The organism is Burkholderia sp. BCC1640, from assembly GCF_902833125.1.
GTDB classification, from domain to species: Bacteria; Pseudomonadota; Gammaproteobacteria; order Burkholderiales; family Burkholderiaceae; genus Burkholderia; species Burkholderia diffusa.
This window is the reverse complement of record NZ_CADFEF010000033.1, coordinates 1-57196: the sequence shown is the minus strand read 5'-3', so window position 1 is coordinate 57196 and position 57196 is coordinate 1. Positions and strand designations below refer to the sequence as shown.

Below are 57196 nucleotides of genomic sequence, written 5' to 3'. Positions count from 1 at the left end.
GCTGGAGCGGCAAGCCGGGCGGCAGCCGTGATGGCGGCCCGCGTCGCGACGGCCAGCGCAGCGGCGGCCCGCGTCGCAGCAATTCGGCGTCGTAAGCACGCCCGGGCGGCCCCGCGCCGCCCCGCCCATCCGGCAGACCGGCGCACCCGCGCCGGTTTTTTTTCGTCCCGCGCCAGATTTCACGATACGGAAAATTTTTTTGAGTCGTAAAAAATCATGCTGCGCGGCACAACCTTACAATTGCGAGATGGGAAAAATCGTTTCCCATTGCGAAATAGAATGTGCAACACATTGATTAATAACAATTAAAAAGTTTAAAACTTCCTGAGCCAGCCCCTGTTTTGCTCCGATTGGTTTGCCTAAACTCTTATACAAGACTTCCCGAAAACGGCGCACACCCTGCCCCCGTTTCGAGAACGGCATCAGTACCATCCGATTCGACCGATCTGGCAACACATCGCATCAAGGAGCTCATCATGTCGCGACAGCAACAGGCACAGGAACTGCAAAAGCAATGGGAAACCGATCCACGCTGGAAGGGTACCAAGCGCAGCTACACGGCTGAGGACGTGGTTCGCCTGCGCGGCTCGATCGTCGTCGAGCACACGCTAGCCAAGCGCGGCGCGGAAAAGCTGTGGAGCCTCATCAACGAAGAGCCGTTCGTCAACGCACTCGGCGCGCTGACCGGCAATCAGGCGATGCAGCAGGTGAAGGCCGGCCTCAAGGCAATCTACCTGTCCGGCTGGCAGGTGGCCGGCGACGCGAACGTGGCGGGCGAAATGTACCCGGACCAGTCGCTGTACCCGGCGAACTCGGTGCCGCTCGTCGTCAAGCGCATCAACAACACGCTCACGCGTGCCGACCAGATCCAGTGGTCCGAAGGCAAGAACCCGGGCGACGAAGGCTACGTCGACTTCTTCGCGCCGATCGTTGCCGATGCGGAAGCCGGCTTCGGCGGCGTGCTGAACGCGTTCGAACTGATGAAGGCGATGATCGAGGCAGGCGCATCGGGCGTCCACTTCGAGGACCAGCTCGCGTCGGTGAAGAAGTGCGGCCACATGGGCGGCAAGGTGCTCGTGCCGACGCGCGAAGCGGTCGCGAAACTGTCGGCGGCGCGTCTGGCGGCCGACGTGATGGGCACGCCGACCGTGCTGGTCGCGCGGACCGACGCCGAAGCGGCGGACCTGATCACATCCGACATCGACGACAACGACAAGCCGTTCCTGACGGGCGAGCGCACGGTCGAAGGCTTCTTCCGGACGAAGCCGGGCATTGGGCAGGCGATCTCGCGCGGCCTCGCCTATGCGCCGTACGCCGATCTCGTCTGGTGCGAAACGGGCAAGCCGGATCTCGAGTACGCGAAGAAATTCGCGGAAGCGATCCACAAGCAGTTCCCGGGCAAGATGCTGTCGTACAACTGTTCGCCGTCGTTCAACTGGAAGAAGAACCTCGACGATGCGACGATCGCGAAGTTCCAGAAGGAGCTCGGCGCGATGGGCTACAAGTTCCAGTTCATCACGCTGGCCGGCTTCCATGCGCTGAACTACTCGATGTTCAACCTCGCGCACGGCTATGCCCGCACGCAGATGAGCGCGTTCGTCGAACTGCAACAGGCCGAATTCGCGGCGGCGGACAAGGGCTTCACGGCCGTCAAGCATCAGCGCGAAGTCGGCACCGGCTACTTCGACGCGGTCACGCAGACGGTCGAGCGCGAAGCCTCGACGACCGCGCTGCACGGCTCGACCGAAGACGAACAGTTCTTCGACGGCAAGAAGGTCGCATAACACGTGAAAGCAAGCGTCACGCCGATGCCCGCCCGTCCTGCGACGGCGCGGCATCGGCGGCATGGGACAACAATCAGGGAGGAGACGGCTGGCGCGCGGTGACCCGTGCGACCCGCCGCGCGGCCTGCGGCCGCCAGCAACGACGCGCGCCGGCTTCGTCCGGCGCGCCTTTTTTCAGCGGCGCTGCCGTGCCGCCGCCCGCGCGGCCCTACACGGCGCCGCGGCTACCGATAGACGATCACCGGAATTTTCGTATGGGTCAGCACGCGCTGCGTTTCGCTGCCGATCAGCAGACTGCCGAGCCCGCGGCGTCCGTGCGACGCCATGAAGATCACGTCGCAGCCACCGCGTTCGGCTGCCTCGATGATGCCGAGGTACGGCGACGGATGCACGCTGGTCCAGCTGTCGCAGACGACGCCGGCCGCCTTCGCGGCCGCCTGCACGTCGTCCAGGTGCGCGCGCGCCTCGCGCTCGCTCCGCGCCCGGAAATCGGCGGGCGGTTCGATGATCACTTCGGAAAACGGCGAGTATGGATACTGCGGCAGGCACGCATACGCCGTGACCTGCGCGCCGACCGCGCGCGCCAGGTCGATCGCGCCGTCGATCGCCTTCTGCGACAGCTCGGAACCGTCGGTTGGAACGAGGATGTGCCGGAACATCGCGCCCTCCTGCGTCAGACGCACCGCGCGCGCCGCGACCCCATGCGGGCCGACCCCGGCGCGTCGCGCATGCCAGTTTCGATTGTAGTGCGCGAAACCGGGCGACCGGCGCCGGCAGCGGGTTCGCCCTCATATCGGAAACGCGCGGGCGGGCGCGCCCTACTCGCCCCAATACCCGGGCCGCTCGTACGTATGTTTCAGGTAATCGAGAAACAGGCGCACGCGCAGCGGCAGGTGGCGGCGCTGCGGAAATACCGCGTGGATGCCGATCGGCGGCGCCGCGAACGCATCGAGCACGCTGACGAGGCGCCCGGCTGCGATGTCGTCGCCGACTTCCCACCACGAGCGCCATGCCAGGCCGTACCCGGCGAGGCACCACTCGTGCAGCACCGCGCCGTCCGAGCATTCCATCGTGCCGTTTACGCGAATCGACACGACCTTGTCGTCCTCCTGGAACGCCCAGCCGCGCTGCTGGTTCGCGTTCGCGGCAAGCGCGAGGCAGTTGTGGCGCGCGAGTTCGGCGAGCGTGGCCGGCGTGCCGCGCCGCGCGAGATACGCGGGAGACGCGACGCACACGCGCCGGTTCTCGCCGAGCTTCAGCGAGACCAGCGACGAATCGGGCAGCTCGCCGAGCCGCACCGCGCAATCGAACCCTTCGTTGACGAGATCGACCATCCGGTCGGACAGGTCGAGCGTGACCGACACGTCCGGATGCGCGCCGCTGAATTCGGGCACGAGCGGCGCGACGTGGCGCCGGCCGAAGCCGGCCGGCGCGGAAATGCGCAGGTGGCCGCTCGCCTTCACGCCACCGGCGGACACGCTCGCCTCCGCGTTCTGCATGTCGTTGATGATCCGCTGGCAATCCTCGAGGAAGGCCGAACCCTCGAAGGTCAGCGTGAGCTTGCGCGTCGTGCGCACCAGCAGCTTGACGCCGAGCCGCTCCTCGAGCGCGTCGAGGCGGCGGCCGATGATCGCCGGCGCGACGCCTTCCGCGTGCGCGGCCGCCGACAGGCTGCCCTTCCCCGCGACCGCGGCGAACGTTTCGATCTGTTTGAACCGGTCCATGACTCGCCAGGGCGGCGCTCCCGCCCTCCAAATAGCTTGAGCGGTCAAGATTATGTATATGAAAGTAAAAGATCAAGTGATGATTAGCGTCTTTTTTAGCACCTGTTATCACGAATAGAATCGACCCGACCTCTGAAACTGGAGCGCAAGGCTATGTCGGCCACAACGACACTCTCCTCTCCCGACGCAATCCTCTTCGACGCATTCGGCACGTTGTTCGACGTGCATGCGGTCGTGGCCGCGGCAGAGCAGATGTTTCCCGGTCACGGGGAGCGGTTGTCGCAGCTGTGGCGACGCAAGCAAATCGAATACTCGCAGTTGCGCACGCTCGCCGATCCGTCCGGCGCCCGCTATCTGCCGTTCCGCGACATCACGCTGGACGCGCTGCGGTTCGCCGCGCGCCTGCTCGGCCTCGCGCTCAACAGCGCGGCCGAAAAGCGGCTGATGGACGAATACGCGTGCCTGTCCACCTATCCCGACACGGTGCCCGCGCTGCGCAAGCTGCGCGCGCTCGAACCGCGCCCGCCGCTCGCGATCCTGTCGAACGGCAACCCGGAAATGCTCGACATCGCGATCAAGAGCGCCGGCATGACCGGCCTGTTCGATCGTGTGCTGTCGGCCGACGCGGTACGCGCGTACAAGCCGAGCCCGGTCGCGTACGCGCTCGGCACCGCCGCGTTCGGCGCGAATCCGCGCGACATCGTGTTCGTGTCGTCGAACGCCTGGGACGTCGCGGGCGCCACCTGGTTCGGCTACACGACGTTCTGGCTCAACCGCACGGGCGCGCCCGCCGAGGAACTCGGCGCGCCGCCCGACGGCACCGGCAGCGGCATGGCCGACCTGCTCGCATTCCTCGCCACCCCGGCTCCGTCCGGCAGACCCGCGAACCGCGCGCGCCCCGGCCCGGGCGCATGACGTTCGCAGCGCTGCCGTCTTCCCCCTTCACCGAAACCGCAACTGACCGACCAAGGAGATGAGACTCATGAGCACCCCGATCACGCTGCCGCAAGGCATGGCGATCACCGGCGAAATCAAGCCGGGTTACGAAGCGATCCTGACGCCTGAAGCGCTCGCACTCGTCGCGGCGCTGCACCGCGCGTTCGAGCCGCGCCGCCAGGCACTGCTGCAGGCCCGCGTCGAGCGCACCAAGCGCCTCGACGCCGGCGAACGCCCCGATTTCCTGGCCGATACGAAGGCGATCCGCGAAGGCGACTGGAAGGTCGCGCCGCTGCCGGCCGACCTGCAATGCCGCCGCGTCGAGATCACCGGCCCCGTCGAGCGCAAGATGATCATCAACGCGCTGAACTCCGGCGCCGATTCGTACATGACGGACTTCGAGGATTCGAACGCGCCGAACTGGACGAACCAGATCGACGGCCAGATCAACCTGAAGGACGCCGTGCGCCGCACGATTTCGCTCGAGCAGAACGGCAAGTCGTACCGGCTGAACGACAAGGTCGCGACGCTGATCGTGCGTCCGCGCGGCTGGCACCTCGACGAGAAGCACGTGACGGTCGACGGCCAGCGCGTGTCCGGCGGCATCTTCGATTTCGCGCTGTTCCTGTTCCACAACGCGAAGGAACTGATCGCGCGCGGCTCGGGACCGTACTTCTACCTGCCGAAGATGGAAAGCCATCTCGAGGCGCGCCTGTGGAACGACATCTTCGTCGCCGCACAGGAGGCAGTCGGCGTGCCGCGCGGCACGATCCGCGCGACGGTGCTGATCGAGACGATCCTCGCGGCGTTCGAGATGGACGAGATCCTGTACGAACTGCGCGAACACAGCTCGGGCCTGAACGCCGGCCGCTGGGACTACATCTTCTCGGCGATCAAGAAGTTCAAGAACGACCGCGACTTCTGCCTGGCCGACCGCTCGAAGATCACGATGACGGTGCCGTTCATGCGCGCATACGCGCTGCTGCTGCTGAAGACCTGCCACAAGCGCAACGCGCCGGCGATCGGCGGGATGAGCGCGCTGATTCCGATCAAGAACGATCCGGAAGCGAACGACAAGGCGATGGGCGGCGTGCGGTCGGACAAGCAGCGCGACGCGACCGACGGCTACGACGGCGGCTGGGTCGCGCACCCGGGCCTCGTGCCGATCGCGATGGAAGAATTCGTCAAGGTGCTCGGCGACAAGCCGAACCAGATCGCGAAGCAGCGCGACGACGTCCAGATCGAAGGGAAGAACCTGCTCGACTTCCAGCCCGAAGCGCCGATCACCGAAGCCGGCCTGCGCAACAACATCAACGTCGGCATCCATTATCTCGGCGCCTGGCTCGACGGCAACGGCTGCGTGCCGATCCACAACCTGATGGAAGACGCGGCGACCGCCGAGATTTCCCGCTCGCAGGTGTGGCAGTGGATCCGCTCGCCGAAGGGCGTGCTCGACGACGGCCGCAAGGTCACCGCCGAGCTCGTACGCGAATTCGCGAAGGTCGAGCTTGAGAACGTGAAGCGTTCGGTCGGCGGCAACACGCAGCCGTACGAGCGTGCCGCGGCGATCTTCGAACAGATGTCGACGTCGGAAGGCTTCACCGAATTCCTGACGCTGCCGCTGTACGAGGAAATCTGACGACGCGGACCGGGTCGACCAGCTCGCACCCGTCCGGCCCGCCGGTCACGCGACACGCAACACGGCGGCATGAAAAAAGCGCCCCGCGGGGCGCTTTTTCTTTTTGCCGTGCAGCCGTTCGCCGCGCGGACGCTCAGGCGGCTTCCCGCTCGCGCCGGTGCTGAACCCAGTCGCCCGACACAATGCGCGGACGGTCGGCCGCCGCATACGCCGCGACCGGATAGTAGACGCACGCATACGTACGGCCGCCGAGCTCGACGGTCACCGGCTCCTGCCGGAACAACGTGTCGACGCCCGGATAGACGCGCTCGATCTCGTCGAGCACGGGCACCAGTTGTTCGTCGATCTCGTAGACGTCGCCCCATACGAGCGACTGGCCGGCCGGCCCGGCGACCATGCCCGGATACGTGCCGAAATCGTACAGTTCGCCCGGCAGCGCGGCCGCACCGAGCAGCGTCGGCGCGGCGATCCCGTGCCGCGCGGCCGCATGGCCGATGTCGTTGGCTTCTCCCGCTCTCAACGTGCCGTAGACGAATACGTAGCGCATTGTGGTTCTCCTCTTTGATTCAGGTGTTGCCGTGCCGGGCCGTCGCGGCCGCGCCGCGGGCGCCGGCGTCGCCGGGGCGCCGCTCTCACGAGGACGCGCCCGCATCGATAGACCGCGCCGGCGGCCCGATGGTTCTTTCGGCATGACGCGGCGCGCTCGTCCTGAACCCGGCTGCGTGGGCCGGAACGCGTGTGGCCCCATACAAAGTTCATTTGAACGGTGCATTATCGGCCGAAAAACCGCCGCATGCGTCTGCGCGGCGCCTTCTAAAATAACGGCATCGCCGCCGCGCCGACCGAATCGCCCATGAATCCGCCTGCCCAAGCCGACGCATCGAATCCCTACGACGTCATCGACATCCCGCCCGAGTTCGCGCCGACCCGCGTCCACCCGATGCGCGTCCGGGCGCGTCAGGTGGGTGCCGGCCGCCGGATCCCGCTGCACACGCACGCGTGGGCGCAGCTTGCGTATGCGTCGCGCGGCGTGCTGCGCGTCGCGACGACCGGAACGACCTGGATGGTGCCGCCCTCCCGCGCGATCTGGGTGCCGCCGCACGTCACGCACGAGGTCGTGATCGTCGAGGAAGCGTACTTGCGCACGCTGTATATCGACGAGTCGGTCGTGCCGGACGGGCTCGACGCGTGCCGGGTCGTCGAGGTGACGGGCTTGCTGCGCGAACTGATCGTCGCACTCGACGCGCGCGACCTGAGCGGCGAGCGCGAACGGCTGCTGTGCGGGCTCGTGCTCGACGAATTGAGCCGCGCCGAACCGCTGCCGCTCGCGGTGCCGATGCCCGACGAGAAGCGGCTGCGCTTGCTGTGCGAGTCGGTGCTCGCACAACCCGCGCACGCGGAATCGCTCGAACACTGGGCGAGTGAGGTCGGCGCCAGCACGCGCACGATTTCGCGGCTGTTCAAGCAGGAACTGGGCGTGAGTTTTTCACAGTGGCGGCAGCAGGCGCTGCTCGCGCGCGCGATTCCGCTGTTGAACCAGGGGCGTCCGCTATCGCATATCGCGCGCGAACTCGGCTACCAGAGCCAGAGCGCGTTTTCGGCGATGTTCCGGCGCGCGTTCGGCGAAAGTCCACGCGCATTCATGCTGCGAGGCTACGAGCATCGCGGCGCGGAAGACGACATCGCCACCAGCGACATCCCCGACGATGACGCGATCGGCACCGCACGCTGACGTCGCCATGTTGCCTGCGGCATTGTGCCGTTACGCGTTCAGACCGCGCGCACCATATGGCGGATCGATCCGAGCTGTGCCAGCCTCGGCCCGGTAACGCGGTACCCCATGCGCTGGTAGAGCTTCGCGGCCGGATTGTCGACGAACACGCGCAGCTGCAGTTCGTGCAGCCCGCGGGCGCGCGCCCAGCGATGCGACATGTCGAGCAGGTAGGTGCCTGCACCCTGCCCGCGATGGCCCGCCGCGATCTGCACGTCGCGGATGTGCAGCGAATCGCCCTCCTCGGTCACGCGCAGCACGCCGATGCGTTCGCCGTCGGCTTCCAGGATGAAGTTTTCGGATTCGCGCCAGCTCGCATAGAACAGATCGCTGCGCCAGACGAGCCCATGGCGCTTGTAATAGCCGCCCATGTTGCCGTGCGTGAGCGCCTCGGCAAAGGGAAAATCGCCAGGCTCCGCTGGCCGGAGCTGATACAGCAATCGCAGGTCGGTCGGATCGAGCATCGCGCGGGGGTCAAGTACGCATCCCGCAAAGATAGCGCAGTCGCGGGCGGATGCAATCGCGAATTTCTCGTAGCGACACGCGGACCGGCAATGCAAACGAAAAAGCCCGCACGAGGCGGGCTTCTTCATTTTTTGGCGGAGCGGACGGGACTCGAACCCGCGACCCCCGGCGTGACAGGCCGGTATTCTAACCGACTGAACTACCGCTCCAGTCTTGCTTCTTGCCTGGCAGGCGTCGGTTACTTCCTGCCGGCGCATCGTTTGTTCGAACGACGCCGAAATCTGGCGTCCCCTAGGGGATTCGAACCCCTGTACTCACCGTGAAAGGGTGATGTCCTAGGCCTCTAGACGAAGGGGACAACGTACTGCTTACATCTTTAATGCAAAAGCCCGTTCAAAACGTTCATTTGAACGGGCCTTGTTCTGGCGGAGCGGACGGGGCTCGAACCCGCGACCCCCGGCGTGACAGGCCGGTATTCTAACCAACTGAACTACCGCTCCAGCTTTCTTCACTCTCACCCGCAGGACCTCGTTCACGCCCTGCAAGCGTTGCGACACTTCTACTATGAAACGCCGCTGAATCTGGCGTCCCCTAGGGGATTCGAACCCCTGTACTCACCGTGAAAGGGTGATGTCCTAGGCCTCTAGACGAAGGGGACAACGTACTGCTTACATCTTTAATACAAAAGCCCGCTCAAAAACGTCTTGAACGGGCTTCGTTCTGGCGGAGCGGACGGGACTCGAACCCGCGACCCCCGGCGTGACAGGCCGGTATTCTAACCGACTGAACTACCGCTCCAACTTTCTGCACCGTTACCTGCAGGACGTCGGTTACGTTCCTGCAAGCCTCGCGACACTTCTACTACGAAACGCCGCTGAATCTGGCGTCCCCTAGGGGATTCGAACCCCTGTACTCACCGTGAAAGGGTGATGTCCTAGGCCTCTAGACGAAGGGGACATAATCTTTTCAGATCTGTCTGACTTCCGCTATTCATTCATCATCAATAGCGAAGGCCGAAATTCTAACTGCTTTAAATCATTTTGTGAAGCATTTATTACTACCACCACTGCTTCGCAAATCGATCCATTCTGCTCTGATGGTGGAGGTAAGCGGGATCGAACCGCTGACCTCTTGCATGCCATGCAAGCGCTCTCCCAGCTGAGCTATACCCCCTTGCAGAACAGAAATGAGATTATATGGACCGAATTTGAACTTGTAAATACCCTTTTTGCGATTCGAGCGAATTTTTTTGCGAAGCCGCTGCGGCATCACGCACGGGCGGCTTCGCCCCGCCCCAACCTCAGGCCAGCGCACCCTCGATACGCGACACCACGACGTCGCGACCGAACAGCACGAGCACCGCATCGATCGACGGCGTATGCGTCGTGCCCGCCACCAGCAGGCGCACCGGCATCGCAAGCTGCGGCATCTTCAGCTTGTGCGCGCCGAGCGTCGCCTTCAACGCGGCGGACACCGCTTCCTTCGTCCAGTCGGCCGCCTTCAGCGCGGCGACGAGGTCGGCCAGCGCCGGGCGCACCGCGTCGGTCACGTGCTGCGCGAGCGCGTCGGCGTCCGGCGCCGGCACGCGGTAGAACATCGCGGCGCCTTCGGCGATCTCCTTGACCGTCGTCGCGCGGTCCTTCATCAGGCCGACCACCGCGTCGAGCGCCGGGCCCGTCGCGATCGCCGCGTCGTCGATGCCGAGCGCGTCGAGAAACGGTTTCGCCAGCGCGGCGAGGCGCGCGTTGTCCGCTTCCTTGATGTAATGGGCGTTCAGCCAGCTCAGCTTGCTGTGATCGTATTGCGCGGGCGACTTGCCGAGATGCTCGAGGTCGAACCATTCGACGAACTGCTCGCGCGAGAAGATTTCGGCGTCGCCGTGCGACCAGCCGAGACGCGCGAGGTAGTTGACGACGGCCTCCGGCAGGAAGCCCGCGTCGCGGTACGCCATCACACTCATCGCGCCATGCCGCTTGCTCATCTTCTCGCCCTGCTCGTTCAGCACGGTCGGCAGGTGCGCGTAGACGGGCGGCTCGCCGCCGAGCGCGCGCAGGATGTTGATCTGGCGCGGCGTGTTGTTCACGTGGTCGTCGCCACGGATCACGTGCGTGATGTTCATGTCCATGTCGTCCACGACCACGCAGAAGTTGTAGATCGGCGTGCCGTCCGGACGCGCGATCACGAGGTCGTCGAGTTCCTCGTTCGAGATCTCGACGCGGCCCTTCACTGCGTCGTCCCACACGACCGTGCCGGTCAACGGGTTGCGGAACCGCAGCACGGGCTTCACACCGGCCGGCGGCTCGGGCAGGACCTTGCCCGGCTCCGGACGCCACGTGCCGTCATAGCGCGGCTTGAGGCCGGCCTCGCGCTGGCGTTCGCGCAACGCGTCGAGTTCCTCGGCCGACATGTAGCACGGGTACGCGAGCCCCTGCTCGAGCATCTGCGCGAGCACCGCGCGATAGCGGTCCATCCGCTGCATCTGGTAGATCGGGCCTTCGTCGAAATCCAGGCCGAGCCACTGCATCCCTTCGAGGATCGCGTCGACGGCTTCCTGCGACGAGCGCTCGACGTCGGTATCCTCGATACGCAGCACGAACGTGCCTTTCATCTTGCGCGCGAACGCCCACGGATAGAGCGCGGAGCGGATGTTGCCGAGGTGGATGAAGCCGGTGGGACTCGGCGCGAAGCGGGTACGGACAGGACGGGTCATAAACGGTAACTCGAACGCCTGGGGCGCATGAATGATTCGACGCGGGATCGACGGCGACAGCCCGGACAGCAATGGGGCCGGCCGCGCCCGGAACGGGAAAGAAGCCGGAATTATACTCGCGCCGGTCTTCGCGCCAAGCGCGCCGCTTGCTTTATGATGTGCGCGCCGCGGCCGCCAGCCGGCGCCGCGCCGGCCGCCCGGTTTCCGCCGCACGGCCGCTCGGAACCTATCGCCGCCGCGGGCCATCCGGCCCGCCGCCAAGCCGCCGGAGAACCACTCGATGTCGTCCCCTCGCCTGTCGCGCCGTCACTTCACGATCGCATGCGCATCCGCCAGCCTCGCCGCCTGCACGTCGTTCGGCGACAAGTCCCGCCCCGACAACACCGCGAATCCCGCGCAGTCGCGCGAGAAGCCCGTGAAGATCGGCATCGCGCTCGGCGGCGGCGCCGCCCGCGGCTTCTCGCACATCGGCGTGCTGAAGGCGCTGGAGGCGCGCGGCATCCCGGTCGAGATCGTCGCCGGCACGAGCGCGGGCTCGGTGGTCGGAGCACTGTACGCGTCGGGGATGAGCGGACTGCAGATCAACAAGATCGCGCTCGACATGGATCAGGCGGCGATCAGCGACTGGGCGCTGCCGTTCCGCTCGCGCGGGCTGCTGCAGGGCATCGCGCTGCAGAACTTCCTGAACAAGACACTCAACAACCGGCCGATCGAAAAGATGGCGAAGCCGCTCGGCGTCGTCGCGACCGACCTGCAGAACGGCCAGCCGATCCTGTTCCAGCAGGGCAATACGGGGCTTGCAGTGCGCGCGTCGTGCAGCGTGCCGTCGGTGTTCGAGCCCGTGAAGATCGGCAACCGCGAATACGTCGACGGCGGCCTCGTGAGCCCGGTGCCCGCGTCGTTCGCGCGCAAGATGGGCGCGAACTTCGTGATCGCGGTCGACATCTCGTCGCGACCGGACGGCGCGGCGACCACCAACCCGATCGAGATGCTGCTGCAGACTTTCACGATCATGGGCCAGACGATCAAGACCTACGAGCTCGACAAATACGCGGACGTCGTGATCCGCCCGAACCTCGCGGCGATGGGCGGCAGCGACTTCAACCAGCGCAACGCGGCCATCCTCGCCGGCGAGGAAGCGGTCGCGCGCATCATGCCCGAGTTGCAGCGCAAGCTTGCCGCAGCCCGCGGGGCAGTAGCGGCATAAGCGGACGCATCGCGGGGGGCGGCGCCGACGATAGCACCGCATCCCCGCCACTTCCGCGCGCCCCAAAGCAAAAAACCCTGCCGCCTTTCGGTGACAGGGTTTTTCGATCCGGCCGATCGCCGGCGGGCGTCAGTTGCTGCCGTTCGCCGCGTCGTCGCCGAGCGTCGCGCGCACGCGCTGGCGCAGGTCGTCGGCCTTCATCGGGAATGCCGATTCGATCCGGCGCGCACCGGTGAAACGCTTTTCCCAGTAGCCGCTGTCGAGATCGTCGACGCGAACCGTGCTGCCCGTCGACGGCGAATGCACGAACTTGTTGTCGCCAATGTAGATGCCGACGTGCGAGAACGTACGGCGCATCGTGTTGAAGAACACGAGGTCGCCCGGCTTCAGGTTGCTCATGCTGACCTTCTCGCCGACGCGGCTCATCTCTTCCGCGCGACGCGGCAGCGACATGCCGAGCGTGTCCTGGAACACGTAGCGCACGAAACCGCTGCAGTCGAGGCCGGAATCCGGCGAGTTGCCGCCCCAGCGGTAGCGCACGCCGATCATGTTCAGCGCGCCGACGACCACGTCGCCTGCCTTGCCGGCCATGCCGGCGAGGAACGACTTCGCGCCGCCGCTCGACGGCTGGGCGCTGGTCTGCTGGAGGGAGGAATTCGCCCCGATTTGAGTCGAATTCGTGACATTCTGGTTAAAACTGCTGACTTCGTCGGCGAACGCGCCGGGAGCTGCTGCGAACAGGGCGCCGATGAACAGCCCGGCGAGGGTGCGCGCGCATGCCTGGGTCAGGGATCGATGCTGCATTGGTCGATGGAATGTGCTTAAAAATCAGCTGATTGGCGGAAAATTTCGGTCGATACTAGCCAGCGCGTAATCGTTTGTCAAAACAAATTAAAAAATACAATCGAGATAGTCAGACCATTGGACGCTTATCACGCTTTCCAGACCGCTTTCAACAGCTTTTGTGTGTAAGGATGTGACGGTTTCGTGAAGATATCGGCCACGTCGCCGGACTCGACGATCGCCCCGCCCTGCATCACCGCGACCCGGTGCGCCATCGCGCCGATCACCTCCAGATCGTGGCTGATGAATACATAGCCGAGGTTGTATTTCTGTTGCAAATTCGCGAGCAGTTTCAGCACCTGCTGCTGGATCGACACGTCGAGCGCGGAAGTCGGCTCGTCGAGGATGAGGATGCGCGGCTCCAGCACGAGCGCGCGCGCGATCGCGATCCGCTGGCGCTGCCCGCCCGAGAATTCGTGCGGATAGCGATGCAGCACCGTGCGGTCGAGGCCGACTTCGCGCAGCACGGCCAGCGACTTCGCGCGACGCGCGTCCGGCGTCAGTTCCGGGCGATGCAGTTCGAGCCCCTCGCCGACGATCCGCTCGATCGTGTGACGCGGCGACAGCGAGCTGAATGGATCCTGAAAGACGACCTGCATGTTCGAGCGCAGCGCGGTCTGTTCGCGACCGCGATAGGTCGACAGCGCGCGCCCCTGGAATTCGATCTCGCCGTGCACCGTCCGTTGCAGCCCGAGCAGCGCCATCGCGAGCGTCGACTTCCCGGAGCCGGATTCGCCGACGATCCCGAGCGTCTCGCCCTGCCGCACCGACACGGACACATCCGCGACCGCCGTCACGGGCATCGTGCCGAACCAGCCCGCGAAGCCCGGCCGCTTGCGCGCGAACTGCACGCTGACGTGGCGCGCATCGAGCACGACGGGCGCGATCGGCAGCACCGGCGCGACCGTGCGCTGCGGCCGGCTGTTCAGCAGCCGCCGGGTATACGGATGCTCCGGCTCCGCGAAGATCCGCTCGACCGGCCCGCTTTCGACCAGCTTGCCGCGCTCCATCACCGCGACCCGCTCGGCGAAGTGCCGCACGAGATTCAGGTCATGCGTGATCAGCAGGATCGCCATCCCGCGCTTTTCCGCCTCCTCGCGCTGCAGCTCGAGCAGCAGATCGACGATCTGCGCGCGGATCGTCACGTCGAGCGCGGTGGTCGGCTCGTCCGCGAGCAAGAGGCGCGGCCGGCACGCAAGCGCCATCGCGATCATCGCGCGCTGCCGCTGGCCGCCCGACAACTGATGCGGGTAACTGTCGACCCGCTTCTCCGGCTCCGCGATGCCGGTGCGCGCGAGCAGCGCGATCGCGCGCTTGCGCGCCTCCCCCGCCGCCACGCCGTCGTGCAGCACGATCGTCTCGCCGATCTGCGCGCCGATCGTGTACAGCGGATTGAGCGCCGTCATCGGCTCCTGGAAGATCATCGCGATGTCCGAGCCGCGCAGCCCGCGCATCTCGCGCTCGCTCTTGCCGGCGAGGTCGTGCCCGGCGAAGCGGATCGTGCCGCTCACGTCGGCGTCGCGCAGCAGCCGCAGGATCGACAGCGCGGTCACGCTCTTGCCCGACCCCGACTCGCCGACGAGCGCGACGCGCTCGCCGCGACCGATCGCGAGCGTCACGTCGTCGACGGCCACTGTGTCGCCGAAGCGCACGTGCAGATGCTCGAGCGACAGCAGCGGTTCGCCCGCGTTCGATACGACCGTGTCGCTCATCGCTGGCCTCCCGCCGCGCGCACCGAGTCGGCGATCCGCGTGTCGAGCGCATTGCGCAGCGCGTCGCCCATGAAGGTCAGCAACAGCAGCGTCGCGACCAGCACGCCGAACGTCGACAACGAAATCCACCACGCGTCGAGATTGCCCTTGCCCTGCGCGAGCAGCTCGCCGAGGCTCGGCGTCGGCGGCGGCACGCCGAGCCCGAGGAAGTCGAGGCTCGTGAGCGCGAGGATCGCACCGCTCATCCGGAACGGCAGAAACGTGATCACGGGTGTCATGCTGTTCGGCAGCACGTGGCGCCAGATGATCTGCCAGTTCGTGAGGCCCATCGCCCGGGCCGCGCGCACGTAGTCCTGCGTGCGGTTGCGCAGGAATTCGGCGCGCACGTAGTCGGCCAGGCCGATCCAGCCGAACAGCGACAGCAGCACGATCAGCAGCAGGAAGCTCGGCTCGAAGATCGACGCGAAGATGATCAGCAGGTACAGCTCGGGCAGCGAACTCCAGATCTCGATCAGCCGTTGCCCGACGATGTCGATGCGCCCGCCGAAGAAGCCCTGCACCGCGCCCGCGGCGATCCCGAGCAGCGTGCCGATCGCGGTCAGGATCAGCCCGAACTCGACCGACACGCGGAACCCGTACACGAGCCGCGCGAGCAGGTCGCGCCCCTGCGCGTCGGTGCCGAGCCAGTTCGCGCGCGACGGCGGCGCCGGGTTCGGCACGGTCGAAAAGTAATTCAGCGTGTCGTAGTAGTAGCGGTTCGGCGGATAGACGACGAAGTTGCCCGGCGCCTCGAGCCGCTTGCGGACGTACGGATCGAGATAGTCGGCCGGCGTCGGGAAGTCGCCGCCGAAGGTCGTCTCCGGATACGCATGGAACATCGGGAAATAGGTCTGGCCGTCGTAGTGCACGACGAGCGGCTTGTCGTTCGACCATAACGGCGCCGCGAGGCTCGCGGCGAACGCGACGACGAAGATCACGAAGCTCCAGTAGCCGAGACGCTGCTGGCGAAAGCGCTGCCAGACACGGCGCGCGGGCGACGGCGACACGCGCGCGCGCGCCGCGTCGATGCGGGACGACACGACGGCCCGGTTCATCGCGCACCTCGCCCGGCGAGCGCGGGCAGGCGGACGGGCGCGCCGGCGAGCGGCGTGCTGGCGGACGGTTTCATGTCAGCGCTCCAGATTGTCGAATTGAATGCGCGGGTCGACCCACACGTAGCAGAGGTCGGAGATCAGCTTGGTCGCGAGTCCGATCAGCGTGAACAGGTACAGCGTGCCGAGCACGACCGGATAGTCGCGCCGCACGACCGACTCGTACGACAGCAGCCCGAGGCCGTCGAGCGAGAACAGCGTCTCGATCAGCAGGCTGCCCGTGAAGAACGCGCCGATGAACGCGGCCGGAAACCCGACGATCAGCGGCAGCATCGCGTTGCGGAACACGTGCTTCCACAACACGGTGCGCTCGGCGAGCCCTTTCGCGCGCGCGGTCAGCACGTACTGCTTGCGGATTTCGTCGAGGAACGCGTTCTTCGTGAGCATCGTGATGACCGCGAAACTGCCGACGACCGACGCGGTGATCGGCAGCGCGATGTGCCACAGATAGTCGAGCACCTTGCCGGCGAGCGACAGCTGGGCGAAGTTGTCCGACGTGAGCCCGCGCAGCGGGAACAACTGCCAGAACGAGCCGCCACCGAACAGCACGAGCAGCAGCACGCCGAGCACGAAGCCCGGAATCGCGTAGCCGACCAGCACGACGAGGCTCGTCGCGACATCGAACGGCGAGCCGTTGCGCACGGCCTTCGCGATGCCGAGCGGCACGGAGATCAGATAGGTGACGAAGAACGTCCACAACCCAATGCTGATCGACACCGGCAGCTTCTGCACGATCAGCGACCACACGCTCTGGTGGCGGAAGTAGCTGTCGCCGAGATCGAAGCGCGCGAAGCGCTTCAGCATCAGCCAGTAACGCTCGAGCGGCGGCTTGTCGAAGCCGTACAGCGCCTTGAGCTGCGCGAGCTGCTGCGCGTCGACGCCGGTATGCGCACGCATCCCGAACGGCACCGCGCCCTGCTCCGTCGCGCCCTTGCGCAGTTCCTGCACGGCCTGTTCGACCGGGCCACCCGGCACGAACTGGATCACCGCGAACGTGAGCGTGAGCACGCCGACGAGCGTCGGGATCATCAGCAGCAGGCGTTTGAGGATGTAGCTCCACATAGGGCGTCGACTCGCGATCGATAGGCTGGGTTGAACGAAGGGCCGGCAGGCTTCAGTGATCGGGCTTGGCCCACCAGGTCGACACGACCCAGCCCTCGGCCGAATAGTACAGCGGCAACGTCTGCGGATAGCCGAGCGTGCGCTTGTATGCGATCCGGTGCGTGGTGCTGTACCACTGCGGGACCGCGTAATAGCCGTGCATCAGCACGCGATCGAGCGCATGCGTCGCGTCAAGCAGGTCGTCACGCGTCTGTGCGGCGCCGAGCGCATGCAGCAGCGTGTCGACGGCCGGCGACTTCAGGCCGATGATGTTGTCGGAGCCCGGCTCGTCGGCGAACTTGCTGGCGTAGCGCGAGAACTGCTCGGCGCCCGGCACCTGTACGCCCGGCAGACGGACCGTCGTCATGTCGTAGTCGAATGCGTCGAGCCGCTTCTGCAGCAGCGCGTAATCGGCCGTGCGAAAGCGCGCGTCGATGCCGAGCTTCGCGAGGTTGCGCTGATAGGCGGTCACGACGCCTTCCATCGCCGCGCCCGAATCGTCGAGGATCTCGAACGTGAACGGCTCGCCCTGCGCGTTGCGCAACGCGCCGTCGCGGTAGGTCCAGCCGGCCTGCGCGAGCAGCGCACGCGCCTTCAGCAGATTCGCGCGCAGCGAGCCCGGCGGGTTCGTGTTCGGCTGCGTGACCATCGGCCCGAACACGGCCGGGTCGAGCTGCGCGCGCAACGGCTCCAGCAGTTTCAGCTCACCCGGGCCCGGCGTGCCGGTCGCCTGCAGGTCGGTATCGGCGAAATAGCTGTCGAGGCGCGTGTACGCGCTATAGAACAGCTGGCGGTTCAGCCATTCGAAGTCGAATGCGAGATCGAGCGCCTGGCGCACGCGCACGTCGCGAAACTGCGGCCGGCGCAGGTTCATGAAGAAGCCCTGCATGCCCGCGCCGTTGTGCTGGCGGAATTCGCGCTTGACGAGCTCGCCACTGTCGAAGCGCTTGCCGACGTCGCGGCGCGTCCAGTTGCGCGCGATGTATTCGACCAGCACGTCGTACTCGCCAGCCTTGAACGCCTCGAGCCGCGCGACGCCGTCGCCGTACAGCTTGTAGACGATCCGCTCGAAGTTGTCGGTGCCGATCCGCACCGGCAGATCGGCGCCCCAGTACGCGGGATTGCGCCGGTACGTAATGGTGCGGCCGTTGTCGTAGCGCTCGATCAGGTACGGGCCGCTGCCGATCGGCTGCTCGAACGCAAGCTGGTCGAACGGAATCCGCGAACCGTCCGCGCGCAGCCCCCACTTGCGCGAGAACACCGGCACGCCGCCGGCGATCAGCGGCAGCTCGCGGTTCGCGCTGCGGAATTCGAAGCGCACCGTCGCAGGATCGATCACCACGGCCTTCGCGATTTCGGCGAAATACGCGCCGAACTGCGGTGCGGCCAGCTTGCTCTTCAGCGTGTCGAACGAGAACCTGACGTCCTCGGCCGTGACCGGATCGCCGTTCGAGAAGCGCGCGCGCGGGTTCAGGTGGAACGTGACCGAACGGCGGTCCGGTGCGATCGCGATGTCGTCGGCGAGCAGCCCGTAGGCGGAGGACGGCTCGTCCATGCTGCCGGTCGCAAGGCTCTCGAACAGCATGTCGATGCCCGGCGCAGGGTTGCCGCGCATCGTGAACGGATTGAACTTGTCGAACGATGTCAGCCGGTTCGGGTTCGCGAGCACGAGCGTGCCGCCCTTCGGCGCGTCCGGGTTCACGTAGTCGAAATGCTTGAAGCCCGGCGGATATTTCGGCTCGCCATACTGCGCGATCGCATGGGCCGCGTGCGCGGCCGTCGCGGCGAGTACCGCCTGTATTGCCCATGCTGCCGCCGTGCGGCCGGCGGCACGTACTGCACGCGCGGCGCCGAAGCGGGTGCGCGCGGCGGCGGCCCGGGGCGAACCCTTCGTCATAGAGGCCCTATCGGTCGATTGAGGGATGGAACGTGGGTCGATTCTACCCATTCAATTCGACGTCGAGCCAGCCTGCGGCTTTTGGTGCGTGGCGCCGGCGCATCGCGAGCGCCGCGCGCGGCCCGTGCAGGCAAAAGAAAACCGCCACGCGGGCGGTCTTCGTCTCATGCGCGCACGCGACACGCGTGCGTCGCATGTCGATCAACGCCAGCCGTTGTGGCGGCCGTTATCCCAATGGCCGTGACCGCGATCGCGATCCCAGCCGCGGCCATGATGGCGATACCACTCGTCGCGGCCCCAGTAGCGGCGGCCGTCCCAGTAACGATCGCCGTGCCAGCCGATCACGATCGCCGGTGCCGGCGCGTAGATGGGCGCCGGTGCATACACGGGCGCCGGCTGGTAGACGACCGGCGGAGGCGGCGGCGCATACACGGGCGCGGGCGCGACGTAGACCGGAGCCGGCACGCCGACGTTGATCCCGACATTGACTCCCGCCATTGCTGCGCCCGACACGAGCAAGGCCGTCATACCGGTCATGAGCGAGGCAACACGCAAAGTCTTCATGGATTCCTCTTCGAGTTGTTTCATGTGTGATTCGACTATAGCGACAAGCGCCGTCCCGGCATATTTCAAGTTTGTAAGAACTGATGCGCAGCGTCGCAACGGGAACCGCGCACTAACGTCTTGTAACAATTGGCGCCCGGCCGTCACGCCTCGCTCCCCGGCCCGCCTTGCCGCACGGGCCGCGAGCCCGCTCCGCCCTTCCTGAAACGTCTTTCATCCTGGCCCGCGCCCGGCGTTAAGCGGCGCCACGCACACTGCGCGAGCCGATGCGTGCTCGCGCCACGCGTCGGCATCTCGCTGACAGGCCGGCGCCCCGCGCCGGCGGAAACCTCGCCGATGCTGAAACTCGTCCGACTCGCGCTCGCGCGCCCCTATACGTTCATCGTCCTTGCCCTGCTGATCCTGATCGCCGGGCCGCTCGCGGCACTGCGCACGCCGACCGACATTTTTCCCGACATCCGCGCGCGGTCAGTTCGTCAACGATCTCGTTCGCGGTCACCGCATCGTCTTCGACCGTCAGTACTCGCATGCCTGTCCTCGCAATGGATGTCACGACGCGCGCATCCGATGCGCGCGCGAGTATCGTAGACGCCCCGATCGCCATCCGGCGTTAGATGAAAATAGCTTCATCCGGCATCGGGCGAACGCGGATGAAACATGTTTCATCCGTGCGTCGCCCGCCCGGCCCCGCGCGCCGCCTACGCTGACGTCATGCGGCATCGTGCCGCGAAAAATGAGAAAAAGGCGGCACTTGCGTGCCGCCTTTTTTTGCACGAAGCGCATGGAGATCGTCCGCTGCGCCACGATGACGTTCAGCGCGACATCATGTTCATGCTGACGTTGTGCATCACCCACAGCGTGCCGACGATCAGGATCGCCGCGGTCAGCACGGTGTAGCTGAACGCCATCACGTTCCAGCGCTGGCCGGAGGAACCGTTCATGTGCAGGAAGTACACGAGGTGCACGACGATCTGCACGAATGCGAGTACGGCCAGCGCGATCAGCGATGCGTGCGGCGACAGCACGCCGCCCATCACGAGGCCGAACGACGCGGCGGTGAGCAGCACCGACAGGATGAAGCCGGCGACATAGCCGCCGACGCTGCCGTGCCCTTCTTCGAGTTGAGACGAATGCGAATGAGCCATTTAGATCACGCTCGCGAGATAGACAAAGGAAAACACGCAGATCCACACGATGTCGAGGAAGTGCCAGAAGAGGCTCAGGCACGTCAGGCGCCGCAGGTCGCGATCGGTCAGGTCGCCGCCGCGCGATACGATCTGCCCCGCGAGCACGATCATCCACACCAGGCCGGCCGTCACGTGCAGCCCGTGCGTCCCGACCAGCGTGAAGAACGCCGACAGGAACGCGCTGCGCTGCGGGCCCGCGCCTTCCGCGATCAGGTGCGAGAACTCGCGCAGTTCCATCGCGAGGAACGCCGCGCCGAGCACGAACGTCACCGCGAGCCACGCGAGCAGCGCGCCGCGCCGCTGCTTGTACGCGGCCAGCATCGCGAAACCGTAGGTGATGCTCGACAGCAGCAGCGCGGCCGTCTCGACCGCGACGCCCGGAATGTCGAACAGGTCCTTCGCGGTCGGACCGCCCGCGTACTGGTTGCCGAGCACCGCGAACGTCGCGAACAGCGCCGCGAAGATCACGCAGTCGGTCATCAGGTACAGCCAGAAGCCGAACACCGAGTGCGACGGCGGATGGTCGTCGTGCTCGAGCAGGGTTGCGCTCAAGGTTTTCTGCAACATCAGTTGGCCTCCAGTTCCACGTCGTCGACATGCGTGGCCACGCGTGCCGCCGGTTGCTTCTCTTCGATCCTGCGCACCTTCGACGCCGGGATGTAGTAGCCGTCGTTGTCGCGCGAGCTGTAGACCACGAGCGTCGCGACGATGCCGACCAGGCCGCCGATGGCCATCCACCAGATGTGCCACACGAGCGCGAAGCCCAGCACCAGGCTGAAGATCGCGACCACGAGACCCGCACACGTATTCGACGGCATGTGGATGTCGCGGATCGTCGCCGGGTTCGGCCGGCCGTCGCCGCGCGCCTTCATGTCGGCGTACGCGTCGAGCGTGCGCACTTGCGGGATCACCGCGAAGTTGTACTCGGCCGGCGGCGACGAGGTCGCCCATTCAAGCGTGCGGCCGCCCCACGGATCGCCCGTGGTGTCGCGGTATGCCGGCAGGTTGCGGTTGCGGATGCTGACGACCAGTTGCAGCAGCTGGCATGCGATACCGATCGCGATCAGCACGGCGCCGAACGCGGCGACCAGCAGCCATGGATGCCACGCCGGGTTGTCGTAGTGATTCAGACGGCGCGTCATGCCCATGAAGCCGAGCACGTAGAGCGGCACGAACGCGACGTAGAAGCCGACCTGCCAGAACCAGAACGCGGCCTTGCCGAGCTTCTCGTTCAGCTTGAAGCCGAACGCCTTCGGGAACCAGTAGTTGAAGCCAGCGAGATACCCGAACAGCACGCCGCCGATGATCACGTTGTGGAAGTGCGCGATCAGGAACAGGCTGTTGTGCAGCACGAAGTCGGCGCCCGGGATCGCCATCATCACGCCGGTCATGCCGCCGAGCGTGAACGTGACCATGAAGCCGATCGTCCACAGCACAGGCGTCGTGAATTCGATCCGGCCGCGGTACATCGTAAACAGCCAGTTGAACACCTTCACGCCGGTCGGGATCGCGATGATCATCGTCATGATCCCGAAGAACGCGTTGACGTTCGCACCGGAACCCATCGTAAAGAAGTGATGCAGCCACACGAGGAACGACAGCACCATGATCGCGCAGGTCGCGTACACCATCGTCTTGTAGCCGAACAGCGGCTTCTTCGAGAACGTCGCGATGACTTCCGAGAAGATGCCGAACGCCGGCAGAATCAGGATGTACACCTCCGGATGGCCCCACGCCCAGATCAGGTTCAGGTACAGCATCGCGTTGCCGCCGGCTTCGTTCGTGAAGAAGTGCATGCCGAGATAACGGTCGAGGCCGAGCAGCGCGAGCGTCGCGGTCAGTATCGGGAACGACGCCATGATCAGCACGTTCGTGCAGAGGGCCGTCCACGTGAACACCGGCATCTTCATCAGCGTCATGCCCGGCGCGCGCATCTTGATGATCGTCACGAAGAAGTTCACGCCGGTCAGCAGCGTGCCGACACCCGAGATCTGCAGCGCCCACAGGTAGTAGTCGACCCCTACCCCGGGACTGAACTGCAGCTCCGACAGCGGCGGATACGCGAGCCAGCCCGTCTGCGCGAACTCGCCGATCACGAGCGACACGTTGATCAGGATCGCGCTGACCGCGGTCATCCAGAACGACAGCGAGTTGATGAACGGAAACGCGACATCGCGCGCGCCGATCTGCAGCGGCACGACGAGGTTCATCAGGCCGACCATGAACACCATCGCCATGAAGAAGATCATGATCACGCCGTGCGCCGTGAAGATCTGGTCATAGTGGTGCGGCGGCAGGTAGCCGGGCGCGTTGTACGCGAGCGCGAGCTGCATGCGCATCATGATCGCGTCGGCGAAGCCGCGCAGCAGCATGATCAGCGCGACGATGATGTACATCACGCCGAGTTTCTTGTGGTCGACCGTCGTCAGCCATTCCGTCCACAGCCACTTCCAGCGGCCGGTGATCGTCAGCGCGGCGAGGATGCCCAGCACGACCAGCCCCATGAAGGCGCCCGCCCCCATGATGATGGGCTGGTCGAACGGGATCGCCGATAGTGTGAGTTTGCCGAACATGCGTTACCCCTTCGTGCCGCAGGCGGCGTCCTTCAGGTCGAGGACGTGGCCATCGTTGTATTTCGCGATGATGTTGTGGAAGAGCCGCGGATCGACCGACGAGAAGTAGCGCACGGGCGCCTTCTCGCTGGGCTGCGCGACGGTGCCGTACACGGTCGCGTCGAGCCGGTCGGGCGACGCCTTCACCTTCTGCACCCAGGCGTCGAACTGCTCGCGCGGCTCGGCGAGCGTGCGGAACTTCATGTCGGAGAAGCCGCGGCCGCTGAAGTTGGCGGACGTGCCCGCGTAGTCGCCGGCTTCGTCGGCGATCAGGTGCAGGCGCGTCTGCATGCCGGCCATCGCGTACACTTGGCCGCCGAGCTGCGGAATGAAGAACGAGTTCATCACCGAATCCGACGTAATGCGGAAGTTCATCGGTGTGCCGACCGGAATCGCGAGCTGGTTCACCGACGCGATGCCGAGTTCCGGATAGATGAACAGCCACTTCCAGTCGAGCGCGACGACCTCGACGTCGATCGGCTTCACCGACGACTCGAGCGGCTTGTACGGATCGAGCTCGTGCGTGGTTTTCCACGTGAGCACGCCGAGAAACAGGATGATCAGCGTCGGCACCGTCCAGATCACGACTTCGATCGCGGACGAGTGCGACCAGTTCGGCGCGTACGCGGCGTTGCGGTTCGATGCGCGATAACGCCACGCGAACCACAGCGTGAGCAGGATCACCGGCACGACGACGATCAGCATCGCCCAGGTCGACGTCGCGATCAGCGCCTTTTCCGCGGCGCCGACGCTTCCTTTCGGATTTAGTACATCTAAATTACAGCCTGACAGGCTCAACGCCGCGCCGATCGATATCAGCGCCGTCCAGCCTCTTGAAGCTTTTCTTTTCATCACACAGCCCGAGGGTCATTGAATCCGTTGCGTATGCCCGATGCGCATTCGATCCACGAAAGTGGCCGAATCATACGTCGCGCGGGTGCGACGAAAAACCGGTGGATGCGGCAAATCATCATTGCAAAATCTGCTGTGAGACAGATTGTCGCGGGGCAATTTCACGCATCCGGAAGGCGGGCACGAGCCGGCCGGACGCCGCCCGCGCCCGACCGGATGAATGTGCGAGCAACGACCGCGTCGTCGTGCGATGCGGCCGTTGTACGCGACGTCACGCCATCAGCCGTGCGCCGCTGCCATGTATGCCTGCGCGGGCGCGCCGCCGTCTCCGGCCGGCAGCTTCGAATGGCTGGCGTCGTCGATCAGCCGCGCGACGGTCGGGTCGATCGCGTCGGTGAACGGCTTCGGATCGACGCCGACCATCAGCACGATCAGCGCGAGCGACGCGAACATCACGATCTCGCGACGGCTGAGATCGGCGAGCTTCGCGATGTGCGCGCTCGCGACCTTGCCGAACACGACGCGCTTGACCATCCACAGCGTGTACGACGCGCTGAGGATCAGCGTGAGCGCCGCGATCGCGCCGATCCAGAAGTTGACGCGGATCGCGCCCATGATGACCATGAACTCGCCGACGAAGCCCGACGTGCCCGGCAGGCCGACGTTGGCCATCGCGAACAGCAGCGCGAACGTCGCGAAGCGCGGCATGACACCCGCCACGCCGCCGTACGCGGCGATCTCGCGCTGCTTCGTGCGATCGACCAGCACGCTCACGCACAGCAGCATCGCGCCCGCGACGAAGCCGTACGACACGAGCTGCACGATCGCGCCTTCGACGCCGATCTGGTTGAACAGGAACAGCCCGAGCGTGACGATCCCCATGTGCGCGACCGTCGAATATGCGAGCAGCTTGCCGAGATCGGTCTGCGCGAGCGCGATCAGGCTCGCGTAGACGATCGCGAACAGCGACAGCGCGATCACGGCCGGCGCGAAGAAGTGGCTCGCGTCCGGTGTGATCGGCAGCGCGAAGCGCAGGAAGCCGTAGCCGCCGAGCTTGAGCATCGCGAGCATCAGCGCCGCGCCCGTCGGGCCGTCCGTGTAGACGTCGCGCAGCCACGTATGCACCGGCCACATCGGCACCTTGACCGCGAATGCCGCGAAGAAACCGAGGAACACCAGCAACTGCGGTGCGAAGCCGAGCTGCAGCGTGCGCCATGCGCTCATGTCGAACGTATGCGACTTCGCGTACAGGTACAGCATCGCCATCAACAGCAGCAGCGAACCCGCGAACGAGATGAAGAAGAACTTCACGGCCGCGTAGACGCGGTGCTCCCTGCCCCACGTGCCGATCAGCAGATACAGCGGAATCAGCGTCGCCTCGAAGAAGATGAAGAACAGCAGCCCGTCCTGCGCGACGAACACGCCGACCATCAGCCCCGACAGGATCAGGAACGACGCGTAGTACTGCGCGACGCGCACCGTCACCGACTCCCACGACGCGATCACGACGACGAGCGTCGTGAAAGCGGTCAGCACGACGAGCCACAGCGACGCGCCGTCGATCCCGACGCGCCAGCCGGCGTTGAACGCCGCCAGCCAGTTGCGGGTTTCGGCGAACTGCATCGCGGCCGAGTGCGAATCGAAGCCGGCGACGAGCGGCGCGACGGCGGCGAGCCCCGCGAACGCGCCGACGAGCGCGATCAGCCTCGTGCGCCGCAGATGCCGGTCGGAACCGGCGCGCAGCAGGCACGCGCCGAACAGGATCGGAACCCAGATCGCCAGGCTCAGAAAGGGGAAATCATGCATGTCAACAGGCCTTGAGAAGGTCGCGCACTGCATTGGGTACAGGCGTGACGAAGGGAACGAAATCAAATCGACAGATAGATTTCGTGGATCGCCATTGTTGGCAAAATGTAAAGCGGAATCAGCGCAAAGTTTGACGCCGCTCAAGCGCAATCGGGTTAACCAGCATAAGGCGACTGATTATTTTTTGCATCGCAGCAAAGCTTTGTTTTACGATGATCAGATACGTCGCTGATTTTTATGAGTAATTTTTCGTATTGCGACGCGGCGTCACTCGCGTGAATCGGTGCGACGCCGCATTTTTGTCTGAAGCCGATGCTTCGGAGCGCAAGGAGGTGAATGCGGGGAAGGATGAACGGAACCGATTCAATCCTTACATCGACGCTTTCATTTTTACTTCAATAACAGACGATCGCCGCGATCCGGAAACCGGAAATCGCGGCGCATTCCGCTCCGTCAGCGCTGATGGCTCAGCCGGTCCCACACGCGCATCGTCACCGCGCGATAGTGGTTGTGTTGCGCGGGGAAATGGACGAAACGGCTGTCTTGCGTCGCATAGACGGGCGACGACGCGAGCGACGTCGCATCGACGATGTAGCGCGCGTCGATCATGCCCGCCTCCAGCAGTTCGACATAGATCGCCTGCTGGTCGCCGCCGCTTGCATAGACTGACGACCGATCGTCGAAGCTCTCGATGCGCGCGCATATGCGCTCGACCAGTTCGCGCATCGGCGCGACATTGCGCACGCCGATCATGCACGAGTTGATCGCCCAGGCCGTGTGGTCGGTGCCAATCACGAAATCGCGGCCGTCGATCACGCTGTCGACCGTCTGCCGCTGGTCGATCGCGAGGATGTCGGCGTCGACCCAGAACACGAACGCGTGATCGGGCAGATGTTCGCGAATCAGGTGCAGCTTCGCCCAGTTTGCATCGACGCCGGCCGGCAGGAACGCGGGCGGTTCGCGATACGCGTGGTACGCATAGCCGTGTCGCGTGCAATAGCGAATGAAGTTCTCTTCGTGAAGATCGCCGTAACCGGCGATGTGCGACGTGTGCAGACTCACGAACGCGATGTCTGCATGCGGGTTCAGGTGCCGCGCCGGCTCGCGCGTTCGTTGCTGCGCGGCGCGCCAGTCGTCCATTGCGCGCGGCTGCTCGCCTCGCTGAACGCGCGCCGCATCGTCGACGAGCGCGAGCACATAGCGAAAGTCGTAGTCGGGCGTCGGCGCCCATACGCCATCGATCTGCTGCCATTCCGGCGCGTGGTGCGCCACGAGCGGTTGCGCGCCGACGACGCCGTCGATCGCAAGGCCGTCGCCCCACACGGTCTGGGCCGACGCGAAATAACCGGTCGCGAGCGGCTGATCGAACGGCAGCGGCGGGAAGTGCTCGGCAAGCAGCGTCGCCTCGCACGCATGGTGCCGCTCGGGAAGGCGCATCGCCCACTTGCCCAGCTCGACCACCAGCTTGCGCAAGCGCTCGCGCACGTCGGGCACGTTGCGAAAGATCATGCCGCTTGCAGCGGGCAGCGGCGACTTCGACGTCTGCGTCGTGACGATCGCGTCATAACCGTCGGCGACATCCGGCAACGCATGCTGCCCGAACACCACCGAGAACGGATCGAGCACGAGCAGCAACGCGCCCTGCTCCATCGCGACGAGCTGCGCGATGATCGCGTGGTACTTGTGCAGCACCTGCTGGCGCTCGCCATATACGTGCGTGCCGTCGACGATCGCGTGCCGGTAGCCGCGGCCCCGCGCGTAGCGTTCGTGATTGTCGACGAGCCCGTCGACGGGTCGATGCGAAAGGATGGTCAGTACGGAATGCATGCGTGCCGGAACTCCGGATTGAGCCGCGCGAGGCGATACGCCTATTTAGCGCATGAGCGCCGCTCAAGTCGAGCATTGATTGGCTGTCCGGACGAAGCGTGGCGCCGGGCGGCAGGTCCGTCATCGGAGCGGCAAAAGAAAAAGCCCCGCAAGTCCGAGAACTTGCGGGGCTTTGTCACCACTTTTGGCGGAGACGGAGGCCGCCAAATCAGTATCCAACGGCATCCACACAAATCCAAATACTATCCAATAAATCAAATACTTGCATCGTACAAGCGTTCAATTTACGCTTGTGACATCCAATACCTTCCAACACTCCACGATGGGCCCACTGATGGGCCAGAACCGATGCTAACTGACAAGCAAGCCAAAGCACTCAAGCCAACCGACAAACCCGTCTTCGACGGCAGAGTAACCGGACTGCTGCTCACCCCAACGAAGTCGGGCTGCAAATGGATCTTACGCTTCACCAGCCCCGTAACCCGCAAGCGTCGGGACGCCGGGCTCGGCACCTATCCAGAAATCTCGATCGCTGGGGCCCGGGACAAAGCGCTTGCCATGCGCAAGCTCATCGATAACGGAGAAGATCCGATCGACCAGCGAAACCGAGATCGAGAAGTGGCAGCCGTTGCCGCCGCGGCTCTTACTTTCGAAAATGCGGCCCGCAAAGTCCACGAAGAATTGAAGCCCGGCTGGAAGAATGAGAAGCACGCCGCGCAATGGATCAGCACGCTCGAAGCCTACGTCTTCCCCAAGCTCGGCAATCGCAAACTCGACGCGATCAGCCCCGGCGACTGCGCAGACGTCCTGCGCCCGATCTGGCTGACGAAGGCTGAGACAGCCAGTCGCACTCGGCAGCGGATGCACGCCGTCATGCAATGGGCTTGGGCCCACGGTCACATTACCGCGAACCCAATTAGCGTCGTAGATCATCTGCTACCCAAGCAATCGAGCAAACCGGAGCACCAACCTGCGATGCCCTGGCAACAAGTTCCGAAGTTCGTCGGTGCACATCTTGCAGATCACAAGCCAACCGACAGCACGCGCGCAGCTCTGCTGTTCCTGATTTTGACCGCCACGCGAAGCGGCGAGGTGCGCGGCGCGACGTGGGATGAATTCGACCTCTTTGGCCGCGTTTGGAATATTCCCGCCGCACGTATGAAGGCCAAGGAGCCACACCGCGTACCACTATCAGACAAGGCATTGGCGCTGCTCAAATTGCTCAAACAACACCAATCGCACGAAACCTTCGTTTTCCCTTCTCCCCGTGAGAAGGTCCTGAGCGACATGACCCTGACTGCGCTTCTCCGCCGCGTCAAAGCCGAGAGCGATACGATTGACCGCTTCGCAACCGCCCATGGCTTCCGGTCCAGCTTCCGGGACTGGGCGAGCGAACACGGCTACGCGCGCGATCTTGCCGAGCGTGCGCTCGCGCACACCGTTGCGAACAAGGTTGAAGCTGCGTACCACCGAACTGACCTGCTAGAACAGCGGCGCCCGCTCATGGAAGCGTGGGCGCAACACGTCTATTCCAGCTGACGCCATCGGAAAACGAAGGGACATAGAGGGTTACCGGCCAGCCCACCGGTAAGCAGCGCGCCTTTCTACGTGTTCAGCCCTTGCCCTCAAAGTCCCACTTCAAACGCTTCGCCAGACTTTTCGTAGACCGCAGAATCGCGCAGTTGGGGCACCACTTGCTCTTGTTCTTAATGTTGTCGAAGTTTGCCTGCCAAACATGACCGCGATGGCATTGCCACGTCAGCTTGCTACGCGCGTTGATGTACTCGTCCGACAGGCACACGCCCCCACGTTCGTGAGCGACACTCCGCGCATCGTCAATCGTCAAGCGCTGCCGATCGATGCCGCAGCGTGCACACCAACTCCCGCGCAAAATATTCCCGGCCTTCACCGCCCACTCGTGGCCTTCACTACAACGAAACCGATGATGACGATGCGTGCCCAGATACTGCTCATCCAGACATTCTCCACCGTTGGCCGCCGCTTTCTCCTGAAGCATCGCCAACCCATCAGAATGTCGCAGGACATCGCCAACGTGCACGCCCGCGCATTGTCGGCACCAGCTTCCCCGTAACACGCGACCACCAGCAGCTCGCCAAGTATGGCCTTCGGCACATTCGAAGGTGTATAACGCCAATACGCCGTCGTAGCGATCGGCTAGACATCGTCCGCCGCGCGCCTGAGCAGCAGCACGCAACCGTGCGAGTCCGTCCGACAAACGGCTGCGGTCGTACACGCAGCGATGGCACCAGTTCCCGCTATAGAGCAGTGCGCCGGCCAGTGCCTCCCATTTATGGCCGTTCGCGCACTCAAACCGGTGCTTGGCCGCGGTACCTTCGAAACGCTCCGAGAGACAACGCCCGCCGCGTTGTGCCGCTAGCTCCTGCAATCGCGCTAGGCCGTCCGATAACAGATGTTTTCTTTCGCGGGCGCATTGCGCACACCATGCACGATGATAAAGAACAGCCGCACCGCGCGTCTGCCACATATGCCCTTCGGCACAGCGAAACTTGTAGGTCGCCTGCACCCCTTGGAAGTGCTTCGACAAGCAAACGCCCCCATATTGAGCCGCAACATCCCGGAGACGCTTCAGGCCGTCGAGCAGCGGAAGCCCCTTCTTTCTCCCGTCCAGAGCAGCGCATGTTGTACAGCCGGCCCCACGCAATAGGGAGAGACCGAGGCACAACCACATGTGTCCGGCATTGCACCGGAAGCGATACCGAGCAGCCGTGCCTCGCCACTTTGCGCTCAGGCAGATCGAACCGGCCTTTTCTGCGAGATGGTGCATGCGAGCCGTGGCAGCTATCTGCGCGCATTCTCGGCAACCAATTTCCCGCTGACGGGTCAAGTTGCGCGGGCTGATGCGGGTTACGTGGCCATGGTCACAGGCGAAGCGGTGCTTCGCCTTCAATCCGCGATAGGTCGAATCCAGGCAAACCAGTCCATGCTTTTCGACTGCGTCGCGCAAAGCGCGACTGCGGCCCAGCACCGGATGCGATTCGTTATCTTGAACAGACATGTGCGACAAAGATACGTACTGGCAGTACGAAATTGAGAAAGCCGTTTCGGGCTCGCCGATCATGGAATTGGCATGTCTCCGAGTCGATCGACGGACTTTTTCCGTCAAGCGGTTATCATAGCAACGTCAGACGTTAGCGTGCCCGACACCATTCAGCGCAACCGACCCAGACGGCGAATATATAGGTTCGCCGCCTTGCCGGTTCATCACTTCACGCAATGGATCAACTGCTTCCGCACTACGAACGAGAACTTGCGCTACTGCGCCGATCGATTGGAACCTTCGCGACACGCTATCCCAAAATTGCCGTTCGCCTCGGGATTTCCGGCGACCATTCCGAAGATCCCCATATCGAACGGATGTTGCAGTCGTTCGCCCTCCTCGCCGCGGATATAGGCAATCGGCTCGACGACAACTATCCAGAATTCGCCGAAGCGCTCCTCGGCATGCTGTATCCCCAGTATCTTCGTGCGGTCCCGGCATGCGCAATCGCCCAGTTCGATGTCTCGGACATGTTCGACAAGCTAACCGAGCCATCGGTCATTGCCCGCGACACGGAACTCGCAAGCAAGGTAGAAGACTGCCGTTTCCGCACCGTATATGACGTAACGATAGCGCCCGTGCGCATTTCGACCGCACGCTACGCATCGGCTACGGCTGTCCCCTCCGACGTGGTGCTGCCTCGCAGTACGACCGGCCTGCTCTCCATCACCTTCGAGGTTGCCCGACCCGACTTTCGCATCGAAGCCGTCCCCAGCCCGTTGCGCATTCATGTCAACGGCGCCCGCGAAGTCGTCGGTGCGGCAATGGACACGATAACGATGCGCACGACAGCGGCCTTCGTCGAGAACATCGAACGTCGCTGGTCACCTCTGACCAAACCGCCAATCACAGCCGTAGGCTACGATGGTGCTGAGAAACTGATCGACGAAGACGATGGGCCGCCGGCCCTGCGGCTACTGAGCGAATATTTTGCGCTCCCGAAGAAATTCGATTTCATTGACGTCGACCTCGCCACGCTCGCGCATGCGGTGGGTTGCAGCCCAAAACTCACATTGCATCTCGCCGTTTGTGACGTTCATCCGGATTCGTGGACGGCACAGCGACTAAAAGATCTGTCGGCCGACCATCTGAAACTCTTTTGCACGCCGATCGTCAACCTGTTCCGGCTTACGTCGCTACCACTCAAGCGAAATCCGATCACGGACGCGTACCCCGTGCAATCCCAGAATACGGATGCCGCCGGCGTCGAAATCTGGTCCGTCGACGAGGTCCGTACCACAACACGCGAGTCCAGAGCGAATATCATTCATCCGTTTACGTCGCTCATGCACGGCAGCTCCACCAAACCTGCCGGTCCCTATTGGGTTCTCATGCAACGCAACGCTGCCTCGCCATCGGGGAAGAAGGAAACCGCGCTCAGCCTAGTCGAACTCGACGGCCGACCGGCAACCGACACCGGGATCGAACAGATAACGGCAGATGTCTCCTGCTCGAATGGCAATCTCCCTCGCGCGATGCGGGCCGGTGCAGAGGACGGTGATCTGGTGAACGAGCAGGGAACGATGGTTTCGCGCATCGTGATGCTGGACGCACCTACGGAAGTCTCGCGATTGTCGCGCGAAGGCGATTCGGCTTGGCGGCTCATCACGCAGTTCGCCCCGCACTCGATCGAATTGACCCGCACCGGGCTCGTGGAACTAAAACGCCTGTTCCGCCAATTCGCTGCTCATTCCGCGGGACACGCAAACCTGCTCGACGGACTGACGGACCTGAGCCATCGCGTCAAGCAGCTCTGGCTGCCGGGAGAACCGATGCCGAGTTTCGTGCGAGGTCTCGAAGTGACGTTGACGGTCGATGAACAAGCGTTTGCCACCGCCAGCCTGAGCACATTCATCATCGTGATGGATCACTTCTTCGCCGTGCATGCTCCAGTGACGAGCTTTGTCCAACTTGTCGTGATGTCGGCCAACACAGGCCGGGAAATTCGACGTTGCACGCCGCGGCCAGGCACAATCATGCTCGCCTGATTTCCTGCCCCGACCTGGACGATCAAGTCGCGCCCTAATTCATGCAGGTCAGGTAAGGCTCGAAATCAGGTGACAGCCGCAGGTCGCTCGGTGACCGTGCCGGGCGATCGGAACACCGTTGTCTGTCATCGATTCGTCGCCCTCTTCGATCAAATTCGGTTTGACGTCTGGGTGTTGGGGGCAGGACACTTCGTCACCCTTGCGAGCAACGAAACGGCCGTCGAAACGCATCGTCGACGAGCCGGTAATCACCTTGCCGCCGTGGTCGGTGTCATCGCCGACGCGGATGAGATTCATCATGAATAGGGCATCAACCTTCGAGTGAGCGCACTACTATTAGTAGCGAAAATACAAGATACCTAATGCACCAGGCTCTCCGGGCTGCTTGCTCTTTTTCGTGATCGCGGGCAGATCGATACTCTTCACATTCTTCCAACCAAAACCGGCAAAGATTCCTTCTGCGAGACGAACAAACCCCATAAATTTCCTGGATATATTGAACGCAATCACACCAAAAATAGCGGCGACTATACCCCCTCCACCCGCGTACATATAAAAAATCCCCAGCCAGTTGTCAACGGGATCAAAGAAGGACATGACCACCCCCAAAAGAACCATGACCAACATCAATAGCGAATATATCAAAATCCACCATCGCGCCGTGGCCTTATAGTGCGCATATCGGCCACGACTGCAATGCGGATGTAGCGCCACAATTCGATCGCTGACACGTCTGATGCCAAATGCATGCCATACCTGACCCAATTGTTCTGCGACAATTTCGACTTCATCTCCTTCTTTGAACACGGATACCCATACCCACGCGCGAATGCTTTTCCCATCCAGCTCGAATTCAAGCAGATCAGCCTCTTCGGCCGTATCATCCGCAGACGCAGCTAGCCCGACAGCCACGCCACCGAGACCTGCCAAACTCGCCACAATAGCTGTTGCCCCCATCGCTATCCGATCCGCATCCGTAAACAAAAACTCCTGAGACTGCCTCGTGCTACGGAGATTCTGGATATACCCTCGTAATAATTGGGTAGGGGAGGATTTTGCCGTGTCTGCCATCATCAATTCGTTCCGTCAGTCGAAAGCCCCATTGCCTTCAATGCCTTTTCATATTCATCGCTCTGCTTTCCTGCATCCCAAGATGGACTCGCCGTTTTCCGCCCGAACACGCACTTTTCCAGCCATGTCTGCAAATCATCATCTGAGAAATACCAAATCAAAAACTGGATAGCGACTACTGCTAAAGCAACCTCCCAGCCAGTCAGGATCAAAACACTCCGGCCGAGGAGCAACAATGCCCCTCGCGAACCAATCGTAATACCCACCTCCTCCGCTGCTACACCGACTGCAGCTCTGCCCGCCACTTTTGCCGCCGCCTGTCGAGCGCGCCACCCCCCAGCCTCCGCAACCTCGGGTGTCGAGAACGATCCCAATCTGGCAGTCGCACCTGCAATGCCCGCAGCACCGCCCCTTGCCAGAATCACAATGCGGCTCCCACCACCGGCCAGGCGAGCAAGCAGTGGAGCCGACGATGTCAGAGCGGTAAGAAGATACGACACACCCGTACCAATACCAAGCGCCGACTTGACGAAATAAAGGACGGCGATACGGTAGTTATTAGATTTAGCTTTATCAAAGCCCTTGTGAAAATCCACAACACCTTGAATCAGCGCCGAAACTCCCCCCAAGAAACTCGTAATCGCCTTCAGATTGCGCAGTGTCTGCGCTGCCTCACTCGAGAATGCCTTGAGCGCCTTCTCCGAAACCGTAAAAATCGCTCCCACCACCGATACCCCGGACGCAACCAGCAACGCATAGTCATCGCCGCTTTTATCCGCCTTGGCAAGCAAGCATCCGAAATTCAGCATTTCGATTACCACCAGCGTACTAGCCAACCGGGCATTCAACTGCGTCGATGCCCCCTTCTCCGTCCGGCTAACCTGCTCCCACATGTCCGTCAAATTCTTGACCTGCTTGTCCGACCCTACTGCCTGCAGCGAACGCAAATATGCCTGAGGTGGTGGTACACCCTGCTGCCGCAGCGCGCGATAGCCCATCTGCAAACCCAGACGCATCGCTGGCTCGGCTGCCATCGCGGCTTTGATGAGCTTGACCGTGTCCGCGTGCGCAATTCCGCCGCGTATCATCAACGTACCGCGAATCAGGTACATACCAACGCAATCGACCAACGCCGCGCTTTTACTCCATTTGAACAGGCCATTGCCCATCGTCACGGCGAGCTGATCGCCATGAATACCTTTCACAACCAGCTCCGAACCGGACGCCGCCGTTGCTCCGCGCTTGAGCACATCCGTCATCTTGTCGCAAAACTTCAAGAAGGACTTCGCATTCTTGAGAAGATACGAGGACACGAAATCGGCCCAATGGCTGACCTGATCGCCGACACTTGCTGGCTGTGCCTTGTATTCGGTCGCCTTCGCCAGCAGCGCTTTGATTTCCTCCTTCTGATCCTGCTGGTTGTACGCAAAGGCCCGCCAGACCAGACTCGATGGTTGCGTCGGGTCCATGTTGTTGACCAGATCCTCAATCAACTTGGCGCCCTTATCCTCCGACGGCAATCCCCACAACGCGGCGTCGATGACTGCGGCAAAGGCCACGCCATCCTGGAAGTCGTTTTCGTGATAATCGTGCAGCGTGACCAGAAACGTCGACGCTTTCAACCAAGCGCCAACGTCCGACGTTCGATTGGCCTGCAACTGATGCGATGCCTTCTGCACCGACTCGTACCACGGCCGAAACACATCCAGCTTCTGCGGATCAAGTTTGCGGTAATACTTCGGCCAAGCGGCATCGCCTATCTGCTTTGCCTCGGCCGGCGTGATCACTCCGGCCGCAGCAATTTTTTTGTCAGACATCGCCTGCTGTTCCGGAGATACAACCAGAGCGTCAGGAACCCCGTCCGCAGCATACGGATTATTCTTGATCGCTTCCCAGCCCGCTGTCCACGCCGACCGCGAACGGCTCTTCGACTCAACTGCGCCGTTGCGTACCATGCCTTCCGCAGCCGTAATGGACTCAAGCGCATCGACCTGTATCACGCGCTCACGCGTGTAGGTCATCAACCAGCTTCCAGCGTCGTTACGGAAGCCGTTCAATTCATGAACATTCCCGATACCGTCCCACAATGCCAATAGCATCGGTGAATGATGCTTGCCCTTGCCGATCTGGCCGACATCGTTCATCACCCTGATCAACGCGTCACTGGCCGACGCCGGCGAAGCCTGGCGAATATGCAACGGGTAACAGGTCGTCTCCTGGCGCATTACTGCCGGCTTGTATTTGCCGGTTTCGTCGCTAAGCGTCTGCTCAGGCGGCTGCAACAGTTTGGGATCGAGACCCGGCATGTATTCGATGACATCATCGATACTTTGTCGGGTTGCAACAACAGCGTGCCCTTGTGCATCTTGACTGGCGGAGATCCATTTCGACGGCTCGATCCATTGCATGCGCCGCTGACGAAGTGCTGCATCCTTCTTGTACAGCTCAAACGTATCGCGATGCCACGCGTGTTGCGAAAACGCGATATACACACGGTCAGTGCACTTTTCCGGCCTCTCGATCGCAATGATGTCCATTGGTACCGCGATTGCTTTCTTTGCACACGCAGGATGAGTCGTCGGCTCGACCGGTAACGGAAGCGACTGCTTCCACAAGCGCCCATCCCCCGTCACGTTGTATGCTTCCCAGTAGTTACTGCCTCGCGCGCCCTTTACGTAGAACAGATACAGCCAACCTGCACGCAACGTGCGCACAGCGTATCGATGCTCGGTAAGTTTGACGTCGGTCACCCCATGCCCGCCAATGCCGGCTGGCAACTTTGCCGCCACGGTATTCGGTACTACGGTGTACCGAACCGGCAGGATCGGCAGCCCCGTCTTTTCGCAGTTGGCGCACTGGTTTGCTGAATCCATTCGCTCTCTCGATATGGGTATTGGATTTATTGCTGAGACTAGGAAGACGAGGCGGCCGTCGACTCGCCGTACCACTTCCCGCGGCAAATCACATCAATCTCGTCGTCATTTAACTCGCCGACTGTAGCCGTGTAGAACTCGTCCGGAGCACGCTGACGCAATGCCTGTGCGACAATCGGATGACGATCGAAATAGGGATGCCATGTCAGCGCATGCCCGATGAAGGCAATCTTGTCTTCACGATCGGCAAGTCCGTGCTGCTCCGCGCGGGCAGCGCTCGCAATCGCGGTCTCGATTTCGCTCGATCGAGGCTGTCGCTGCGTAGTCAGCATGTGCAACGCAAGCGCTCGATTGATCAGGCCATGGCGGTGGATGTCACGCCATTGTCCGTCGGTCAACTCCAGTTCTGCACGCAACGCCGTTGCCGACGAGTAGACACACGGCTTAGCACAGGCATCCAGCGCGTGCCAGGCCTTTACCGGCCCAAGCAAGGCCTGCTTCTGTGCATCCGACAGAATCGGCCACATTAGGCTCAACGCCCGAGCGTCATAGAAACGCAATGCACATCGACGTCCCTGATCGTCAATCTGCAGCACGTTATTTGACCAGTATTCGGCGATCTGTTCTAGCGTCGCGTCGCTCGCCAACCAGCCGCCAATTCGCTGGCCCAAGCCCTTTGCGACCGCGTCCGGATGTCGATCTTCGAAAGCCAGCCGAACACTTTCAGCCAGCAGCACCGTACCTTCGGATGTCGACAGATCCAATTCGATCAGGTACGGACGATGATCATCGGGGAAAGCGTCGTGTGCAATCGCGACGACGGCACTAGGCTGATCACCGAACGAGGGTGCGCCCTCGTCAGCTTGGGGCAACGCGCGCTGACTCGGGTCGACAACAAGACAACAGCGCGGCTCGCGCTGCTGGTCGAAATAGGCTCGCAAGACGCTGACCATCGAATCGATGGACTCACGGTTCCCGTCATCAACCGGTTCGAATGCTTCCATTCAGTCACTCCAGCACGACGCTCGACGCGCTATCGGCTGATGCCGCGGCGGTCTTCCACGAACAGCCCTTCGGCACGCTGGCAATCTGCGAAGGCAGGCGCATCGACGACGCGCCCGGTTTGTCCCAATTCGCGCACTTCTCGAGAATCTGCCCGCTCGTTCCGTTCTCGATCAGATTAGGCGTGATCTTGATGTACGAGCCGCCTGCGCCGATCCAGATTTCCTTTTCGGCCGAGATAACGACCTTCCCATTCGAACTCGTGATCGTCACGTCGTTGAGCGCCGCAAGCTTCATCTCGTCGCTCTGCGCCTGAATCTCTACCTTGCCCTTGGACGCAAACAGCTTGATCCCTGCGTTCTGCGCGAACAGACTGATCTTTTCCATCACACTCACGATCAGCGATTTGCCGGCAGCCACATGCGTGCTCTTGCCACTCACGATATTGACCTGCTGGTTGGCCGTGAGCTGTGCCGAGTCCTGCGTTGACACGCCCACTCCGGCAGGGCTCGCAATCAGCATGATCGGTGTTGAAAACCCGTTCGCATTTCCGGTGCCACCACCGCCCGTTCGGCCTCCGCTTCCCGCACCACCGGCCACGCTGTACTGCGTCGCATTCGTGAACTTCTTCAGCGCGCTTTGCCCCTCTTCGAGACTTTCCGCCTGATTCGATACGCTTGCCTGAGACGTCAACTCGACAACGCTTTCCGCGCTTGCCAACTGCTCAGACGCCGCCGTCACATTCAATGGCTGGTTGGTCGTGGCAGAGTGCGTCGATACGAACAACCCTTGCCCCGCGCGAATTGCGCCGTATGCGTCCGATTTAAGGTCGAAACCGCTGCCGAGGAACGCGCCGCGCGTATTGTCCGTCTGCTGGATCAGGTACCCCAGGTGCAAGTGAGACTGATAGCTGCTCGAGTAAAGGTGGAGCCGATTCTGCTGCGTCGAGTCGTCCATCACGAGCTGGTTGTAGCCGGTGCCGCCGTACTCGCGCGAACGTTGACCGGACAGCAATCCGTTCGTATGCCACACCGGCTGCGTAGCGCCCCCGTACATCCTCGCGATAATGACGGGCCTGTCGCAGTCGCCCTCCATGAAACCGACGACCACTTCATCGCCCTTGCGTAGCGGCTGAATCCCGCCCCGGTTCGAACCCGCATCGAGAAACGTCGGGCGCACCCAAACCGAGGCTCGCTCGTCCTGGCCATTACGGCGATTCCAATGGAACCAGACTTTCACCCGGTTCAGTGAATCGGTGTAGACCTCTTCCCCGCCTGGTCCAGCAACAATCGCGTTCTGCAACTGCATCACCGGCTTCTTGTGCTCGAACGGGCTGCGAAAGGGAACGTTGCGCGGTTGCGCCTCGACCGCGACCTGAAAAAAACCTTCGCTGCCATCCGCGTGGCCCACCGTCGCACCGCCCTTCGCTTCCGCAATTTCCGCAGCGAGTCCGTCGGGAAAATCGCCCACCTCATCCAGACCCGGTAGATTGTTGCGAATCAGCCAGTCGACCCCGAGCAGCACGAATTCACGATCCTGCTGACTTCCAGCGTCGTGGACCGGATGGCCATGCAATTCGAAACGCCGCCCGGGCATCGCACAACGCAAGCCCCCCACTCCGTGGAAGCGCTTCATCCGCGACTTCCTCTCCTCAAGCCGGATCTGCGCGAGGCGCTCGCCCTGCTCCCGGTCCGACCACATGTACGCGCCTGGGTAGTCGTAGACCTCACCGTCCGTCGGCAGCTTGTTCTGCGTATCGGTGACGCCTTGAACCTGACGAGGAAGATCAGGACGCTTGTAGTCGAACGAACGTGATGTCAGCTGCGCACTTTCGATCTGAAGCTGCTCCTTCCATTGCACAAACCCGTCCATCTCGCCACTGAATCCTGTGTGACTGAACTCGACAATGGACTGCTTCAGTTGCGGGACAAAATAGACATCGTCCGTCAGGACCATCGTGTGCGATCGGCCGTTGTCAGCCTGTTCGAAGTACGGAAACACGCCCACTTCCTCAAGACTGCGGTGGACAAAGTTCAGGTCGTACTCCCACTGCACACGATTCGAATAAGACGGCAACGGCTTGTGGAGGTCGAAGCGGAACGCACCGCGCGCTTGCGGGTGCTCGTTGAAGACGTCGGTCAAAATCTGCTCGCCATTCTGCTCCTGCCAATCGCGCATGTCGCGACGCAAGCGCAGGAAATAGAGCCAGGAGGAAAATGCGAGCTTGTAATAGGTCAACGGCCCATCTGATCCCAGCCGGCTGAATCTGTGAACGTAACCGTGGATCGGCATGTACGTGCCGCCCGTCTGTTGAATCCAGAGTGTGACGGGCTTGGCGAGCAGCGCGTCGAGTTCGATCTGACTGCCACGTGGTGAAACCGCATCAATGACGAATTCATAATCGCGGCCCAGCTTAGCCGTTCCTTTCACATAGAGCGGCAATAGCCAATCGACGCCAAGCGGCGTGTCGAGTTTGACGAGACGATTGTATTGTGCGTCGCCCAGACGCAACGTCCTGTAAAGCGCGGTATGGCCCATGCAGCTTGCCCTTGGTTGGTATTCAGGTGGGGTTTCTGCCGAGCGCAGATTATAAATGCCTTTCGGAACAATACGATAGTCCGAACCGTCTATCCACCAAGCTCGATAAATTTACGCCCAGTAGAGTCAAATTTACCCATCTCCTTGAACCATGAAATTATTTCCGATTTCACTGTAATCAAAATTTTTTGAGTCATATATCACCTCCTTGAGCACGGCCAGTTACGGGCCGCTCCGCTGATGCATTTCCGTGTTGGCGCACTTCGCTCAGGAGTTTCCGTGATCTCTCATCCCCCTACCTTTGTGCTGATTGGGCTGTGCCTCGCGCTCGTCGCGATGTTCGCGACAGGTTTCTACTGGCTCGTCACCAACGACCGGACAACGGCCCGTCATCCGCCCGTAGCTCGCAGCACCACCGTCGCACGCGCGTTCGATGTCGACAAAGTTGACGAATGGGAGGCGTACGCGCCTTACCCCGATCACGTAGTCCATGCCGCGCATGAAGCCAGCGACGAATCAGGCGATAGCTATCCGCCGTTCGGCAGGCGCGAAGAACCCGCCCACGCATTCCCTGCAACCGAAGCTCGCCACCTGCACGACGCAGTCGAATCGTTGATGGGCGAGCCGGACAAGCCGGCGCCGCCCAAGCCCGCCGCCGCGTCGTCATCCGGGCCGACGATCCGATGTCCGCGTTGCCTGTCGTCGCGTATCGACACGCGCAATCGCGCCCGCAAAGCCGGCAGCACCATCGGCAGCGTCGCGGGAGCCACGGGCGGTATGGCCGCCGCGCTCGCTGGGGCGGAAACCGGAGCCGTCGTCGGCTCGGTCGCCGGTCCCGTCGGCACGCTGTTCGGCGGTCTCGCCGGCGCGGTGATCGCCGGACTCGTCGGCAGCGCCGCGGGCTGCGCGGCTGGCTCCGCTGTCGGTGGCGCAATTGATGACAACGTTCTCGACAATCATCACTGTCTCGCCTGCGGGCACGCCTTCAGTACCAAGCAAAGCTGAACAACTCGCCTCCCTCTCGCCTTTCTCCCTCGATTCCCTTTCCGTCCGGCGCTCGCCGGGCTGTATGCCCTCGTCTTTTTTCAAGGAGCAATCATGCATCTCGTTCAAACAATGGCCTACGTCGGCGCCGAACCCTGGCACGGTCTCGGCCATCGGCTCGCCCCGAAACAGCCGCTCGAAGTCTGGAGGCGCGCCGCCGGCATGGACTGGCGCATCGAGGAAGCCGAAGTACGCTTCGTCGCCGCTGGCGGCCGCAATCTCGGTTCGATTCACGCGTTTCCCGAGCAGAAGGTCCTCTATCGCTCGGACACCAAGGCACCGCTGTCCGTCGTCTCCACGCGCTATCAGGTCGTGCAACCCGAAGAGATTTTGGAGTTTTATCGAGACCTGACGGAGATCGGGGGTTTCCAGCTCGAGACGGCCGGCGTGTTAAAGGAAGGCCGTAAGCTTTGGGCGCTCGCCAAGACCGGTCATTCCGGCATGCTCAAGGGCCGCGATCAGGTAAATGGCTACCTGCTGCTCGCCACGGCGTGCGACGGCACGCTCGCGACGACGGCGCAGTTCACGTCGATCAGGGTGGTCTGCAACAACACGCTGCAAATAGCTTTGGGGAACAGCGCCGGCGCGATCAAGGTCTCGCATCGATCTCAGTTTGATGCAACCGCCGTGAAGCGACAGCTCGGCATAGCCGTTTCCACATGGGACGCCTTTATGGCCCGCACCAAAGCGCTATCCGAACGCAAGGTGACGGACTCGGCGGCCGAAGCGTTCCTGCGCCGCGTGCTGATCTACTCGACCGCCAATCTCCCCGATCGCGAAACGGTTGCCGTCAACGAGCGCGCGATCAAGGCAGTCGGGCAACTCTACGCCGGACGCGGTAAGGGCGCGGATCTGCCATCCGCATCGGCCACGGCGTGGGGATTGCTCAACGCGGTCACCGAGTACGTCGACCACCATCGCCGCGCGCGCAGTGACGATCATCGTCTCGATGCCGCCTGGTTCGGTGCGGGTGCAACGCTCAAGCAACGCGCCTGGGACGAGGCCATGAAGCTTGTCGCATGATCCAACCGCCCTATCCTTTGATCGTCGGCACGCGAATCAAGATCCCGCGTGGCGCCGGGTTACGGTTCGGCGGCCGATACGCCACGATCCTGCAAATCAAGCCCCAGGGCACGACTGTCCACCTCGGAAACGGCAAGCTCGCGACCTTCGCTCACAACGCGTTGCAGGACGCATTCCGGCGCGCCAACTCGACGTAGTTCCTATCCCCCGTATTTCCTCACTTTGGCCCGGTCAGATTCGTCTGCCGGGCTTCTTCGTTTTGGAGGTCTCGTGAACGCCCCTCACCCTGAGCCGCCGCGCACGCGAAAGCCTGCGCTGAAGCTCGTCAATACCAACGAACTTTCGCGTGACGACTGGCTCGCGGTTCGTCGTACCGGCATTGGTGGATCGGATGCCGCTGCTGCGGTCGGCCTGAACCCGTACATGAGTGCGCTGGAATTGTGGCTCGACAAGACCGGACGCGCGGAAGGCATGCCCCGGCCCGATCCGAACGATACGAGATCGCCGGCGTTTTTTGGCGTGCTGCTTGAACCCATCGTCGCGGCCGTCTACACGCGACAAACGGGCAACAAGGTCCGCAAGGTCAATGCGGTGCTGCGTCATCCTTCGATCCCCTGGATGCTCGCGAACATCGATCGCGAGATTGTCGGTGCGCTCGATGTTCAGATCCTTGAGTGCAAGACCGCAGGGGAACACGGTGCCCGACTCTGGCGGGACGGCATGCCGGAATACGTACAGATCCAAGTTCAGCATCAGCTCGCAGTCACCGGTAAGACAGCAGCACACGTCGCGGTCTTGCTTTGCGGGCAGGCGCTCGAAATTCATCGAATCGAACGGGACGACGCGTTGATCGGCCGGCTCATCGAACTGGAGGAACGCTTCTGGCGCTTCGTGGAATCCGATACACCACCGCCCGCCGATGGCTCCGAATCCGCCGATCGAGCATTACGCCATCTCTATCCCGGCAATGGGGAAACGATCGACTTCAGCGACGACCACCGCCTGTCATCCGTGTTTGCCGATCTGATCGCTGTGAGGATCGAGATTGAAACGCGACAGCAACTCGAAGCGACGCTCAAGCAACAAATCCAGCAAGCGATGGGGGACGCAACCCGAGCCGTATTCGAGACGGGCTCCGTGTCGTTCAAGCGCAGCAAGGATTCGTCTTCGGTCGATCTCGCGCGGCTGCTCGCCGACCACCCCGAGTTCGAACAGCAGTACGCCATCTCGAAGCCGGGCTCCCGGCGCTTTCTCGTTTCCGCCTGATCTCCACCAGCCATGACGAATCTCGAATGTCTCACGGAGATCATGACGTTCTCCCGCTACGGCGTGCTCGCACAAGCGTTCGTGATGGACGCGCTCAGCAAGCACGCGGAACGCGTTGCGACGGTGCCCCTCGACACCTTGCAAGCGCAGTTTGGCGTTCACCCGCTGATCAGCGTCGAAGCCTGGCAAGGCGTCGCTCGCGAAATCCACAACAAGCTCGAATCGCACTTCGCCCGATAGTCAGCGCGATGCTCGCGGTTCCCCTCCCCTTTCTATTTTGAGGACCATCATGCTCAAAGGTCTTGCCATCACGCCGCCCGTCGTCGGGCGAATTTCCATCGGGCGCATTGTCGAGAAGAACGGGAAACGCATCCCGGAGAAAGACGACCAGTTCAGCCTCACCACCCAGGTACAGCAGCGTGGCGAGTGGATGTTGCACCCGCTGAACGAAACGCTGCGCAAGGCAACATCCGGCAAGCTGCGCGCGATTCCCGTTCGTATGCTTTTTTCAGATCCAGATCTGAACCTACGGTCAGAATATTCCCTGTTCGATCGCGATACCGGACGCCCCGTGTGCGTTGGCAACGGTGAACAATGCCGACGCGTCACCGACGCTGGTATCGAAACCTTGCCCTGCCCGTCGCCGGACGGTTGCATGTTCGGTCGTCAAGGCGGCTGCAAGCCCTACGGCCGGCTGAACGTAATCATCGGCGACGACGATGAACTCGGTTCGTTCATCTTCCGCACCACGTCCTATAACAGTATCCGGACGCTCGCCGCACGCCTGCACTACTTCCGCGCAGTGTCCAGCAACCTGCTGGCCTGTCTGCCGCTGGAATTGAAGTTGCGCGGCAAGTCGACCACGCAAAGCTTTCGGTCGGCCATCTATTACGTCGATCTCGGCGTCCGTGCGGAAAGCAAGCTCGAACAAGCGTTGATCGAGGCGAAGGAACTCGATACGCGCCGCCGGGAAGCAGGATTCGATCAAGCGGCACTCGATGCCGCCGCTCGGCTCGGCTTCGCCAACGGTGCATTCGAGGATAGCCCCGACGAGCGCGCCGCTGTTGCCGAAGAGTTCTATCCGCAGGATGCGCCGCAATCGGACGCTGGCGATAGTGGCTCTCCCGACACACCTGCCACGCTTCGCCAGAAGCTCGAACGCAAAGCCGTCCTGCTCGGCGGCAAAGCGGTATGAGTGTTCGACGCTGGGGGTTCGCGCTGGCGGCGCTGGCAACCGTGACTGCGCTCAGCCTGTCGATCCTGGCGGGCTGGCAGCGCGGCGGTACGTTACCGGAACGGCTGATCTGGATCGCGATCGGCACGGTGCTCGTCACGAGCGCGCACCTGTTACCGGCGCTGATTCGGGATGCACCGATTTCGGTTCGGATCGTAGGTAGCGTTCTATGGGGCGCGTGTCTGGTCACGGCCTGCTACGGGCATACTGTGTTTTTCGCGTTCGCCCAACAGCACGCCGGTGAGCAACGGGCAGCAACGGCGCAAGCGACTTCAGCTCCGTTACCCGCTCGGAGTCTGACCGCCGTCATGGCTGAACGCGCCGCCGTGACGGCGCAGCTCGCCGCAGCCAACGCCCGTTACTGCGTCGGCAACTGCGTGACGCTGGAAGGTCGGCGGGTCACGCTCGCCGCCACGATCGATGCGCTGAATGCCGAAGCCGACGACATCCGCCGTCAGCGAGTCACGGCGGATCGAGTCACGGCACAACGGGACGCGTTACTCGCCGATCCAGTCACGTCACGACTCTCTGCGTTACTCGGCACGACAACCGCTCGTGTCGATCTGCTGACCAGCCTTGCATTCGCCGCAGTACTGGAAGGTGTGGCCTGTCTGTTGTGGTCTGTCGCGCTTCAGTCGCCGTTACCGAAGCCATTATCTGTCGTGACTGACGTCACCTCGGCAGCAGTCACGGTGACGCCTGCCGTGACTGAACCCGCAGTCGTGCCAGCCACGGATGCTGCCGGCATGACTCAGCCGGCAGTCATGCCCGTTACGGCGAGTCACGACGACGAGACCGTTAGTCGCAATTCCGTGACGCCCAGTCACGACCGTACGACCACCGGTCATGTGCCGCGCGACGATCCGATTGCGCCGTTAGCGACTGTAGCGCCCGTCAACGATCACCTGTCGCGACTCATTCAGGATGTCGCGGCCGGGCTCGTTCGTCCGACCGTTGCCGGTATTCGACGTCACCTTGGCTGCTCTCAGGCTCGGGCGGCCGAACTACGCCGCCAACTTGCCGAACACAACGTGACGGCATAAACAGCCGGGCTTCGCGCCCGGCTGTTTTCTTGTCACCTTCATTCAACTTCATTCTCGTCATGCCACATGGATACCACCGCACTCGTTCCAAGCATCAGTATCGTCAACCTCGCCAATCAGCGCGTCGCCGTCGTCGAACGCGTGCGCGCCGCTCTCGATCTGCTCGGCCAGGCACAAGAACTCGCCAAAGCTGCGCATCTCGGGTTCCCCAGGCTCGTGCTCGACGAGAGCTACGGCTGTCGGGGACGCCCCACCGTCACGGGAGAGTATGCCAAGCGCGACGAAGCGGAAGCCGCCATCGTGCGTCTCATCGATGTCCGCGGCTGGGACTACCTGTTGTCGGAGTCGGGCCTGCGCACCTTCATGGATGCGAAGGCACGTGAACAATGGAGCAACCAGATCGCCGAAGGCGACGTGCCCGAATTGACGGCCGCCAACATCGAAGCCACCTTCGCCCAACTCTACGGGGCGCGCGGCGACATGTTCGAACGCGGCGTACTGCAGTGCTTCCAGCGGCTGTCGTGGAATTACAGGACGAATGAGCCGTTCAAGTTCGGCAAGCGCATCATCGTCCGGTATCTGCTCTCGCAAGGCAGCTCGAATTATCCCGTCACGAATGAACTGGACGATCTGACACGGGTGTTCAGCGTGCTCGATGGCAAGCCGGAGCCGGATCATCGGCATGGCATGTCGTCGCTCATCTCGGACGCGCAGCGCCAACGGAAGACAGAGGCCGAGCACGACTACTTCCACTTGTGCTGGTTCAAGAACGGCAACGGGCACTTGACGTTCACGCGTGCTGATCTGGTCGAGAAGATGAACCTGATTCTCGCGAAGCACTATCCAAACGCCCTAGCGTCCGAAGCGCGATAGTTCCGGGACTAGTTCTGCGTCTCGTCTTTCCCGTATCCATTCAGCGAACTCGGTATCCGATTTATCCGGAGGTTCGTGTTCGTCCATTACCTAGAGAATTTCGTGAATCTGCCATCCGTACAACACGTCGGCCCGCGCTTCAAGCTCGGCCGGATCTTCGCGACACCCACCGCACTGGAAGTCATCGCCGACGCACGCGTGTCGATCATCGACCTGCTGATCCGCCACATGCGCGGCGACTGGGGCGACCTGTCCGAGTCCGATCGCCAGCAGAACGAGTTGTCGATCGACGCAGGGCTACGCCTACTGTCCAGCTACGTCCTATCCGGCGGGCAAACCGTCTGGGTCATCACCGAATGGGATCGCTCATCGACGACGTTTTTGCTGCCAGGCGACTACTAGGCGTTATCGCGGCAGGGACGAAATCGGCGGGTTCAGCAGTGCGTCGATGAAGGCGTGCGGATCCGCGTCCAGCACCCTCAGGAAATCGAGCAATTCCACCACATCCACACGGCGAGCGCCGCTTTCCACCTTCGAGACGAAGGCTTGTGGGCGCCCGAGCCGGTCGGCAACGTCCTGCTGTAACAAGCCGCGCTGTTTGCGCAGTTCGGCGAGGAGCGTCGCGATCCGCTGATAGCGGGGGTCGTGGATTGGATGGGTCATGAAGAGATTCTAGATACGCATTTCGAATATCCTGTATCCGTATACGGTATATTCGAGAGGCTTACATGTTTCAACTGATTTGGCTGGGCGGCGGCGTCGCTACTGCGCTGGCCGTCGTCTTCGACATGCGCCGGCTCGGCGCTCGCCGCGTCGGCTTGCCACCGATCGGATGGGGCGTTGCGTCCGTATGCCTCGGTCCCATTGCGGGGGCGATCTATCTGAGCCGGCGGAGCGCAGCACGGCAAGCGTTGATTGACGCGGTTTGGGTACTCGTCGGCGACCGGGCCGTTCCCGATCAAGTCCGTCGGGAGCGGCTAATCGCTCTCGCAAACGTCGGCGTGGTCGGTCCGGTGATTTACCAGGCGTGCGCTGCGGTCCTGCATGCAGAACTGCCTGTCGAGGCGGAGCAGATCACTCCCACTCCATCGCGGGTGACCGACGACCCCAGCCGCCCCTTATAAGGAAAAACGATGTTGCAAACGACCAAAGACATTCATCACCGCGGGGATGCTTACCTCAACCTGTCATGCCCGGTATGCGGCAGCCTGCCAATGCCGTACTTCGAGCGGGACGGCTACTACATCGACCGCTGTCCGGAATGCCGGTTCGTCTACGTCCGCAACGTACCGTCCGACGCAACGCTCACCGATTTCTATTCCGGCTACTACGGCGACGCCAACGAATTCGTGCCGGTCTCCCGGAAGCGGTTATCGAAGCGCTTTTCGAAATCGATCGAGAACTGGTGGCATGCGCGCAATCTCGTCCGATGCGCAGCGGGCCGGCGCAAACTGCTGGAGATCGGCTACGGCGAAGGGCACTTGCTAATGGCGCTGAGGCAGACGCGGCGGTTCGACCTGCGAGGCATCGACTATGCGACCGGGCCGATGTCCTACATGAGCGCAAACGGAGTTGATGTGGCGCAAGGCAGCCTGTTCGACCAGCACTATCCGGACAGCCGATTCGAGTTCATCGTCGGTTTCCATGTACTCGAACATGTTCAGCACCTGGGCGAGTTCATGTCGGAAGTGCGTCGCGTGCTCGCGCCTGCCGGCCGCGTCTACTTCGTCGTGCCGTGTGTCACGCATTTTTCCGCTGTCCGCCGCGGGCAGAACTGGAAGCACTTCGGGCCACCGGGACACCTCTGGTACTTCTCAGTGAAGGCCATGAGGCGAATCATGACGGACCATGGCTTCAAGGTCCTGTCCGCTCATTGCTTTTCGAACCGGACGCACCTGACCGTGCTCGCCGAGAAACGTGCATAACCTTGGCCTGGGTTCTGGCAAACATCACCCTCGGATCGCCAGAACCGTTTCGCCGACCGGTTCTCCGGTCGGTTTTTTTTCATCTATGTGCCAGTCGAGCTGCGAGCGTTTCGACGATCGATACCAGGGTTTCACGATCCTGAGGGTCCAGCTTCGTAAGCAACTGGCTGAGATACCGAGCCTGATCGTCGGGTCGGTGACTGGCTTCCGTCAACAAGTCGGCGACATTGCACTGAAACACCTTGGCCAGCTGGACCAAGCGAGCAACCGTCGGCATGACGATACCGCGCTCGATGCGCGAAATCGCTTCATTCCCGACTCCAAGCTGTTCAGCCACGTCCTCCTGCGTCAGTTGGCTCTCCTCCCGACGCCGAGCAATCGCCTTGCCGATCCGCCGGGCGAGCCGCGTTTCTTCCGTATCCCGCATGTCCGCTCCCATTCCACCTAGATGGTTGAGCATCGACTTCTTGACATGAAGGACTTACAAGGTTGAGATTCATCTCATTTGGTTGATATTCAACCGATTCCGCTTCCACATAAGAACAGGACCATTCACATGAAAGTACCGAACTACCGCTACCCGCTGATTCTTTCTAGCCTCGTTACGGTCCTCGCATTGGCCGGCTGCAAAGGCGACGTGCTCGACTATCGCAACGTCCAATTCGCTAACGGCAAGGTCTATGCCGGGGATGCGAACAAACCGTTCTCCGGGACTCTTACCAACGTGCCGAGCGGGATCATCTTGGAGTCTCAATCAGGCTTCCGCAAAGTCGTCACGAGCGTCGAGCGGGTCTTGCCCACGCTCACGTACGACTATGTTCAGTCCGTCGGCATCGACTACTTCCCCACCGATCCGCGCATTCCGGTTCCGGTCTACTGCGATACGCACGTTGACAACGGGATTCTGGACGGTAAAACCGTCTGCAAAGCGGCGAACACAGACAACAATGTTCGGCTTGAAATGGCATTCAAGGGAGGACGCCCCGACGGCCTCTTGACCGTCTACACACCAGAGGGTGCGAGTCAAAAGCTCGCCACCATCACGTTCAGGGACGGTGAACCAGATGGGCGACAGGAAATCTACAGCCCGACCACACATCGACTGGTTCACGCCTCGAACTGGACCAAGGGCGCTCCCGACGGTCAAGAAGAAGGGTTCGACGAAAACACCGGAAACCGCATCTTGCTCACGACGTATGTCAACGGACAGCTCAATGGCCCTTTCACGCGCTATGCGCCGGACGGCAAGCAGATCACCTACCGCGCAATATTCGTCAACGGCAAACCCGAAGGTACCGAGGAAACCTACGATCCGACGACCGGCAAACTTACCGGCCGTGCGGAATACACAAATGGGCTGTTGAACGGCACCGTCAAACGCTGGAATGTTGACGGCAAGCTTGTCTACGAGAAGGATTATCAGAACGGACAAGAATCGCCGCCGGCTCCCGCTGTCACCGCATGTCTTGATCGTCGATACACCGCTTTCTATAGCTCAGGCGACCCTCGCGAAAACGTCAATAGCGAACAACGAAACCGGTGGGAAGCTGAATGCAAGGAAGAATCCAGAGGCAGCGCGAGCTCGACACGACGATCTGAGTCGGCAGCGACGACTAGCTCGTCGGACGACGAGATCTGCGTATCGATCTGGACGGCGGCCTTTCACCGTGAGAACGGCGACGACGCAATCGTAACGGCAGACCAACTCGGCGAATGGCGATCGTGGTGTAAAGACGGCAAGCGCCCGTCGTAACAAGTCGTCAGCAACGGGCATATTGGGTTGGGATGCGCTTTGGGCGCATCCCTTGCCACCCTGCCGTTTTCTTTTTTTCTCGTTAGCGATCACAACGTGTGTCGCATCATCAGTCACCGCCTTCATTACTGCAAGCGACCGCCAACATGAACGTATGTACGCGCGAATTCTGTCGCTGGAACGGCACCTATTCGATCTCAGCACCAACAACGGAGCACAAACAAGATCCGCCAATCCAGCAAGTCACGCCCGCAATCTGCCATACTCTTCTATAGCAGATTGTTTGGGGGTATGCATGGACATCAACTCGATCGTAGACTTCGTCCAACAAAGCCGCATCGCAACAATTGGGACTTTCTCTTTTTTCACTGCCCCAATTCTCGGGGCCGTGACGTGGCTCAAACTCCGACATGGTAGTCTAAGGTTAGCGCAAGGCCGCACCAAACGGTTATACGACATCATGAACCGGAAGAACGGCGGGCATACGGCCTCCTCTGGTGCATTGCAGCTAGCGACAAAGGATATGCTCGGTGTTGAGCTATCAGGCGATGCTATTCGATTTGCCCTCATGCGCGATTGCCCACTGACGGTCCTTCGCACCATCAAGCAGGCAGGCCCCATCATAAAATTCCGGGCGGACGAGCAGTGCTTTGAGGATGCACGCCCAAATCCTAGACTATCGTTCCAACGCATCTTTCAGATTACGATGCTGATGATCATCGTCCCCTATGTTGGATTGGTCTTGTTCGGCGTTATCTGCAAACTCATCGATCCTTTCGCGGTTGCTGCAATGTTTACGCTCGACCTGATCGCGGTGCCATTTCTGATTTTCGTTGCCTTACGAGCTGACGCAGCCGGCAGATTGCTCAAGGCGGATACAATCTATCCGCTGCCATACACTAAACAATCTGGCCCAAGCCCGTCGCTCACTGATTCCGTGCCAAAAACGCGAAGGCGCCGTGTGTTGAAGAGCAATCAAGACGACAATGTGGAGCAAGCAACTCCCCAAGCATTATCGACCAATGCGCAATAACAGCATTCTGGCCATCGCCCTACTCACGATCTCGGGAGAGAACCTTGAAACGCGACTGGGATCTGCTGCGCAAGCAGCTTATCGACATTGAAGAAGAGCACGACGTACTCGCCGACATTCCTGCCAAGCCAAAATGGACGGATCAATCGGAACAAGAATTCGCTCATCAAGACGCACAGTACTGTGCTGCTGAATCACGAATTCTAGGGCACCTCGAACTGTTGATCGATAACGGCTACGTTGACGGACTCAAGGTAACGCGGGGCCTGAATGGCCATTTCATGGTGAGTCGATTCTCGCCGCGCCTGACGATGGCCGGTCACGATCTGCTCGACACGATGCGTTCTCAACCTGTCTGGGAAAAGATCAAAGCGACAGCCCAAACGAAAGGTATCGAATTGACGTTTGATTCCGTCAAGATGCTCGCAGGCTGGGCTCTCAAGCAGATCATCGGGACATAACGTGTCAGATCAAGATCGAGATTAGGCTGGCCGGCCCGAGTCGATAGAACGTTCGACGAACTGACTGCCACGGTCCCGTTCCTGCTCCCCACCTCGCGCGAGGCAACTCCACCATCGCACCGCCGACCGCTACGAACGGCGCAGACAAATTCCAGAACGGCAAGTCAAGGATCGTTGGTCGAAGAGCCAAGCCTGAATTTTTTCCGCTGCACCGGCTCTTCTAGCAGCCAGACTCGCGCATCGGCTGAAACCCGGTCGTTGCAACCGAGTTGGCGATCGCAGACAGGTCAACACTTTTCCTCTGGCGCCGGCTCGTCGCACCATGGTTCAATCGTGTTCTGCTTGGGTATGTCGCCCACCGACCATACCAACACGAGGAACCTGAGCCGTGAGCACCACCAACCGTCCGCCGATCTGGCAACTCATCCGGGATGCCGTGGCCCCACTGGGCCGCGAGACCACCAACGCGGAAATCAAGCAGCTCCTGTTGCGTGCGTATCCGGATCTAAACGAGGCTACCATCGCCTGCCAGATAGCCATCTGCACGGTCAACCGGGTCGGCCGGGTCAACTACCCGGAAAACAAGAAGCCCCGCCTGGCGAACGGTCCATATGACTTCCTCTTTGCCACCAACCGCGGCAAGGTCACGTGGTACGACCCGGACAAGCACGGCATGTGGTCGATCGAGCAGACGTTGCCAACGTCGAACCGCCTAGCGGTGCGTCGCGTGGACGAAACCAACGAGGAGGTGATGGCCCCGCAGGACATCGACGCGGCGGAACCGTTGGACGACGGATTCGGCGGCGGTGCATTCGCGCTCGAAAGCCACCTGCGTGACTACCTGGCGCACAACCCTCCCAGCACCACGACACACGGCCCCCTCAGCTTATTCGTTGACACCGACGGAAGGGACGGCGTGGAGTACCAGACCGACTGCGGCCCCGCGGATCTGGTATTCCGAGATCGTGACGGAAACTTCGTGGTCTTCGAGTTGAAACTGGGCCGGGGCCCCGATGCGGCGTTGGGCCAGGTGCAGCGTTACATGGGGTGGATCGAGCACCACGTGGCCGAGGGCAAGAATGTGTCCGGGGTGATCGTGGCGAACTCGATCAGCGACAAGCTCAAATACGCCGGCAAGGTCGCGCCGCGCGTGCAACTCATGGAATACCGCCTGAGTGTCGAGCTGGTGCCGGTGGCGCTGAACGTGCCGGCGCCGGGAGATCGGGCATGATCGCGTGGTTGTCGCACGCCTCGACTGCGGCGGTATCGTTCGTCGGGCACCTCAACGAAGGCGAGCTGCGCTTACTGGCCGGCTCCGTGTCGGTGGTGACCGTGCTCATCTCGGTCTTCGCTATCACCCGCCCGTTGCGCTACCAGAAAAGCGCGGCGCTGCTCGACCAAGCCGTGCGTGCGCTCGAACGCGCATACAACGCCCTGACCGTTGACGGGGCCCAGACCGCTCCTGTCCCGGCTGACCGGTTGAACTGGCTGACCGCCGCGCGCAACCTGGAAACCTACAAGGCGCTGAAGCGCGAGATCGGCGTGAATGTCCACCGCCGGATCGCCGACGACCACGAGGAACATTGGCGCCACCTCTTCTACCTCGCGCTCCAAGGTGACGCGTACCACCAACCGACCTACTACCGGGAAGTAACCGCGCCACGGGCACAGCGCCGCTACGGAATCGAGCCGCATTCTGCCGTCATCGTCCACGCGTTCGCGAAGTGGCCCAAGCATCGCCAGGACCCGATCGAGCGCGCGGATTTCGATCGAATCTTCGAGGAGACGGACCCGCGCAAGGGCAATGTCGGGCTCAGGACGTTCCTGGACGCCCCTGAGAGCCGTGGCACCAGCCGCTTCCGCAACCTGCCGGAACCGTACCCCGAGCGGACCTGGTGGACGCGCCGCCTCCAAACACTCCGTCTGCGCAAACGCCTATGACCAGTTACCAAGGTGCCGCCACTGCTGACCCAACCGCTCCACCTAGTTGCGATGCACGATCATCGTTTCAAGAGCGATTCGCATCAAACGCCGCAACTCCGTTTCTTCCGGCCTCGCACCGCCGCCAGCGTCACTAGCCCGTAGGCGGCACTCCAGCGCGGAAACTCTTCGGCGCGCCCCCGTGAGATGCTGTTTCTGCTTAAAGAAGGTGCAGTTACTCAAGCGACAGATGGCTCACAATGCGCCTCTCGTTTCGTTGGGCGCATCCTCGCCGGATCTCAGCAGAACCGCAACGTCCAGCGTGGGGAACCACCACCCTACGACCGCTCACGGCGTCACACACGCCTGACGGAAGGCTAAGCCACAATGCCCGAAACTGGGGTGGTCGCCCGGTGCTCAGCGCTCCCACATGGGTTTGGCTGCGGTATTGGTGATCAATCCATGCAACGCCACCACCGCTTCGTGGATCTTCGCTGTGACCTCCCTAATATCGGCGACCCGCACGATCTCAACGTTGGTCTTGAACGTGCCCCGAGCCGACATGTATGCGATGTGAACTTGGCCATCGTCGTCCAGAGAAAGCGCGTTGTGCGCGTATTTGTTGCGCCCCGCCTGGGCCGCCCGCACTTTCTTGATGACGATCTCGTAGTCCTTTAAGTGAGGTACCCGATCCACGAGCTGTCCGCACAGGGAGCTTATGATGTCCACCCGCTGCTGGAAGTTGCTGTGCGCCACCATCGCCAACGCACGGATGTCGGTCGGAGACTCATAGCCGGCCAGTTTCGAGATTGCAATTGCTGCCGTCGACTCGAGGGAGCCCCACACGCTCACCATGCGCCCGAGTTCGAGCAGGTATTCATCGGGCACCGGCCAGTTGGGGTTGAACTCGCCGCGTTTGGACGTCTTCTGGGTAGTCACGACTGGTTAGCCTGGATCTTCGCTTCGATGGTTTTGAGAAAACGGACAAGGCCACCGATGTGGCTGACGATCAGTACGGCCTCGTCGTGATTCAGCATGGGGTTGTCGTGCGCCAGGCTTTGGTCGTTGCGCACGGCGTTCATCGCTTCCAGATTGGATATGCTGGTCTTGAGGATTCGCTCGGTCATTTCGCTTTCGATGTGACCGGCGCCGCGCAGGTGCTTCACGTACTCACCCATCAGGCTGTGCAACGGTTTCTCGCGCGTAACGGCAATGCCGCGCCGCTCGCAGAGCGTGCGCAAGAACTTCATCATGAAGACGTGCACGCGGTCCAAAGCCGTCGCAGGCTCGTTCGCCTCGATCGCGGCCCGAATGTGCTTCGCCGCAGCGGCGAAATCCAACGCGTTGACGCTCGCCGTAAAGGCATCGGCCTCGGGGACCAGACTGCTGAGTTTCAGCCGGGCAACAATCGCTTCGACGGCAGCGCGCAGTTGCGGGTCGTCCGGCAAGCATCGGAACTCCTCACCCCATTCGATCAGCGCGGCGAGCGCCCGAGCCACTAGGTGGTCGGACTCCAGTTCCCAGAATGCGCGCATCCGCTTAGCCTTGGACGTGCCTTTGAACTGGTACTTCTCGTCGTAGATGTTGACGCCAACCTGCTCCTGGAAAAACTCACCCATCGTTCGGTCGGAGAAGTTGAGCACGAACCCGCTGCCCATGTCGAGGAACGGTTCTAAGCAGCGACGATCGCGTGAGGTCAGGCTCGACATAGCAGTCACATGAAGAGGCGATAGGGATACGCATGCCCCGGAAGGTCTGGCACGTTGGCGATGGTCCGCGCGAGCCGTTGAGAATAGCGAATGGTCACCGGAACCGGGTCGTACAACGCGTCGTTGTTCCAGTCCATTTTGGTCAGCGCGAGGGTTTCCAACGCAGCCACTTCCAGCGGACCGCTGCCCGCGTGCCGGATGATGTTGAGCGGGCGCGGGATGCTCTTACTTCCCTGGAAAAACAAGGCACCGCTGAGCGCTGCTGACGGGGCATTGCCCGACGCCCACAACAGCGCCGACCGGTCCGTTCGTGAGAGGACAGTTCCCCGTGGCACCGGCGCTCGATCAGGCACACTCCTGGGTCCGCCCTTCTTCCCCTCCTTCAACCACACGCCACGCCAGGTGGCGCTGCTTCCGATCTCGATGCACTCCACCTCTGGAACCGTCGACAGGCCGTCGAAGACGCCTTGCAGTTCTGCGTCCTTGAACGACGTCGTTTTGTGGACAACGAGACGTCGCGGCAGCCGTCCACCATTACGCCCAAGGTAGAGGCTCAGGCTACGTGCCATGACCGCCCGCATGTCGCTTCGGCTGAGAAATGGGTTACGCCTGGCTTCGCGCGGATCCGCCACCTGCTCCTTGGCCTCGAAAGCGACGAACTGCATGCCGCCCCCGTCCGCATCGAAAACCTGCGAGCAGCATGTAACGAACTGCGCGGACTTGGGGTCGCCGCGCAACGCGTAGGCGAGACCAATATAGGCCGTGTCTTCTGGCACACCGGCCAGCGGCGCGAGCTTCCACGGAATGCCGCCCGCCTTGGTGAAGAGCGCGATGGCGAGGCGCCAGGCCAACGACGCCTTGAGCCGGAATGTAAAAACACGATCGTTGATGACCTGTGTTGGGATGGCGTACCGGGCTCCAAGGGCCTTCAACGCGTCGTGCGCGTCGAATCCGTTGGCCGTGAATGCCGTAGCCCACGCATCGGGGAGATGCACCAAAACGACATCAAACTGGTCGTGCAACGCATCCAGACGCGCCATGGCTTCCGACATCGCCGAAAACAACCGCTCATGGGGCGCCCCAGTACGCGCCAGGGCCATAAGATCGTCAGGCCACTTAATGTGCGCGTCCTTCGGCCCCGCAACGAGCGGAACGCGAAACAGGTTTTCAAATCCGGGGAACGACGGCACGTAGTTGCGCCGGTCGCTCGCCTCGTGGCCCGATCGGATCGTGTCCACCAGGCCTCGGAGCTTCGGCCAGCCTGACGCAGGGGCGATCGTCGCGACGCGAAGCTTCGGCGTGTACCCCTGGAACGTCTGGCCGTTGTAGGCACCGAAACGCAAAAGGCCGCGCAGCGGGTTCTCGTCGAGGTCTGTGTCTTCGCTGTTAAACGTGAGGGCCGGCTCGTCCAGCAAGGAAAACGATGGCGCCTTCGAAAGGTTGTAGTCTGTCCGCGCCGACGGAATTTTGAGCCACCGGGCCGATTGGATTTTGAGCCGGGGTGGAGACCGGTCTATAGCAGGACCGGTTGTGGATAAGTGTATGGGTTTCCGGGGTCGTTGTCCTCCTGCGT

At 62.3% G+C, this 57196-nt stretch carries 52 protein-coding genes, 7 tRNA genes and 1 pseudogene (1 of these 60 cut by a window edge); 24 read left to right on the top strand and 36 right to left on the bottom strand.

Annotation, left to right across the window (positions count from 1 at the left end; translation table 11 throughout):
- Together HWX25_RS27910 and aceA are read left to right on the top strand one after the other, a co-directional pair.
- A protein-coding gene (locus HWX25_RS27910; protein ID WP_059692009.1) for a DEAD/DEAH box helicase crosses the window boundary here: on the top strand, positions 1–95 show its end. 1447 nt of this gene lie to the left of the window's left edge; only the last 95 of its 1542 coding nucleotides appear in the window; its start codon lies beyond the left edge, outside the window; it ends in the stop codon at positions 93–95.
- A gap of 381 nt (positions 96–476) precedes the next feature.
- Positions 477–1784, top strand: coding sequence for an isocitrate lyase (gene aceA / locus HWX25_RS27905; RefSeq protein WP_175911660.1), 1308 nt, complete (start codon positions 477–479; stop codon positions 1782–1784).
- A 224-nt stretch (positions 1785–2008) separates the two neighbouring features.
- On the opposite strand, the gene HWX25_RS27900 is transcribed toward aceA, so the two are convergent.
- On the bottom strand, positions 2009–2443 hold the full coding sequence (locus HWX25_RS27900; RefSeq protein WP_057929788.1) for a universal stress protein: 435 nt from the start codon (positions 2441–2443) through the stop codon (positions 2009–2011).
- Positions 2444–2602: 159 nt separating this feature from the next.
- The gene (locus tag HWX25_RS27895) at positions 2603–3508 is read right to left on the bottom strand and encodes a LysR family transcriptional regulator (protein WP_175911659.1); all 906 of its coding nucleotides are present in this window, start codon (positions 3506–3508) and stop codon (positions 2603–2605) included.
- A 153-nt stretch (positions 3509–3661) separates the two neighbouring features.
- Here HWX25_RS27895 and HWX25_RS27890 point away from each other — a divergent pair, with 153 nt between their 5' ends.
- Complete coding sequence (locus HWX25_RS27890; RefSeq protein ID WP_175911658.1) at positions 3662–4423, top strand: haloacid dehalogenase type II; 762 nt, start codon at positions 3662–3664, stop codon at positions 4421–4423.
- A gap of 67 nt (positions 4424–4490) precedes the next feature.
- Complete coding sequence (aceB, locus tag HWX25_RS27885) at positions 4491–6083, top strand: malate synthase A (RefSeq protein ID WP_059701622.1); 1593 nt, start codon at positions 4491–4493, stop codon at positions 6081–6083.
- A gap of 133 nt (positions 6084–6216) precedes the next feature.
- On the opposite strand, the gene HWX25_RS27880 is transcribed toward aceB, so the two are convergent.
- Entirely contained in the window at positions 6217–6630 is a 414-nt protein-coding gene (locus HWX25_RS27880; protein WP_175911657.1) for a gamma-glutamylcyclotransferase family protein, read from the bottom strand.
- A 306-nt stretch (positions 6631–6936) separates the two neighbouring features.
- Between HWX25_RS27880 and HWX25_RS27875 the strand changes: the two genes are divergently transcribed.
- A complete protein-coding gene (locus tag HWX25_RS27875; protein ID WP_175911655.1) occupies positions 6937–7815 on the top strand; it encodes a helix-turn-helix transcriptional regulator in 879 nt (292 codons plus the stop codon).
- 38 nt (positions 7816–7853) lie between these two features.
- Here the strand turns inward: HWX25_RS27875 and HWX25_RS27870 are convergent, their stop codons facing one another.
- The 9 genes from HWX25_RS27870 to gltX all read right to left on the bottom strand — a co-directional run bounded on the left by HWX25_RS27870 (position 7854) and on the right by gltX (position 11029).
- Positions 7854–8447 (bottom strand): GNAT family N-acetyltransferase, encoded by a 594-nt coding sequence (locus tag HWX25_RS27870; protein ID WP_082750610.1) that lies wholly within the window; start codon positions 8445–8447, stop codon positions 7854–7856.
- Between the two features lie 4 nt (positions 8448–8451).
- Positions 8452–8528 (bottom strand) — tRNA-Asp (locus HWX25_RS27865).
- 73 nt (positions 8529–8601) lie between these two features.
- A tRNA-Glu gene (locus tag HWX25_RS27860) sits at positions 8602–8677 on the bottom strand.
- Between the two features lie 65 nt (positions 8678–8742).
- Positions 8743–8819: transfer RNA gene (locus HWX25_RS27855), tRNA-Asp, on the bottom strand.
- Between the two features lie 82 nt (positions 8820–8901).
- Positions 8902–8977 (bottom strand) — tRNA-Glu (locus HWX25_RS27850).
- Positions 8978–9040: 63 nt separating this feature from the next.
- Positions 9041–9117: transfer RNA gene (locus tag HWX25_RS27845), tRNA-Asp, on the bottom strand.
- An 83-nt stretch (positions 9118–9200) separates the two neighbouring features.
- Positions 9201–9276: transfer RNA gene (locus tag HWX25_RS27840), tRNA-Glu, on the bottom strand.
- 140 nt (positions 9277–9416) lie between these two features.
- Positions 9417–9492 (bottom strand) — tRNA-Ala (locus tag HWX25_RS27835).
- Positions 9493–9619: 127 nt separating this feature from the next.
- On the bottom strand, positions 9620–11029 hold the full coding sequence (gltX, locus tag HWX25_RS27830) for a glutamate--tRNA ligase (protein ID WP_059702199.1): 1410 nt from the start codon (positions 11027–11029) through the stop codon (positions 9620–9622).
- Between the two features lie 280 nt (positions 11030–11309).
- On the opposite strand from gltX, the gene HWX25_RS27825 reads away from it, so the two are divergent.
- Positions 11310–12236, top strand: a complete 927-nt coding sequence (locus HWX25_RS27825) for a patatin-like phospholipase family protein (RefSeq protein ID WP_175911653.1) — start codon at positions 11310–11312, stop codon at positions 12234–12236.
- 129 nt (positions 12237–12365) lie between these two features.
- Here HWX25_RS27825 and HWX25_RS27820 read toward each other — a convergent pair whose 3' ends face one another.
- From HWX25_RS27820 to HWX25_RS27760, 13 genes and pseudogenes are all read right to left on the bottom strand, one after another.
- A complete protein-coding gene (locus tag HWX25_RS27820; RefSeq protein ID WP_059535746.1) occupies positions 12366–13040 on the bottom strand; it encodes a C40 family peptidase in 675 nt (224 codons plus the stop codon).
- Positions 13041–13168: 128 nt separating this feature from the next.
- Positions 13169–14791, bottom strand: a complete 1623-nt coding sequence (locus HWX25_RS27815; protein WP_059817775.1) for a dipeptide ABC transporter ATP-binding protein — start codon at positions 14789–14791, stop codon at positions 13169–13171.
- Entirely contained in the window at positions 14788–15885 is a 1098-nt protein-coding gene (locus tag HWX25_RS27810; RefSeq protein ID WP_059535750.1) for an ABC transporter permease, read from the bottom strand. The genes HWX25_RS27815 and HWX25_RS27810 overlap by 4 nt, the downstream gene beginning before the upstream one ends.
- Before the next feature lie 75 nt (positions 15886–15960).
- A complete protein-coding gene (locus HWX25_RS27805) occupies positions 15961–17004 on the bottom strand; it encodes an ABC transporter permease subunit (protein ID WP_175911651.1) in 1044 nt (347 codons plus the stop codon).
- 52 nt (positions 17005–17056) lie between these two features.
- Positions 17057–18940: an extracellular solute-binding protein gene (locus tag HWX25_RS27800; protein WP_059817779.1), complete on the bottom strand. Its 1884-nt coding sequence runs from the start codon at positions 18938–18940 to the stop codon at positions 17057–17059.
- Between the two features lie 201 nt (positions 18941–19141).
- Positions 19142–19504, bottom strand: a complete 363-nt coding sequence (locus HWX25_RS27795) for a hypothetical protein (protein ID WP_059817931.1) — start codon at positions 19502–19504, stop codon at positions 19142–19144.
- Positions 19505–19961: 457 nt separating this feature from the next.
- Positions 19962–20033: pseudogene (locus tag HWX25_RS33920) on the bottom strand (DNA-binding response regulator); the annotation flags it as partial.
- A 283-nt stretch (positions 20034–20316) separates the two neighbouring features.
- On the bottom strand, positions 20317–20649 hold the full coding sequence (gene cyoD, locus HWX25_RS27785) for a cytochrome o ubiquinol oxidase subunit IV (RefSeq protein ID WP_011352504.1): 333 nt from the start codon (positions 20647–20649) through the stop codon (positions 20317–20319).
- Positions 20650–21258: a cytochrome o ubiquinol oxidase subunit III gene (gene cyoC, locus HWX25_RS27780; RefSeq protein ID WP_059690920.1), complete on the bottom strand. Its 609-nt coding sequence runs from the start codon at positions 21256–21258 to the stop codon at positions 20650–20652. It abuts the gene before it with no gap.
- The gene (gene cyoB / locus HWX25_RS27775) at positions 21258–23264 is read right to left on the bottom strand and encodes a cytochrome o ubiquinol oxidase subunit I (protein ID WP_059702205.1); all 2007 of its coding nucleotides are present in this window, start codon (positions 23262–23264) and stop codon (positions 21258–21260) included. The genes cyoC and cyoB overlap by 1 nt, the downstream gene beginning before the upstream one ends.
- 3 nt (positions 23265–23267) lie before the next feature.
- Positions 23268–24155 (bottom strand): ubiquinol oxidase subunit II, encoded by an 888-nt coding sequence (gene cyoA, locus HWX25_RS27770; protein WP_175911647.1) that lies wholly within the window; start codon positions 24153–24155, stop codon positions 23268–23270.
- Between the two features lie 279 nt (positions 24156–24434).
- A complete protein-coding gene (locus tag HWX25_RS27765; protein ID WP_175911645.1) occupies positions 24435–25961 on the bottom strand; it encodes an NADH-quinone oxidoreductase subunit M in 1527 nt (508 codons plus the stop codon).
- Positions 25962–26414: 453 nt separating this feature from the next.
- Positions 26415–27788, bottom strand: a complete 1374-nt coding sequence (locus HWX25_RS27760) for a hypothetical protein (protein WP_175911643.1) — start codon at positions 27786–27788, stop codon at positions 26415–26417.
- Positions 27789–28136: 348 nt separating this feature from the next.
- Between HWX25_RS27760 and HWX25_RS27755 the strand changes: the two genes are divergently transcribed.
- Positions 28137–29327, top strand: a complete 1191-nt coding sequence (locus HWX25_RS27755; RefSeq protein WP_175911641.1) for a tyrosine-type recombinase/integrase — start codon at positions 28137–28139, stop codon at positions 29325–29327.
- A gap of 73 nt (positions 29328–29400) precedes the next feature.
- On the opposite strand, the gene HWX25_RS27750 is transcribed toward HWX25_RS27755, so the two are convergent.
- A complete protein-coding gene (locus tag HWX25_RS27750; protein ID WP_175911639.1) occupies positions 29401–30888 on the bottom strand; it encodes a hypothetical protein in 1488 nt (495 codons plus the stop codon).
- A 155-nt stretch (positions 30889–31043) separates the two neighbouring features.
- Here HWX25_RS27750 and tssF point away from each other — a divergent pair, with 155 nt between their 5' ends.
- Positions 31044–32855 (top strand): type VI secretion system baseplate subunit TssF, encoded by a 1812-nt coding sequence (gene tssF / locus HWX25_RS27745; protein WP_175911638.1) that lies wholly within the window; start codon positions 31044–31046, stop codon positions 32853–32855.
- Positions 32856–32903: 48 nt separating this feature from the next.
- On the opposite strand, the gene HWX25_RS27740 is transcribed toward tssF, so the two are convergent.
- The 5 genes from HWX25_RS27740 to HWX25_RS27720 are packed head-to-tail and all read right to left on the bottom strand — an operon-like array spanning position 32904 to position 40339.
- Complete coding sequence (locus HWX25_RS27740; RefSeq protein WP_059824485.1) at positions 32904–33155, bottom strand: PAAR domain-containing protein; 252 nt, start codon at positions 33153–33155, stop codon at positions 32904–32906.
- 36 nt (positions 33156–33191) lie between these two features.
- The gene (locus HWX25_RS27735) at positions 33192–33929 is read right to left on the bottom strand and encodes a putative type VI secretion system effector (RefSeq protein ID WP_175911637.1); all 738 of its coding nucleotides are present in this window, start codon (positions 33927–33929) and stop codon (positions 33192–33194) included.
- On the bottom strand, positions 33929–36799 hold the full coding sequence (locus HWX25_RS27730) for a T6SS effector BTH_I2691 family protein (RefSeq protein WP_175911636.1): 2871 nt from the start codon (positions 36797–36799) through the stop codon (positions 33929–33931). Before HWX25_RS27730 ends, HWX25_RS27735 begins: the two co-directional genes overlap by 1 nt.
- A gap of 38 nt (positions 36800–36837) precedes the next feature.
- Complete coding sequence (locus tag HWX25_RS27725) at positions 36838–37803, bottom strand: DUF4123 domain-containing protein (RefSeq protein WP_175911635.1); 966 nt, start codon at positions 37801–37803, stop codon at positions 36838–36840.
- Positions 37804–37807: 4 nt separating this feature from the next.
- Complete coding sequence (locus HWX25_RS27720; RefSeq protein ID WP_175911634.1) at positions 37808–40339, bottom strand: type VI secretion system Vgr family protein; 2532 nt, start codon at positions 40337–40339, stop codon at positions 37808–37810.
- A gap of 279 nt (positions 40340–40618) precedes the next feature.
- On the opposite strand from HWX25_RS27720, the gene HWX25_RS33555 reads away from it, so the two are divergent.
- The 9 genes from HWX25_RS33555 to HWX25_RS27675 all read left to right on the top strand — a co-directional run bounded on the left by HWX25_RS33555 (position 40619) and on the right by HWX25_RS27675 (position 47224).
- Positions 40619–41344 (top strand): hypothetical protein, encoded by a 726-nt coding sequence (locus tag HWX25_RS33555; protein ID WP_244138802.1) that lies wholly within the window; start codon positions 40619–40621, stop codon positions 41342–41344.
- 93 nt (positions 41345–41437) lie between these two features.
- On the top strand, positions 41438–42406 hold the full coding sequence (locus HWX25_RS27710; RefSeq protein WP_175911633.1) for a DUF932 domain-containing protein: 969 nt from the start codon (positions 41438–41440) through the stop codon (positions 42404–42406).
- Complete coding sequence (locus HWX25_RS27705) at positions 42403–42603, top strand: hypothetical protein (protein WP_175911632.1); 201 nt, start codon at positions 42403–42405, stop codon at positions 42601–42603. Before HWX25_RS27710 ends, HWX25_RS27705 begins: the two co-directional genes overlap by 4 nt.
- Before the next feature lie 73 nt (positions 42604–42676).
- On the top strand, positions 42677–43672 hold the full coding sequence (locus HWX25_RS27700) for a lambda-exonuclease family protein (RefSeq protein WP_175911631.1): 996 nt from the start codon (positions 42677–42679) through the stop codon (positions 43670–43672).
- 12 nt (positions 43673–43684) lie between these two features.
- Positions 43685–43912 (top strand): hypothetical protein, encoded by a 228-nt coding sequence (locus tag HWX25_RS27695; RefSeq protein ID WP_175911629.1) that lies wholly within the window; start codon positions 43685–43687, stop codon positions 43910–43912.
- 49 nt (positions 43913–43961) lie between these two features.
- Positions 43962–44867, top strand: a complete 906-nt coding sequence (locus HWX25_RS27690; RefSeq protein WP_175911627.1) for a phage capsid protein — start codon at positions 43962–43964, stop codon at positions 44865–44867.
- Complete coding sequence (locus HWX25_RS27685; RefSeq protein WP_175911625.1) at positions 44864–45949, top strand: hypothetical protein; 1086 nt, start codon at positions 44864–44866, stop codon at positions 45947–45949. Before HWX25_RS27690 ends, HWX25_RS27685 begins: the two co-directional genes overlap by 4 nt.
- A 66-nt stretch (positions 45950–46015) precedes the next feature.
- Positions 46016–46822 carry a DUF4942 domain-containing protein gene (locus tag HWX25_RS27680; protein WP_175911623.1) on the top strand — a complete coding sequence of 269 codons (807 nt, stop codon included), beginning with the start codon at positions 46016–46018 and terminating at the stop codon, positions 46820–46822.
- Positions 46823–46924: 102 nt separating this feature from the next.
- Positions 46925–47224 carry a hypothetical protein gene (locus HWX25_RS27675; RefSeq protein WP_175911622.1) on the top strand — a complete coding sequence of 100 codons (300 nt, stop codon included), beginning with the start codon at positions 46925–46927 and terminating at the stop codon, positions 47222–47224.
- Positions 47225–47227: 3 nt separating this feature from the next.
- On the opposite strand, the gene HWX25_RS27670 is transcribed toward HWX25_RS27675, so the two are convergent.
- Positions 47228–47485 (bottom strand): helix-turn-helix transcriptional regulator, encoded by a 258-nt coding sequence (locus tag HWX25_RS27670; RefSeq protein ID WP_175911621.1) that lies wholly within the window; start codon positions 47483–47485, stop codon positions 47228–47230.
- Positions 47486–47550: 65 nt separating this feature from the next.
- Here HWX25_RS27670 and HWX25_RS27665 point away from each other — a divergent pair, with 65 nt between their 5' ends.
- Both HWX25_RS27665 and HWX25_RS27660 read left to right on the top strand, forming a co-directional pair.
- Positions 47551–47946, top strand: a complete 396-nt coding sequence (locus HWX25_RS27665; RefSeq protein WP_175911620.1) for a hypothetical protein — start codon at positions 47551–47553, stop codon at positions 47944–47946.
- A 9-nt stretch (positions 47947–47955) separates the two neighbouring features.
- Positions 47956–48747, top strand: coding sequence for a methyltransferase domain-containing protein (locus HWX25_RS27660; protein WP_244138801.1), 792 nt, complete (start codon positions 47956–47958; stop codon positions 48745–48747).
- A gap of 79 nt (positions 48748–48826) precedes the next feature.
- Here the strand turns inward: HWX25_RS27660 and HWX25_RS27655 are convergent, their stop codons facing one another.
- Positions 48827–49174, bottom strand: a complete 348-nt coding sequence (locus tag HWX25_RS27655) for a helix-turn-helix transcriptional regulator (protein ID WP_175911619.1) — start codon at positions 49172–49174, stop codon at positions 48827–48829.
- 129 nt (positions 49175–49303) lie between these two features.
- Here HWX25_RS27655 and HWX25_RS27650 point away from each other — a divergent pair, with 129 nt between their 5' ends.
- The 5 genes from HWX25_RS27650 to HWX25_RS27630 all read left to right on the top strand — a co-directional run bounded on the left by HWX25_RS27650 (position 49304) and on the right by HWX25_RS27630 (position 53935).
- A complete protein-coding gene (locus HWX25_RS27650) occupies positions 49304–50500 on the top strand; it encodes a toxin-antitoxin system YwqK family antitoxin (protein WP_175911618.1) in 1197 nt (398 codons plus the stop codon).
- Between the two features lie 295 nt (positions 50501–50795).
- Positions 50796–51533, top strand: a complete 738-nt coding sequence (locus HWX25_RS27645; RefSeq protein ID WP_175911617.1) for a hypothetical protein — start codon at positions 50796–50798, stop codon at positions 51531–51533.
- Between the two features lie 44 nt (positions 51534–51577).
- Positions 51578–51994: a DUF2513 domain-containing protein gene (locus HWX25_RS27640; protein ID WP_175911616.1), complete on the top strand. Its 417-nt coding sequence runs from the start codon at positions 51578–51580 to the stop codon at positions 51992–51994.
- Between the two features lie 388 nt (positions 51995–52382).
- Positions 52383–53225, top strand: a complete 843-nt coding sequence (locus HWX25_RS27635) for an endonuclease NucS domain-containing protein (protein WP_244138800.1) — start codon at positions 52383–52385, stop codon at positions 53223–53225.
- Positions 53222–53935, top strand: coding sequence for a hypothetical protein (locus tag HWX25_RS27630; protein ID WP_175911615.1), 714 nt, complete (start codon positions 53222–53224; stop codon positions 53933–53935). Before HWX25_RS27635 ends, HWX25_RS27630 begins: the two co-directional genes overlap by 4 nt.
- A gap of 396 nt (positions 53936–54331) precedes the next feature.
- Here the strand turns inward: HWX25_RS27630 and HWX25_RS27625 are convergent, their stop codons facing one another.
- From HWX25_RS27625 to HWX25_RS27615, 3 genes are read right to left on the bottom strand one after another with little or no spacing between them, the layout of a single operon-like run.
- Positions 54332–54853, bottom strand: coding sequence for a hypothetical protein (locus tag HWX25_RS27625; protein ID WP_175911614.1), 522 nt, complete (start codon positions 54851–54853; stop codon positions 54332–54334).
- On the bottom strand, positions 54850–55623 hold the full coding sequence (locus tag HWX25_RS27620) for an abortive infection family protein (protein WP_085512528.1): 774 nt from the start codon (positions 55621–55623) through the stop codon (positions 54850–54852). The genes HWX25_RS27625 and HWX25_RS27620 overlap by 4 nt, the downstream gene beginning before the upstream one ends.
- A 5-nt stretch (positions 55624–55628) precedes the next feature.
- Positions 55629–57038 carry a nuclease PIN gene (locus HWX25_RS27615; protein WP_244138799.1) on the bottom strand — a complete coding sequence of 470 codons (1410 nt, stop codon included), beginning with the start codon at positions 57036–57038 and terminating at the stop codon, positions 55629–55631.
- Positions 57039–57196: the final 158 nt, after the last annotated feature.

Excerpts from the sequence above, each read along its gene's own strand:
- HWX25_RS27815 (WP_059817775.1), bottom strand. The coding sequence starts at position 14,791 with ATGAGCGACACGGTCGTATCGAACGCGGGCGAACCGCTGCTGTCGCTC.
- HWX25_RS27825 (WP_175911653.1), top strand. The coding sequence starts at position 11,310 with ATGTCGTCCCCTCGCCTGTCGCGCCGTCACTTCACGATCGCATGCGCA.
- HWX25_RS27725 (WP_175911635.1), bottom strand. The coding sequence starts at position 37,803 with ATGGAAGCATTCGAACCGGTTGATGACGGGAACCGTGAGTCCATCGAT.
- HWX25_RS27760 (WP_175911643.1), bottom strand. The coding sequence starts at position 27,788 with ATGCATTCCGTACTGACCATCCTTTCGCATCGACCCGTCGACGGGCTC.
- HWX25_RS27750 (WP_175911639.1), bottom strand. The coding sequence starts at position 30,888 with ATGATCGGCGAGCCCGAAACGGCTTTCTCAATTTCGTACTGCCAGTAC.
- HWX25_RS27795 (WP_059817931.1), bottom strand. The coding sequence starts at position 19,504 with ATGAAGACTTTGCGTGTTGCCTCGCTCATGACCGGTATGACGGCCTTG.
- HWX25_RS27810 (WP_059535750.1), bottom strand. The coding sequence starts at position 15,885 with ATGAACCGGGCCGTCGTGTCGTCCCGCATCGACGCGGCGCGCGCGCGC.
- HWX25_RS27730 (WP_175911636.1), bottom strand. The coding sequence starts at position 36,799 with ATGGATTCAGCAAACCAGTGCGCCAACTGCGAAAAGACGGGGCTGCCG.
- HWX25_RS27895 (WP_175911659.1), bottom strand. The coding sequence starts at position 3,508 with ATGGACCGGTTCAAACAGATCGAAACGTTCGCCGCGGTCGCGGGGAAG.
- HWX25_RS27880 (WP_175911657.1), bottom strand. The coding sequence starts at position 6,630 with ATGCGCTACGTATTCGTCTACGGCACGTTGAGAGCGGGAGAAGCCAAC.
- cyoD (WP_011352504.1), bottom strand. The coding sequence starts at position 20,649 with ATGGCTCATTCGCATTCGTCTCAACTCGAAGAAGGGCACGGCAGCGTC.
- HWX25_RS27720 (WP_175911634.1), bottom strand. The coding sequence starts at position 40,339 with ATGGGCCATACCGCGCTTTACAGGACGTTGCGTCTGGGCGACGCACAA.
- HWX25_RS27890 (WP_175911658.1), top strand. The coding sequence starts at position 3,662 with ATGTCGGCCACAACGACACTCTCCTCTCCCGACGCAATCCTCTTCGAC.
- HWX25_RS27670 (WP_175911621.1), bottom strand. The coding sequence starts at position 47,485 with ATGACCCATCCAATCCACGACCCCCGCTATCAGCGGATCGCGACGCTC.
- HWX25_RS27710 (WP_175911633.1), top strand. The coding sequence starts at position 41,438 with ATGCATCTCGTTCAAACAATGGCCTACGTCGGCGCCGAACCCTGGCAC.
- HWX25_RS27690 (WP_175911627.1), top strand. The coding sequence starts at position 43,962 with ATGCTCAAAGGTCTTGCCATCACGCCGCCCGTCGTCGGGCGAATTTCC.
- HWX25_RS27655 (WP_175911619.1), bottom strand. The coding sequence starts at position 49,174 with ATGCGGGATACGGAAGAAACGCGGCTCGCCCGGCGGATCGGCAAGGCG.
- HWX25_RS27875 (WP_175911655.1), top strand. The coding sequence starts at position 6,937 with ATGAATCCGCCTGCCCAAGCCGACGCATCGAATCCCTACGACGTCATC.
- HWX25_RS27660 (WP_244138801.1), top strand. The coding sequence starts at position 47,956 with ATGTTGCAAACGACCAAAGACATTCATCACCGCGGGGATGCTTACCTC.
- HWX25_RS27620 (WP_085512528.1), bottom strand. The coding sequence starts at position 55,623 with ATGTCGAGCCTGACCTCACGCGATCGTCGCTGCTTAGAACCGTTCCTC.
- HWX25_RS27740 (WP_059824485.1), bottom strand. The coding sequence starts at position 33,155 with ATGATGAATCTCATCCGCGTCGGCGATGACACCGACCACGGCGGCAAG.
- aceB (WP_059701622.1), top strand. The coding sequence starts at position 4,491 with ATGAGCACCCCGATCACGCTGCCGCAAGGCATGGCGATCACCGGCGAA.
- cyoB (WP_059702205.1), bottom strand. The coding sequence starts at position 23,264 with ATGTTCGGCAAACTCACACTATCGGCGATCCCGTTCGACCAGCCCATC.
- HWX25_RS27755 (WP_175911641.1), top strand. The coding sequence starts at position 28,137 with ATGCTAACTGACAAGCAAGCCAAAGCACTCAAGCCAACCGACAAACCC.
- HWX25_RS27735 (WP_175911637.1), bottom strand. The coding sequence starts at position 33,929 with ATGATGGCAGACACGGCAAAATCCTCCCCTACCCAATTATTACGAGGG.
- HWX25_RS27680 (WP_175911623.1), top strand. The coding sequence starts at position 46,016 with ATGGATACCACCGCACTCGTTCCAAGCATCAGTATCGTCAACCTCGCC.
- HWX25_RS27685 (WP_175911625.1), top strand. The coding sequence starts at position 44,864 with ATGAGTGTTCGACGCTGGGGGTTCGCGCTGGCGGCGCTGGCAACCGTG.
- cyoC (WP_059690920.1), bottom strand. The coding sequence starts at position 21,258 with ATGTTGCAGAAAACCTTGAGCGCAACCCTGCTCGAGCACGACGACCAT.
- HWX25_RS27820 (WP_059535746.1), bottom strand. The coding sequence starts at position 13,040 with ATGCAGCATCGATCCCTGACCCAGGCATGCGCGCGCACCCTCGCCGGG.
- HWX25_RS27665 (WP_175911620.1), top strand. The coding sequence starts at position 47,551 with ATGTTTCAACTGATTTGGCTGGGCGGCGGCGTCGCTACTGCGCTGGCC.
- HWX25_RS27695 (WP_175911629.1), top strand. The coding sequence starts at position 43,685 with ATGACGAATCTCGAATGTCTCACGGAGATCATGACGTTCTCCCGCTAC.
- HWX25_RS27805 (WP_175911651.1), bottom strand. The coding sequence starts at position 17,004 with ATGTGGAGCTACATCCTCAAACGCCTGCTGCTGATGATCCCGACGCTC.
- HWX25_RS27650 (WP_175911618.1), top strand. The coding sequence starts at position 49,304 with ATGAAAGTACCGAACTACCGCTACCCGCTGATTCTTTCTAGCCTCGTT.
- HWX25_RS27870 (WP_082750610.1), bottom strand. The coding sequence starts at position 8,447 with ATGAAGAAGCCCGCCTCGTGCGGGCTTTTTCGTTTGCATTGCCGGTCC.
- tssF (WP_175911638.1), top strand. The coding sequence starts at position 31,044 with ATGGATCAACTGCTTCCGCACTACGAACGAGAACTTGCGCTACTGCGC.
- cyoA (WP_175911647.1), bottom strand. The coding sequence starts at position 24,155 with ATGAAAAGAAAAGCTTCAAGAGGCTGGACGGCGCTGATATCGATCGGC.
- HWX25_RS27765 (WP_175911645.1), bottom strand. The coding sequence starts at position 25,961 with ATGCATGATTTCCCCTTTCTGAGCCTGGCGATCTGGGTTCCGATCCTG.
- gltX (WP_059702199.1), bottom strand. The coding sequence starts at position 11,029 with ATGACCCGTCCTGTCCGTACCCGCTTCGCGCCGAGTCCCACCGGCTTC.
- HWX25_RS27645 (WP_175911617.1), top strand. The coding sequence starts at position 50,796 with ATGGACATCAACTCGATCGTAGACTTCGTCCAACAAAGCCGCATCGCA.
- HWX25_RS27630 (WP_175911615.1), top strand. The coding sequence starts at position 53,222 with ATGATCGCGTGGTTGTCGCACGCCTCGACTGCGGCGGTATCGTTCGTC.
- aceA (WP_175911660.1), top strand. The coding sequence starts at position 477 with ATGTCGCGACAGCAACAGGCACAGGAACTGCAAAAGCAATGGGAAACC.
- HWX25_RS27900 (WP_057929788.1), bottom strand. The coding sequence starts at position 2,443 with ATGTTCCGGCACATCCTCGTTCCAACCGACGGTTCCGAGCTGTCGCAG.
- HWX25_RS27705 (WP_175911632.1), top strand. The coding sequence starts at position 42,403 with ATGATCCAACCGCCCTATCCTTTGATCGTCGGCACGCGAATCAAGATC.
- HWX25_RS27800 (WP_059817779.1), bottom strand. The coding sequence starts at position 18,940 with ATGACGAAGGGTTCGCCCCGGGCCGCCGCCGCGCGCACCCGCTTCGGC.